The organism is Marinobacter sp. L-46 (assembly GCF_056859535.1).
The window spans coordinates 1-57,671 of the sequence record NZ_JBSXOP010000072.1 but is presented as its reverse complement, the minus strand read 5'-3'; the positions used below and the strand labels follow the sequence as shown (position 1 = coordinate 57,671).

At 60.0% G+C, this 57,671-nt stretch carries 50 protein-coding genes (1 of these 50 running past the window's edge); 40 read left to right on the top strand and 10 right to left on the bottom strand.

From position 1 onward, the window contains the following. Both AC13DJ_RS11765 and AC13DJ_RS11760 read right to left on the bottom strand, forming a co-directional pair. Window positions 1-17: the start of an HlyC/CorC family transporter gene (locus AC13DJ_RS11765; RefSeq protein WP_232900770.1), read on the bottom strand. 1,264 nt of this gene lie to the left of the window's left edge; the window shows 17 of its 1,281 coding nt (coding positions 1-17); it begins with the start codon at window positions 15-17; the stop codon falls past the left edge of the window. A 75-nt stretch (window positions 18-92) separates the two neighbouring features. Further along, window positions 93-899: a cytochrome C assembly family protein gene (locus AC13DJ_RS11760; protein WP_474540951.1), complete on the bottom strand. Its 807-nt coding sequence runs from the start codon at window positions 897-899 to the stop codon at window positions 93-95. Between the two features lie 159 nt (window positions 900-1,058). Between AC13DJ_RS11760 and ffh the strand changes: the two genes are divergently transcribed. The 13 genes from ffh to ung all read left to right on the top strand — a co-directional run bounded on the left by ffh (window position 1,059) and on the right by ung (window position 14,837). Then, the gene (gene ffh / locus AC13DJ_RS11755) at window positions 1,059-2,444 is read left to right on the top strand and encodes a signal recognition particle protein (protein ID WP_094624665.1); all 1,386 of its coding nucleotides are present in this window, start codon (window positions 1,059-1,061) and stop codon (window positions 2,442-2,444) included. Between the two features lie 164 nt (window positions 2,445-2,608). Continuing rightward, window positions 2,609-2,848, top strand: coding sequence for a 30S ribosomal protein S16 (rpsP, locus tag AC13DJ_RS11750; RefSeq protein WP_058340306.1), 240 nt, complete (start codon window positions 2,609-2,611; stop codon window positions 2,846-2,848). Between the two features lie 29 nt (window positions 2,849-2,877). Continuing rightward, on the top strand, window positions 2,878-3,405 hold the full coding sequence (gene rimM / locus AC13DJ_RS11745; protein WP_022988901.1) for a ribosome maturation factor RimM: 528 nt from the start codon (window positions 2,878-2,880) through the stop codon (window positions 3,403-3,405). A 3-nt stretch (window positions 3,406-3,408) separates the two neighbouring features. Then, window positions 3,409-4,167 carry a tRNA (guanosine(37)-N1)-methyltransferase TrmD gene (trmD, locus tag AC13DJ_RS11740; RefSeq protein ID WP_058340305.1) on the top strand — a complete coding sequence of 253 codons (759 nt, stop codon included), beginning with the start codon at window positions 3,409-3,411 and terminating at the stop codon, window positions 4,165-4,167. Window positions 4,168-4,192: 25 nt separating this feature from the next. Beyond that, entirely contained in the window at window positions 4,193-4,549 is a 357-nt protein-coding gene (gene rplS, locus AC13DJ_RS11735) for a 50S ribosomal protein L19 (RefSeq protein WP_022988899.1), read from the top strand. 99 nt (window positions 4,550-4,648) lie between these two features. After that, a complete protein-coding gene (xerD, locus tag AC13DJ_RS11730; RefSeq protein WP_022988898.1) occupies window positions 4,649-5,560 on the top strand; it encodes a site-specific tyrosine recombinase XerD in 912 nt (303 codons plus the stop codon). 127 nt (window positions 5,561-5,687) lie between these two features. Next, on the top strand, window positions 5,688-6,422 hold the full coding sequence (locus AC13DJ_RS11725) for a DsbC family protein (RefSeq protein ID WP_232900767.1): 735 nt from the start codon (window positions 5,688-5,690) through the stop codon (window positions 6,420-6,422). A 145-nt stretch (window positions 6,423-6,567) separates the two neighbouring features. Next, window positions 6,568-7,869, top strand: a complete 1,302-nt coding sequence (locus tag AC13DJ_RS11720; RefSeq protein WP_058340303.1) for a homoserine dehydrogenase — start codon at window positions 6,568-6,570, stop codon at window positions 7,867-7,869. 11 nt (window positions 7,870-7,880) lie between these two features. Beyond that, window positions 7,881-9,281, top strand: coding sequence for a threonine synthase (thrC, locus tag AC13DJ_RS11715; RefSeq protein ID WP_482933057.1), 1,401 nt, complete (start codon window positions 7,881-7,883; stop codon window positions 9,279-9,281). A 6-nt stretch (window positions 9,282-9,287) separates the two neighbouring features. Beyond that, window positions 9,288-11,018 (top strand): single-stranded-DNA-specific exonuclease RecJ, encoded by a 1,731-nt coding sequence (recJ, locus tag AC13DJ_RS11710; RefSeq protein ID WP_288373236.1) that lies wholly within the window; start codon window positions 9,288-9,290, stop codon window positions 11,016-11,018. A 397-nt stretch (window positions 11,019-11,415) separates the two neighbouring features. Continuing rightward, window positions 11,416-12,511 (top strand): peptide chain release factor 2 gene (gene prfB / locus AC13DJ_RS11705; protein WP_288373235.1). Its coding sequence is split into 2 segments (ribosomal slippage): window positions 11,416-11,487 and window positions 11,489-12,511, totalling 1,095 coding nucleotides; the frame shifts between segments, so codons are not numbered across the junction. A gap of 51 nt (window positions 12,512-12,562) precedes the next feature. Further along, a complete protein-coding gene (gene lysS / locus AC13DJ_RS11700; RefSeq protein ID WP_482933056.1) occupies window positions 12,563-14,098 on the top strand; it encodes a lysine--tRNA ligase in 1,536 nt (511 codons plus the stop codon). 4 nt (window positions 14,099-14,102) lie between these two features. Continuing rightward, the gene (gene ung, locus AC13DJ_RS11695) at window positions 14,103-14,837 is read left to right on the top strand and encodes a uracil-DNA glycosylase (protein WP_474540125.1); all 735 of its coding nucleotides are present in this window, start codon (window positions 14,103-14,105) and stop codon (window positions 14,835-14,837) included. Here ung and ygfZ read toward each other — a convergent pair whose 3' ends face one another. Genes ygfZ through nadB form a run of 4 tightly spaced genes read right to left on the bottom strand, consistent with a single transcriptional unit; the run spans window position 14,838 to window position 18,192 of the window. Further along, the gene (gene ygfZ / locus AC13DJ_RS11690; protein WP_474540124.1) at window positions 14,838-15,803 is read right to left on the bottom strand and encodes a CAF17-like 4Fe-4S cluster assembly/insertion protein YgfZ; all 966 of its coding nucleotides are present in this window, start codon (window positions 15,801-15,803) and stop codon (window positions 14,838-14,840) included. A gap of 30 nt (window positions 15,804-15,833) precedes the next feature. Then, a complete protein-coding gene (locus tag AC13DJ_RS11685) occupies window positions 15,834-16,292 on the bottom strand; it encodes a hypothetical protein (protein ID WP_474540123.1) in 459 nt (152 codons plus the stop codon). Further along, window positions 16,276-16,548 carry an FAD assembly factor SdhE gene (locus tag AC13DJ_RS11680; protein ID WP_058340296.1) on the bottom strand — a complete coding sequence of 91 codons (273 nt, stop codon included), beginning with the start codon at window positions 16,546-16,548 and terminating at the stop codon, window positions 16,276-16,278. The genes AC13DJ_RS11685 and AC13DJ_RS11680 overlap by 17 nt, the downstream gene beginning before the upstream one ends. A 36-nt stretch (window positions 16,549-16,584) precedes the next feature. Next, window positions 16,585-18,192 (bottom strand): L-aspartate oxidase, encoded by a 1,608-nt coding sequence (gene nadB, locus AC13DJ_RS11675; RefSeq protein ID WP_474540122.1) that lies wholly within the window; start codon window positions 18,190-18,192, stop codon window positions 16,585-16,587. 94 nt (window positions 18,193-18,286) lie between these two features. Here nadB and rpoE point away from each other — a divergent pair, with 94 nt between their 5' ends. The 13 genes from rpoE (at window position 18,287) to pdxJ (ending at window position 31,654) form a co-directional block, all read left to right on the top strand. Next, window positions 18,287-18,976, top strand: coding sequence for an RNA polymerase sigma factor RpoE (gene rpoE, locus AC13DJ_RS11670; protein ID WP_036219391.1), 690 nt, complete (start codon window positions 18,287-18,289; stop codon window positions 18,974-18,976). A gap of 15 nt (window positions 18,977-18,991) precedes the next feature. Beyond that, a complete protein-coding gene (locus tag AC13DJ_RS11665) occupies window positions 18,992-19,549 on the top strand; it encodes a sigma-E factor negative regulatory protein (RefSeq protein WP_058340452.1) in 558 nt (185 codons plus the stop codon). 16 nt (window positions 19,550-19,565) lie between these two features. Further along, the gene (locus tag AC13DJ_RS11660; protein WP_482933055.1) at window positions 19,566-20,597 is read left to right on the top strand and encodes a MucB/RseB C-terminal domain-containing protein; all 1,032 of its coding nucleotides are present in this window, start codon (window positions 19,566-19,568) and stop codon (window positions 20,595-20,597) included. Then, on the top strand, window positions 20,594-21,043 hold the full coding sequence (locus AC13DJ_RS11655) for a SoxR reducing system RseC family protein (RefSeq protein ID WP_058340294.1): 450 nt from the start codon (window positions 20,594-20,596) through the stop codon (window positions 21,041-21,043). The genes AC13DJ_RS11660 and AC13DJ_RS11655 overlap by 4 nt, the downstream gene beginning before the upstream one ends. A gap of 156 nt (window positions 21,044-21,199) precedes the next feature. Further along, window positions 21,200-22,603, top strand: coding sequence for a DegQ family serine endoprotease (locus AC13DJ_RS11650; protein ID WP_482933060.1), 1,404 nt, complete (start codon window positions 21,200-21,202; stop codon window positions 22,601-22,603). 119 nt (window positions 22,604-22,722) lie between these two features. After that, window positions 22,723-25,449: an EAL domain-containing protein gene (locus tag AC13DJ_RS11645; protein ID WP_476130933.1), complete on the top strand. Its 2,727-nt coding sequence runs from the start codon at window positions 22,723-22,725 to the stop codon at window positions 25,447-25,449. A 104-nt stretch (window positions 25,450-25,553) separates the two neighbouring features. Further along, window positions 25,554-27,356: a translation elongation factor 4 gene (lepA, locus tag AC13DJ_RS11640; RefSeq protein WP_289102241.1), complete on the top strand. Its 1,803-nt coding sequence runs from the start codon at window positions 25,554-25,556 to the stop codon at window positions 27,354-27,356. A 15-nt stretch (window positions 27,357-27,371) separates the two neighbouring features. Beyond that, entirely contained in the window at window positions 27,372-28,151 is a 780-nt protein-coding gene (gene lepB, locus AC13DJ_RS11635; protein ID WP_289102242.1) for a signal peptidase I, read from the top strand. A 25-nt stretch (window positions 28,152-28,176) separates the two neighbouring features. Then, window positions 28,177-28,563, top strand: a complete 387-nt coding sequence (locus tag AC13DJ_RS11630) for a DUF4845 domain-containing protein (protein WP_058340289.1) — start codon at window positions 28,177-28,179, stop codon at window positions 28,561-28,563. After that, complete coding sequence (gene rnc, locus AC13DJ_RS11625) at window positions 28,560-29,249, top strand: ribonuclease III (RefSeq protein ID WP_036219388.1); 690 nt, start codon at window positions 28,560-28,562, stop codon at window positions 29,247-29,249. Before AC13DJ_RS11630 ends, rnc begins: the two co-directional genes overlap by 4 nt. Continuing rightward, complete coding sequence (gene era / locus AC13DJ_RS11620) at window positions 29,249-30,166, top strand: GTPase Era (RefSeq protein ID WP_482933054.1); 918 nt, start codon at window positions 29,249-29,251, stop codon at window positions 30,164-30,166. The genes rnc and era overlap by 1 nt, the downstream gene beginning before the upstream one ends. Before the next feature lie 7 nt (window positions 30,167-30,173). Then, window positions 30,174-30,920 (top strand): DNA repair protein RecO, encoded by a 747-nt coding sequence (gene recO, locus AC13DJ_RS11615; RefSeq protein ID WP_058340288.1) that lies wholly within the window; start codon window positions 30,174-30,176, stop codon window positions 30,918-30,920. Further along, window positions 30,920-31,654 carry a pyridoxine 5'-phosphate synthase gene (pdxJ, locus tag AC13DJ_RS11610; RefSeq protein WP_022988874.1) on the top strand — a complete coding sequence of 245 codons (735 nt, stop codon included), beginning with the start codon at window positions 30,920-30,922 and terminating at the stop codon, window positions 31,652-31,654. Before recO ends, pdxJ begins: the two co-directional genes overlap by 1 nt. Here the strand turns inward: pdxJ and AC13DJ_RS11605 are convergent. Then, a complete protein-coding gene (locus AC13DJ_RS11605; protein WP_022988873.1) occupies window positions 31,651-34,527 on the bottom strand; it encodes an ATP-binding protein in 2,877 nt (958 codons plus the stop codon). The genes pdxJ and AC13DJ_RS11605 overlap by 4 nt on opposite strands. A 150-nt stretch (window positions 34,528-34,677) precedes the next feature. Between AC13DJ_RS11605 and cysM the strand changes: the two genes are divergently transcribed. From cysM to AC13DJ_RS11560, 9 genes are all read left to right on the top strand, one after another. Then, window positions 34,678-35,571, top strand: coding sequence for a cysteine synthase CysM (gene cysM / locus AC13DJ_RS11600; protein ID WP_022988872.1), 894 nt, complete (start codon window positions 34,678-34,680; stop codon window positions 35,569-35,571). A gap of 28 nt (window positions 35,572-35,599) precedes the next feature. After that, entirely contained in the window at window positions 35,600-36,949 is a 1,350-nt protein-coding gene (gene rlmD, locus AC13DJ_RS11595; protein WP_482933053.1) for a 23S rRNA (uracil(1939)-C(5))-methyltransferase RlmD, read from the top strand. Window positions 36,950-37,027: 78 nt separating this feature from the next. Next, on the top strand, window positions 37,028-39,265 hold the full coding sequence (gene relA, locus AC13DJ_RS11590; protein WP_482933052.1) for a GTP diphosphokinase: 2,238 nt from the start codon (window positions 37,028-37,030) through the stop codon (window positions 39,263-39,265). Continuing rightward, window positions 39,262-40,107, top strand: coding sequence for a nucleoside triphosphate pyrophosphohydrolase (mazG, locus tag AC13DJ_RS11585; protein ID WP_199456328.1), 846 nt, complete (start codon window positions 39,262-39,264; stop codon window positions 40,105-40,107). The genes relA and mazG overlap by 4 nt, the downstream gene beginning before the upstream one ends. An 81-nt stretch (window positions 40,108-40,188) precedes the next feature. Then, entirely contained in the window at window positions 40,189-42,834 is a 2,646-nt protein-coding gene (ppc, locus tag AC13DJ_RS11580) for a phosphoenolpyruvate carboxylase (RefSeq protein ID WP_482933051.1), read from the top strand. A 19-nt stretch (window positions 42,835-42,853) separates the two neighbouring features. Beyond that, window positions 42,854-44,230, top strand: a complete 1,377-nt coding sequence (locus tag AC13DJ_RS11575) for an HDOD domain-containing protein (protein WP_474540110.1) — start codon at window positions 42,854-42,856, stop codon at window positions 44,228-44,230. A 192-nt stretch (window positions 44,231-44,422) separates the two neighbouring features. Further along, complete coding sequence (gene adk, locus AC13DJ_RS11570) at window positions 44,423-45,076, top strand: adenylate kinase (protein ID WP_022988866.1); 654 nt, start codon at window positions 44,423-44,425, stop codon at window positions 45,074-45,076. A gap of 36 nt (window positions 45,077-45,112) precedes the next feature. Next, on the top strand, window positions 45,113-45,814 hold the full coding sequence (tsaB, locus tag AC13DJ_RS11565; RefSeq protein ID WP_482933050.1) for a tRNA (adenosine(37)-N6)-threonylcarbamoyltransferase complex dimerization subunit type 1 TsaB: 702 nt from the start codon (window positions 45,113-45,115) through the stop codon (window positions 45,812-45,814). Further along, window positions 45,777-46,616 carry a class I SAM-dependent methyltransferase gene (locus tag AC13DJ_RS11560; protein ID WP_482933049.1) on the top strand — a complete coding sequence of 280 codons (840 nt, stop codon included), beginning with the start codon at window positions 45,777-45,779 and terminating at the stop codon, window positions 46,614-46,616. Before tsaB ends, AC13DJ_RS11560 begins: the two co-directional genes overlap by 38 nt. Window positions 46,617-46,641: 25 nt before the next feature. Here AC13DJ_RS11560 and plsB read toward each other — a convergent pair whose 3' ends face one another. Then, window positions 46,642-49,113, bottom strand: a complete 2,472-nt coding sequence (gene plsB, locus AC13DJ_RS11555) for a glycerol-3-phosphate 1-O-acyltransferase PlsB (RefSeq protein WP_474540107.1) — start codon at window positions 49,111-49,113, stop codon at window positions 46,642-46,644. A 142-nt stretch (window positions 49,114-49,255) separates the two neighbouring features. Here plsB and nudC point away from each other — a divergent pair, with 142 nt between their 5' ends. Both nudC and murI read left to right on the top strand, forming a co-directional pair. After that, the gene (gene nudC, locus AC13DJ_RS11550; protein ID WP_482933048.1) at window positions 49,256-50,080 is read left to right on the top strand and encodes an NAD(+) diphosphatase; all 825 of its coding nucleotides are present in this window, start codon (window positions 49,256-49,258) and stop codon (window positions 50,078-50,080) included. 2 nt (window positions 50,081-50,082) lie between these two features. Continuing rightward, window positions 50,083-50,928, top strand: a complete 846-nt coding sequence (gene murI, locus AC13DJ_RS11545; protein WP_482933047.1) for a glutamate racemase — start codon at window positions 50,083-50,085, stop codon at window positions 50,926-50,928. Here murI and AC13DJ_RS11540 read toward each other — a convergent pair. Both AC13DJ_RS11540 and AC13DJ_RS11535 read right to left on the bottom strand, forming a co-directional pair. Further along, window positions 50,906-51,913, bottom strand: a complete 1,008-nt coding sequence (locus AC13DJ_RS11540; protein ID WP_094624692.1) for a DUF2156 domain-containing protein — start codon at window positions 51,911-51,913, stop codon at window positions 50,906-50,908. The two genes, murI and AC13DJ_RS11540, sit on opposite strands and share 23 nt — an antisense overlap. A 50-nt stretch (window positions 51,914-51,963) precedes the next feature. Beyond that, the gene (locus AC13DJ_RS11535; RefSeq protein WP_058340275.1) at window positions 51,964-52,617 is read right to left on the bottom strand and encodes a class I SAM-dependent methyltransferase; all 654 of its coding nucleotides are present in this window, start codon (window positions 52,615-52,617) and stop codon (window positions 51,964-51,966) included. A gap of 461 nt (window positions 52,618-53,078) precedes the next feature. Between AC13DJ_RS11535 and AC13DJ_RS11530 the strand changes: the two genes are divergently transcribed. The 3 genes from AC13DJ_RS11530 to AC13DJ_RS11520 all read left to right on the top strand — a co-directional run bounded on the left by AC13DJ_RS11530 (window position 53,079) and on the right by AC13DJ_RS11520 (window position 57,482). Beyond that, complete coding sequence (locus AC13DJ_RS11530; RefSeq protein ID WP_482933046.1) at window positions 53,079-54,617, top strand: fatty acyl-CoA reductase; 1,539 nt, start codon at window positions 53,079-53,081, stop codon at window positions 54,615-54,617. Window positions 54,618-54,824: 207 nt separating this feature from the next. Further along, window positions 54,825-56,774, top strand: a complete 1,950-nt coding sequence (acs, locus tag AC13DJ_RS11525; protein WP_482933045.1) for an acetate--CoA ligase — start codon at window positions 54,825-54,827, stop codon at window positions 56,772-56,774. Window positions 56,775-56,816: 42 nt separating this feature from the next. Next, a complete protein-coding gene (locus tag AC13DJ_RS11520) occupies window positions 56,817-57,482 on the top strand; it encodes a LuxR C-terminal-related transcriptional regulator (protein WP_022988856.1) in 666 nt (221 codons plus the stop codon). Window positions 57,483-57,671: the final 189 nt, after the last annotated feature.

Sequence of the window (57,671 nt, the reverse complement as noted above, 5' to 3'; positions counted from 1 at the left end):
AGCGATGTTTCGTTCAAAAGAGGAGCCCTTACGTTGACGACAAGTTGCGAAAATAGGGGGTGTGAAGCGCCGGTGTCAAGCGGTTTGCGGGATTACAGGCCCCGCTGAAACAGTACTTCCAGCACGAATTTGCTGCCGTAAAAGGCCATCATCAGCAGGGCGCAGCCGGCCAGGGTCCAGCGGCTTGCAGTCATGCCGCGCCAGCCCTTGGTGTAGCGGCCCACCAGCAGGCCGACAAATACGGCCAGGGAGAGCATGGAAAACAGGGTTTTGTGGGCCAGGTCCTGGGCAAACAGGTCTTCAATAAACATGGCGCCGGTAATAATGGCGAGGGTCAGCAGGACTACGCCCGCCCAGACCAGTTCGAACAATACCGATTCCATGGTTTGCAGTGGCGGCAGGTTGCGCACCAGCAGGCTGTGGTAGTTCTGCTTCAGCTGGCGGTTCTGGAAGTACAGCAGGGCGGCCTGGATGGCGGCCAGGGTAAACAGGCTGTATGCGGTGATCGAAAGGGCGATGTGGGACAGCATGCCATAGCTTTCATCCGGCACCAGTCGTGACGGCGTATGGGTGATCAGCGCCATGACTATGGTGGCTGCCGCCAGCGGGTAAGCGCCCAGGAACAGGCTGCCAACCGGCTTGGAGAGATTCAGGCCCAGGAGCAGGAAAACGATCAGCCAGGCAATCAGTACCGAGCTTTTGAAGAAGCTGAAATCGAAGCCGCCATCCAGGTGGACCGTCTGGGCAATGAGCAGGCCGTGGCCTATCAGTGCAAGTACGCCAATCAGGGTGGTCAGTGCCAGGTTGCTTTGCACCTTGCCACGAAAATGGAGGGCCTGCAGGGCAGTGCCGACGCTGTACAGGAAAAGTGCGGTAACCGCGAGGATCAGCGTTCCCATGACGTCCTTTATGTTTGCCTTTTAACGTGAAAGCGGCGTGGAGTTGTTCAGAGGCTCCGTAGTCTGGGTATAATGTCGCGATTATGCAACAGGAATCAAGCGGCCGGCGCCGGCTTCTTGATTTGTGTGAACAATTTCTCCGGGGTACGGAAGAGCAACATGTTTGAGAATCTCCAGGACCGGCTATCCGGCAGCTTGCGCAAGATCTCTGGTCAGGCGCGCCTTACCGAAGACAATATCAAGGAAACCTTGCGTGAAGTGCGCATGGCCCTGCTGGAGGCAGACGTTGCGCTGCCGGTGGTCAAGGCGTTTATCGAAGGGGTGCGCGAGCGGGCCATCGGCCAGGAAGTGCAGCGCAGCCTGACGCCGGGCCAGGTATTTGTGAAAGTCGTCCAGCAAGAGCTGGAGCGGGTGATGGGCGAGGGCAACGAGTCCCTTAACCTGTCTACCCGGCCGCCTGCCGTCATTATGATGGCGGGTCTGCAGGGTGCTGGTAAAACCACCACCGTGGCCAAGCTGTCTCGCTTCCTTAAAGAGCGGCACAAGAAATCCGTGCTGGTGGTCAGTGCCGATATCTACCGCCCGGCGGCCATTCGTCAGCTGGAAACCCTGGCGGGTGAAGTGGGTGTCGAGTTTTTCCCCAGCACCACCGACCAGGACCCGGTCGACATCGCCAACGGCGCCATCGAAGCGGCGCGCCGCAAGCACATTGATGTGGTGATTCTGGATACCGCGGGCCGCCTGCACGTTGATGAAGGCATGATGGGTGAGATTGGCCGCCTGCATAAGGCGGTGAATCCGGTGGAAACCCTGTTCGTGGTCGATTCCATGACCGGTCAGGACGCCGCCAACACTGCCAAGGCCTTTAACGATGCGTTGCCGCTCACCGGTGTGGTGCTTACCAAGACCGATGGTGATGCCCGCGGTGGTGCGGCCTTGTCTGTTCGCCACATTACCGGCAAGCCGATCAAATTCCTGGGTGTGGGCGAGAAGTCCGATGCCCTGGAGCCTTTCTATCCGGATCGGGTAGCTTCCCGCATCCTGGGTATGGGTGATGTGCTCTCCCTTATAGAGGAAGCAGAGCGCAAGCTGGACAAGAAGAAGGCCGAGAAGCTCACCAAGAAAATCAAAAAAGGTAAGGGCTTTGATCTGGAGGACTTCCGGGACCAGCTTCAGCAGATGAAGAGTATGGGTGGTATCGGCGGCCTGCTGGACAAGCTGCCGGGCATGGGCCAGATGGCCCAGATGGCGCAGCAGCAGGTCAATGACAAGTCTGTAGGCCAGATGGAGGCGATCATCTGCTCCATGACGCCGAAAGAGCGCCGTTACCCGGATGTGATCAATAATTCCCGCAAGCGGCGCATTGCAGCCGGTTCGGGTACGCAGATCCAGGATGTGAACCGTCTGCTCAAGCAGCATAAGCAGATGTCGAAGATGATGAAGAAATTTGGCAAAAAAGGCGGAATGGCCAACATGATGCGCGGTCTTGGTGGTATGATGCCGCCCGGCGGCGGTGGTGGTATGCCCCCGTTTGGCCGTATGTAAAAAGCCTTACATATAAAATGGGGAAACCACGCGTTTCCCTGTTTTCATTGGCGCGTTTTTGGCATAGAATAGCGCCCCTTTCGAGTATGGGTCTTCTCGTCAGCCGTTCTCGGCATGACGTGAATCGTACAAAGTTCGTACAACAGAACAGGATATTGGTCGAAATGGTAACAATCCGTTTGGCTCGTGGCGGCTCCAAGAAGCGCCCGTTCTACCATCTGACAGTCACTGACAGCCGTAACTCCCGTGACGGCCGTTTCATTGAGCGTGTTGGTTTCTTCAACCCGGTTGCCCGCGGTCAGGAAGAGCGTCTGCGCGTTGACCGTGATCGCGTTGAGTTCTGGCTGGGCCAGGGTGCTCAAACCAGCGATCGCGTTGCCCAGCTGCTCAAGACTGCTGAGTAATTGCAATCTGATACCGGGGTTTGACAGGCATGGCACAGCATCCACAGGAAACTGTGATCGGCCGGATCACCTCGGTGTTCGGGGTCAAGGGTTGGCTTAAGGTCTTCTCTTATACAGATCCCAAAGAAGGAATACTGAACTACCGCGACTGGACCCTGGTTCTGGACGGCAAGCGTATTCCTGCAAAGCTTGAGGAGGGTCGCCGCCAAGGGCAGGGGATCGTCGTCAGGCTTAAAGGTATTGATGATCGTGAGCTGGCCCGCAGTTATGGCGGTGCCGAGATCCGGGTTCCGACCGAGTTGCTGCCGGAGCTTCCCGAAGGGGAGTTCTACTGGCATCAGCTGGAAGGCCTGGAAGTGTTCACGGTTGACGGTGAGTGTCTGGGTAAGGTGCATCACCTGCTGGAAACAGGCTCCAACGATGTCCTGGTGGTGCACGCGACAGCGGGCTCCATTGACCAGCGCGAACGGCTCATTCCCTATCTGCCGGATCAGGTAGTTCAGGGGGTGGATCTTGAAAGCTCGCGCATGGTGGTGGACTGGGATCCGGAGTTCTGACGGGTGTGGATTGGCGCAGTCAGTCTGTTTCCCGACATGTTTTCTGCGGTGACAGATTACGGGATTACCGGCAGGGCAGTTCGTGAAGGTCTTCTGACCTTTAACAGCTGGAACCCCCGGGACTTCACGCATGATCGTCACCGTACTGTGGATGACCGGCCTTATGGCGGCGGCCCCGGGATGCTGATGAAAATCCAGCCCCTGCGGGATGCTATCCATGCGGCCCGGACATCGGCACCCGGCAAGGCCTGTGTGGTCTATCTTTCGCCCCAGGGTGAAAGGCTGGATCAGTCGGTAGTGGAGTCTCTCGCTGCCGAACAACAGCTGATTCTCGTTGCCGGTCGTTACGAGGGCGTTGATGAACGCCTGATATCGGCGGAAGTCGACCGGGAAGTGTCCCTGGGTGATTTTGTGCTCTCAGGTGGCGAACTGGCGGCGATGGCTGTGATTGATGCGGTAACACGCCTCATCCCCGGAGCGCTGGGTCATGCGCAGTCAGCAGAGCAGGACTCCTTTGCTGACGGTTTGCTGGATTGTCCGCACTACACCCGGCCCGAGGTATACGAAGGTCAGGCGGTGCCGGAAGTTCTTTTGGGCGGTCACCATGAACAGATCCGGCGTTGGCGATTGAAAGAATCGTTGAGGCGAACCCGGGAGCGACGCCCCGACCTGCTGGAACAGCGGGTGCTTACGGAAGAAGAGCGTCAGCTTCTGGATGAAATTTTGAACGAACCGGGTGCCTCTGAATCATCAGGGCATTGAAAGATTGGGTATCAGGAGCATTACGATGAGCGGCAAGAACAACATCATCAGTCAACTTGAAGCAGAACAGATGACCAAGGAAATCCCTGCGTTCGCGCCGGGTGATACCGTGGTTGTGCAGGTTCGCGTAACTGAAGGTAACCGTGAGCGTCTGCAGGCGTTCGAAGGCGTTGTTATCGGCAAGCGCAACCGTGGCATGAACTCTTCCTTCACTGTTCGTAAGATCTCTTACGGCGTGGGTGTTGAGCGTACTTTCCAGACTTTCTCCAAGCTGATCGACAGCGTAAGCGTGAAGCGTCGTGGTGACGTGCGTCAGGCCAAGCTGTACTACTTGCGCGACCTGTCTGGTAAGGCAGCTCGTATCAAGGAAAAGCTTAACTGAGTTTGGCCTTCCGGCCAGCCAGTTTGAAAAAAGCAGCCTCAAGAGGCTGCTTTTTTTATGCTTTAATGCTGCCCAGACAGACATTAATGAGGTAATACCTTGCCGCGGCCGGATGACGAGCAGCTGATCAGCCAATTCTCGGATGCCATATGGCTCGAGGATGGCCTGGGTGAGAAAACCCGCCAGGCCTATGCCAGTGACCTGGCCCGTCTTTCCGGATGGCTGGAGCAACAGCCCGGAGCGCCCAGCTTGCGGTCCGCTAAAAGGACCGATCTTCTGGCCTGGATGTCCCGTGGGCTGGCGGAGGGTCTGAAAACCAGTACGGCAGCCCGGCGGCTTTCCGGTATCCGGCGTTTTTACCGGTATTTACTGCGGGAAGGTCTCATCGCCGAAGATCCTACCTTGCGAATCGACAGCCCGAAGTTGCCCCGGCGTTTGCCGGATACCCTTACTGAAGCCGATGTCGAGGCGCTGCTGACTGAGCCGGATCCGGAAATACCGCTGGAGTTGCGGGACCGGGCCATGCTGGAAATCCTGTATGGTTGTGGGCTGCGGGTGTCGGAGCTCACCGGGCTGACCGTAGACCGGGTCAACCTGCGCCAGGGCGTAGTGCGCATCAGTGGTAAAGGCGGGAAAGACCGGTTAGTGCCGCTGGGGGAAGAGGCTATCGACTGGCTGCTGAGCTATATGAAGGAAGCCCGGCCGGAATTGCTCAAGGGTAAGAGCAGTGATGCCTTGTTCCCCGGGAACCGGGCCAGTGCCATGACCCGCCAGACCTTCTGGTACCGGATCAAGCACTACGCGGTGCGTGCCGGTATCCGCAAGCACCTGTCGCCCCACACCCTGCGCCACGCCTTTGCCACCCATTTGCTCAACCATGGTGCAGATTTACGGGTAGTGCAGATGTTGCTCGGGCATTCTGACCTTTCGACCACCCAGATCTACACCCATGTGGCCCGTCAACGGCTGCAGGATTTGCACCAGGCCCACCATCCCCGTGGTGGTGACTGATCTCGGGGTGAACTTTTGCCGGGGCGCCCTGTCGCAAGGTTCGGGAATGATGCCGGTAGTTGCGTACGAAGGCCCCGGGCAAGCAAAATGCCTGAATCTATTAACCGGAAAAGGTAGTTTCTGACCCATGAATCTTAAAATTGCGGCCGCGGTAACCGGCCTGATGATGTCCTTGGTGGCAGTGCCCGCCGTGTTGGCCGGTGAAACCGAAGACGCCATCGCCAAGCGGCTGACTGATGCGGTGCCGGGCCTGAAGATCAGTTCCGTGCAGAAGTCCGAAGCGGAAGGCCTGTACGAAGTGCTGAGCAGCAACGGCGACACCATTTATACCACGGCCGATGGCGCCTACCTGTTCACCGGCGACCTGCTCAAGATTACCGATACCGGTATTGCCAACGTAACCGAAGAGTCCCGGGCGACCAGTCGTCAGCAGCAGATGGCAGCCTTCGGTAAGGAAGGGTTGATCTCATACCCTGCCGATGGCAAAGAAAAAGCGGTTATCGACGTCTTTACCGATATCGACTGTCCGTACTGCCGCAAGCTGCATGACGAAGTTCCCCAGCTCAACAGCTATGGCATTACCGTCAACTATTACGCCTTCCCTCGATCCGGCCCCGGCACAGCGTCGTTCCGCAAATATGAGTCGGTATGGTGTTCGGACGACCAGCAGGCGGCCATGGATGCTGCCAAGGGTGGCAAAAACGTACCTCAGCAGAGCTGCGATAACCCGGTTGCAGACCAGTACCGCCTGGGTGGCCAGGTCGGTGTAACCGGTACCCCGGCAATTCTGCTGGAAGATGGCAACATGATTCGCGGCTATGTGCCGGCCAGGAACCTGGCCGAAGGTCTGGGTCTGCTCTGACCCGTTATCGGAGCCGCAGCGCGGCTCCGGACTTCCTGTGTGACTTGTGACCGATTCAGGGCTTATTCAGCGGGCCCTGAACCGGTATACTATCCGGCCTTATTGCAATCCATCAGCACCCCGCATCGGGATCAGAGGTGAGAGCTTGAAAGACGTAAATGTCGGAATCTGCGGATTGGGAACCGTTGGCGGCGGTACATTCAATGTCCTGAAACGCAATGCAGCGATTATTGCCGGCCGTGCAGGCTGCAACATCCGTGTTGTCCGGGTAGCCAGTCGCCGCAGCCGGGATGACCTGGCGCTGGGCGATGTGCCCTTCAGTACCGACATTTTTGATGTGGTGAATGATCCCGCCGTTGATATTGTGGTTGAGCTGATTGGCGGCTATGACGCCGCAAAGGAGCTGGTACTGGCCGCTATTGCCAACGGCAAGCATGTGGTAACCGCCAACAAGGCGCTGATTGCCGTTCATGGCAACGAGATTTTCGAAGCCGCCGAAAAGGCCGGTGTGGTTGTTGCCTACGAAGCTGGCGTGGCCGGCGGTATTCCTGTCATCAAGGCCGTGCGCGAAGGCCTGGCGGCCAACCGCATCGACACCATTGCCGGCATTATCAATGGCACCGGTAACTACATCCTGACCGAAATGCGCGCCGGACGGCCCTTTGAAGAGGTGCTGAAAGAAGCGCAGGCGCTGGGTTACGCGGAAGCTGATCCGACCTTTGATGTGGAAGGCATCGACGCCGCCCACAAACTGACCATCCTGGCCGCGTCCGGTTTTGGTGTGCCCCTGCAATTCGACAAGGCTTTCACCGAAGGCATTTCTGCGCTGACCCCGAACGATATTGCCCACGCTGAACTGCTGGGTTACCGGGTAAAGCACTTGGGTATTGCCCGCCGCCGTGAAGACGGCATCGAGCTGCGTGTGCATCCGACCCTTGTGCCCAAGAGCCACCTGATTGCCCAGGTAGACGGTGTTCTGAACGCTGTTCTGGTGGATGGCGATGCGGTCGGCCAGACCATGTATTACGGCCCCGGTGCCGGTGACGAAGCCACGGCCTCTGCGGTGATTGCCGATGTGGTCGACGTTGCCCGTGCGGTAGCCAGCAACAGCCAGCAGCGAGTGCCTTATCTGGGCTTCAGCCCGGATGCACTGGAAGACCTGCCGGTATTGCCGATGGAAGATGTTCAGTCTGCCTACTATCTGCGCATCCAGGCCTTTGACCACCCGGGCGTGCTGGCCAAGGTGGCGTCGATTCTGAGTGAGCATGGCATCAACATCGAATCCATCATGCAGAAAGAATCCGAATTCAAGGATGGCCGTATTCCGGTCATCATCCTGACCCACACGGTTCAGGAGCGCCAGATGAACCTGGCCATCGAGGAAATGGAAGCCCTGGCCGACGTTGACGGCAAGGTTGTCCGCATCCGCGCTGAAAACTTTAACTGACAGGTACGCACGTGAGATACATCAGTACACGGGGTGAAGCTCCCGCTCTGGGCTTTGAAGACGTTCTTCTGACCGGACTGGCCACCGATGGCGGCCTGTATGTGCCGGAATCCCTTCCGCACTTCAGCCTGGAAGAAATCCGAAGCTGGCGTGGCCTGCCGTATGCCGAACTGGCCTACAAGGTCATGTATCCGTTCGTGGAAGATGCCATTCCGGCCGATGACTTCCGCAAGATGCTGGACGAAACCTACAGCGTGTTCACGCACCAGGCCGTCGCGCCGCTGGTACAGCTGGATACCAACGAGTGGGTGATGGAACTGTTCCGTGGCCCCACGCTGGCGTTCAAGGACTTCGCCCTGCAGCTTCTGGGTCGCCTGCTGGACTATGTTCTGGAAAAGCGTAACCAGCACGTGGTGATCATGGGGGCTACCTCCGGTGATACCGGCTCGGCTGCTATTGAAGGCTGCCGTCGCTGCGAGCACGTGGATATCTTCATCCTGCATCCGCACCAGCGGGTGTCTGAAGTACAGCGCCGCCAGATGACCACGGTGCAGGGTGATAACATCCACAATATCGCAGTCAAAGGCAACTTCGACGACTGCCAGCGCATGGTGAAGGATAGCTTCGGCAACCAGTCCTTCCTGGGCGGCAAAACCCAGCTGGCGGCGGTGAACTCCATCAACTGGGCGCGGATCATGGCCCAGATCGTATACTACTTTCAGGCATCCCTGGCCCTGGGTGGCCCGGACCGCAGCATGGCGTTCTCGGTGCCCACCGGTAACTTCGGCGATATCTTTGCGGGCTACCTGGCCAAGAAAATGGGCCTGCCCATCAGCCAGCTGGTGATTGCCACCAACCGCAACGACATCCTGCATCGCTTTATGAGCGGCAACAAGTATGAGCAGCACCAGCTGGAGCATACCCTGTCGCCGAGCATGGATATCATGGTGTCCAGCAACTTCGAGCGCCTGTTGTTTGACCTGCACGGTCGTGATGGCGCTGCCGTGAAAGACCTGCTGGAGCGTGCCGCCAAGGGCCCGGTCAGCATCGAAGACTATCGCTGGAAGCACGCCCGCAAGCTGTTCGACAGCGATGCGGTGGACGACAAGACCACCTGCGATACCATCCGGGAAATTTACGAGCAGAACGAATACCTGCTGGACCCGCACACCGCCATTGGCGTGCGTGCCGCCCGCAACTGCCGTCGTGACAGTGCCGTGCCCATGATCACCCTGGGTACCGCCCACCCGGCCAAGTTCCCGGACGCCATCGCCGAATCCGGCCTGAGCGTGAAGCCCGAGCTGCCGGCCCACATGGCCGACCTGTTCGAGCGGGAAGAGCGTTATACCGTTCTGGACAACAGTGTGTCCGAGGTGCAGGGCTTTATTGCCAAGCATTGGAAGAACGCCTGATCCGGCATGACTCCTAAAAAGATCCTGCGTCGCCCCCAGCCGTCCGATGTGGCGGGCTGGGGGCAAAACCTGCCCCCCATCCTTCGCCGTCTGTACGCCGCCCGCGGTGTGCACTCCGACGACCAGCTCCAGTACACCCTGAAACACCTGGCTTCACCGATGCAGCTTCGCGGCATTGATCGCGCGGTTGAACTGCTGGCCGAGGCCATTGTGCAAAAACAGCGGGTGATGGTGCTGGGGGACTTCGATGCCGATGGCGCCACCAGTACCTCTGTAGCCATGCTCGGCCTGTCCATGCTGGGCGTGGCAGCCATCGACTTCCGGGTGCCGAGCCGCTTCTCCGATGGTTACGGCCTGACGCCGGGAATCATCCACCGGTTGCAGGAAGAAGGCGATTTGCCCGACTTGCTGGTGACCGTGGATAACGGCATCTCCGCCATCGAAGGCGTGCGTGCCGCCCGGGAGCTGGGTATCAAGGTTGTCATCACCGACCACCACCTGGCCGGTGACGAACTGCCAGACGCCGATGCCATCGTGAACCCCAATCAGCCCGGCTGCCCGTTCCTGAGCAAGAATGCCGCCGGCGTGGGTGTGATGTTCTATGTGCTGACAGCCCTGCGCAAACACCTGCGAGACAACAATCTGCTGCCGGACTCGGAGCCCAACCTGGGCAGCCTGCTGGACCTGGTGGCACTGGGAACCGTGGCCGACGTCGTGCCGCTGGACCACAACAACCGTATCTTCGTAGAGCAGGGCATCCGCCGCATCCGCAAGGGCGAGGCCAGACCGGGCATCCTGGCCCTGCTGGAAGTCGCTGGCCGCGACTACACCGAAATCAGCGCTACCGACCTCGGCTTTGTGGTGGGCCCGCGCCTGAACGCCGCCGGCCGCCTGGATGACATGAGCATCGGCATCGCCTGCCTGCTTGCCGATAGCCGCGACGAAGCCCTGCGCCTGGCCCGGGAACTGGACAACTTCAACCGCGAACGCCGCAGCATCGAAAAAGACATGAAAGCCCAGGCCCAGGACCTGCTGGCCTCCATGTCCCTCGACATCGAAGGCCTGCCCTGGGGCCTGGCCCTGTTCGACCAGGACTGGCACCAGGGCGTAATCGGCATCCTGGCCGCCCGAATCCGCGAACAAACCCATCGGCCGACCATCGCCTTCGCGCCCGACGACGACGGCGAACACCTCAAAGGCTCCGCCCGCTCCATCCCCGGCCTTCACATCCGCGACGCCCTGGCCGTGGTCGACGCGAAGAACCCGGGCCTGATGAAAAAATACGGCGGCCACGCCATGGCCGCCGGCATGACCATCGCCCGGGATGACCTGGAACGTTTCAGCAACGCCTTCGACCAGGCCGTGCGCGATACCCTGAAACCGGAAGACCTGGAAGCCGCCATCACCACCGACGGCCCCCTGGCCCCGGAAGAGCTGAACCTGGACACCGCCTACCTGCTGAAACGCGCCGGCCCCTGGGGCCAGCATTTTCCGGAGCCGGTATTTGACGGCGAATTCCGAGTGGTGAGCCAGCGGATTGTGGGCGAGAACCACCTGAAGCTGGTGCTGCAGCCGGTTGAGGGCGGGGGCATTATTGATGGCATTGCCTTCAATACCGGGCCTGAAGTGCCGGACTTTACCCGGAGTGGCGCGCGGGTGGTTTATAAGCCGGATGCTAATACGTTTCGGGGGCGGACCAATCTTCAGCTGCTGGTGGATTATCTGGAGCCTTTGTAGTGAATTTTTTGGCCACTAAATCCACGAAAGGGCACGAAAAAATAAGGGATTGAAAGATAAGAGTTTTTGCCACGGAAGACACGGAAGACACGGAAAGATATAAAGGGCAAAGAAGTAGCCGAAGACTCCCCGAACGCAGTCTGGGCGCAGGGTGGGTGGGAACCTTTCCGGGAGTATCGAAAACATGGATGTTTTCGTTAAGCGTACATGGACGTATTCACAGCGTCTCCCGGAAAGGTTCCCGCCCACCCTGTGCTTGCACCAGAGCCGAAGCCTCAGGGCCGGGCTCGGAACTCAGATACTCCGTACTTTCCGCTTGCTGATTTACCCCGCAAATTCCGGTAGAATCCGCCCTCTGTTTTTATCGCATCATTTTTCCAAAGCGAGACAAGGTTTCATGGAAATTAATCCCATAGTGACGAAGATCAAAGAGCTTCGCGAGCGCACTGAAGCGCTGAGGGGGTATCTTTGACTACGATCAGCGCAGTGAACGCCTGACCGAAGTCGAACGCGAACTCGAACAACCCACCGTCTGGGACGATCCCGAGCGGGCCCAGGCTCTGGGCAAAGAACGCTCAGACCTTGAACTGATCGTCAAAACCATCGACAACCTCACCAACGGCCTGGCGGACGCAGAAAGCCTGCTGGACATGGCCGTGGAAGAGGATGACGAAGGCACCGTTGAGGAAATCGAAGCCGATCTCGAAGGTCTCGATAAAGAACTCGAGAAGCTCGAATTCCGCCGCATGTTCTCCGGCGAAATGGACGCCAACAACGCCTACCTGGACATCCAGGCCGGCTCCGGCGGCACCGAAGCCCAGGACTGGGGCAATATGCTGCTGCGCATGTACCTCCGCTGGGCCGAGCGTCGTGGCTTTAAATCCGAGATCGTTGAACTGCAGGAAGGTGAAGTGGCGGGCATCAAGAGTGCCACCATTCACATCCAGGGCGACTACGCTTACGGCTGGTTGCGCACTGAAACCGGCGTCCACCGCCTGGTGCGTAAATCCCCGTTTGATTCCGGCAACCGTCGCCACACCTCTTTCTCTTCGGTATTTGTATCGCCGGAAGTGGACGACAGTTTCGAAATCGAGATCAACCCGGCGGATCTGCGAGTCGACGTTTACCGCGCCTCCGGTGCCGGTGGTCAGCACGTTAACCGGACCGAATCCGCGGTGCGACTGACCCACAACCCGACCGGGATTGTGGTGGCCTGCCAGGCCGGCCGAAGTCAGCACCAGAACAAAGACCAGGCCATGAAGCAGCTCAAGGCCAAGCTCTTTGAGCTGGAAATGCAGAAGCGCAACGAAGAGAAACAGAAAGCCGAAGACTCCAAGTCTGACATCGGCTGGGGTAGCCAGATCCGCTCCTACGTGCTGGATGACAGCCGTATCAAGGACCTGCGCACCAAGGTGGAAACCAGCAACACCCAGTCGGTGTTGGATGGTGACATCGACAAGTTTATTGAAGCCAGTCTGAAGATGGCGCTGTAATCAGCGCCATTCACCCACACCCGGACAATCCCGACTTCTTAGTGAGCCAAAATGACTGAACACACCCAGAACGCTGCACAGCCCGAGGACAACAAGCTGATTGCCGAGCGCCGCGCCAAACTGGCAAACATGCGTGAGCAGGGCAATCCGTTCCCGAACGACTTCCGTCGCGATGCCACCGCTGCCGAGCTGCAGGAAAAATACGGTGACAAATCCAAGGAAGAGCTGGAGTCCCTGGGCATCAAGGTGGCCATTGCCGGCCGCATGATGCTCGACCGCAAGGCGTTCAAGGTGGTTCAGGACATGACCGGCCGCATCCAGATCTATGCTTCCAAGGATGTCCAGAAGGACACCAAGCACTGGGATATGGGCGACATCGTGGGCGTGCGCGGTACCCTGTCGAAGTCTGGCAAGGGCGACCTGTACGTCACCATGGAAGACTACGTGCTGCTCACCAAGTCTCTGCGCCCGCTACCGGAGAAGCACAAGGGCCTGACCGACACCGAAGCCCGCTACCGTCACCGGTATGTGGACCTGATGGTGAACGAAGACAGCCGCCGCGTGTTCCATGCCCGGTCGAAGATCATCAACACCATGCGCCAGTACTTCACCGACCGTGACTTCATGGAGGTGGAAACCCCCATGCTGCAGGTGATCCCCGGTGGCGCTACCGCCCGTCCGTTTGTGACCCATCACAACGCCCTGGGTATCGATATGTACCTGCGGATTGCACCGGAGCTGTTCCTCAAGCGCCTGGTCGTCGGCGGCTTCGAGCGGGTGTTCGAGATCAACCGTAACTTCCGTAACGAGGGGCTGTCGACACGGCACAATCCCGAGTTCACCATGGTCGAGTTCTACCAGGCCTACGCCGATTACAACGACCTGATGGACCTGACCGAAGACATGCTGCGTACCATCGCGCAGAAAGTACTGGGCACCACCACCGTGGTGAACACCCGGGTACTGAAAGACGGCACCGAAGAAACCATCGAATACGATTTCGGCAAGCCGTTTGAGCGCCTGACGGTGGTAGACGCCATCCTGCGCTACAACCCGGACATCACCCGCGAGCAGCTGGCAGACGACGCCCAGGCCCGCGAAGTGGCGAAGAACCTGGGTATCCACGTGAAAGATATCTGGGGCCTGGGCAAGGTGCAGATCGAAATCTTCGAGGCCACCGCCGAGCATCGCCTGATGCAGCCGACGTTCATCACCGAGTACCCGAAAGAAGTGTCGCCCCTGGCCCGTTGCAAGGACAGCGACCCGTTCGTGACCGAGCGTTTCGAGTTCTTCATGGGCGGCCGCGAGATTGCCAACGGCTTCTCCGAGCTGAATGACGCCGAAGACCAGGCCGAGCGTTTCCAGGCCCAGGTGGCGGAGAAAGACGCCGGCGACGACGAAGCCATGTTCTACGATGACGACTACGTGATGGCGCTGGAATACGGCCTGCCGCCGACCGCCGGTGAAGGCATCGGTATCGACCGCCTGGCCATGCTGCTGACCGATTCGCCGTCCATCCGCGACGTTATCCTGTTCCCGGCCATGCGCCCGGAGCACAAGGCCGAGCAGAAGCCGGAAGGCGAGTAAGGCCATGCACCCCGCCGAGGCACTGGCTCAGCAACTGAAGCCCGGTCGCGGCTGGGACCAGTGGCTGGCGGACGAGTTCCGTCAGCCCTACATGCGGCAACTGGCCGAGTTCCTGGCCGCCGAGGAACAGGCCGGCAAGGTGCTGTTTCCGCCAAGACATCTGTGTTTCAACGCCCTGAACAGCACGCCGCTGGATAAAGTGAGCGTGGTGATTCTGGGGCAGGATCCCTACCACGGCCCCGGCCAGGCCCATGGCCTGTGTTTTTCGGTCCGGCCGGATGTGCCTCCGCCACCGTCCCTGGTGAATATCTTCAAGGAAATTGAAACGGATCTTGGCCACCCGCGGCCCGATCACGGCTGCCTGCAAACCTGGGCTGGGCAGGGTGTGCTTTTGCTGAATGCGGTACTGACCGTGGAGCAGGGCAATGCTGGCGCCCATCAGGGCAAAGGCTGGGAAACCTTTACCGATAAGGTGATCGAAACCATCAATCGCGAGCGCGACGATGTGGTGTTCCTGCTCTGGGGCAGCTACGCCCGCAAGAAAGGCCGGCATATCGATCGCAACCGTCACCTGGTGCTGGAAGGGCCGCATCCGTCGCCCCTGAGTGCCTACCGGGGCTTCTTCGGCTGCAGTCACTTCTCCCGGGCCAATGACTGGCTGCTCAGCCGGAACCGGCCTGCGATCGACTGGAGCCTGCCACCGAAGGCCGAATTGCTACAGCGTTACGGCAAGCAATAATCAGCTTGCCGGATCAGCTTCCCGCTCCGGTACCGGGTAGGGCAAGTCGAGCACTTCGAGTTGGCAGGAGTCGTTACCTTCCAGGCTCAGTGCCGACTTGTCCGCATCATGGCGCAGAACGGCCAGCAGCTCGCCCCCGTTGTCTGAGGTCATCACTGCATTGACCACATCCCCGGCCTTTTTGTCGCCTGCCAGCAGGTTGCTGCCAGCTTCAGGCGCCTGGGTGCAGCCGGTAAAGGCTAGCCTGTACAGGCTCTTCTTCAGCTGGCCGAGGAAATGCATGCGGGCGATCACTTCCTGCCCGGTATAGCAGCCTTTCTTGAAATGCACGCCCTGAAGATGCTGCAGGTTCAGCATTTGCGGTACGTAGGCTTCCACGGTGGTTGGTGTCAGCCAGGGCACGCCGGCGGCGATGCTGGCGGCGTTCCAGTCGTTTATGGTCAGCTCGGGAAGCGCTTCGGGTAATTCGGCAGCACCTTCCGGTAGCCACCATTCGTATCGGGGTAAAGCCCCGGCGCTGTCCTCAATGCGGATCAGGTAGCCGTTCTCTGTAGCCACTATATCGCCCGGGCTGCCCAGTGTGGCGGCGTTGTCTCCGGCAACCGCCACGGCGGCCTCCTGGCCCAGCAGGCCGATAATCCGGGCCTGCTCTACGACATCCATGCGGGTACCGCGGAACAGCATCAGGTATTTCTTCAGCTGGCCCAGGGTGGCGTCTGACAGTTCCCGGTCCAGGTCCATCAGCAGGTCCTGCTGGTCCCGCACCAGGCGGGTCAGGCAGTAGGCGCGGCCTTTTGGCGTGCTGGCTGCGGCCCGGCGTGATTGTTGGGGGGTAACGTCGTCCACGTGCTGGGAAAACTGGCCCTGAACAAACTTGTCGGTGCCCGGGCCGCTGATGCGGACCATGACCCTGTGCTCAAGCACCGCGTAACCATGTTGGTTGGCGGTGGTGGGGCGGTTGTTCATAAAGCTCTCCGCAATAGGGTGGAAAATTCGTTAAGCCGTTGTTGGCCGGCCGGCTCTCAGCCACATCCGTAACCGGCGAAAATCGGTCTCCGGGGCGTTGGCGCCAAACAGGGAGCTGGCACCGAGAACCAGTACAAACATAGTTCTGGACGTGGTGTCTGCAGGGCGAAGTTTCAAGGCCAGGAAGGAGGCGCCGAGGCTGCTCGAACCGCAGATTCTTACAGTGCGGGTTTCCCCGTTTGCCAGCTGGCAGGTGAGGGTGTCGGCGTCAGATTGCAGGGCAACAATGGCGCCAGGGCCCTGTAACAGCCCGCAACGCTGGAACTGGCGAACAGCCATGATCCCTGCAGGCGCCAGCAGCAACAGCAGCCAAAGACTGCTGGCCGGGGCAGCGACGAGGCTGAACACCATCAGTACCAGCCAGGGCAGGGCAGCCAGTATGCCGGCCGCCCGTGAAGGGGAAAGTCTCAGTTCAATCCGGCTGGACACGGTTCAGGATGATCTCCACGATCCGCTGCAGATCCGGGTCCTGCGGCTTGCTGCGCTGCATGAACCACTCGAACATGTCGGTGTCTTCGCAGCTCAGCAGCTTGCGATAGCGCTCCTGGTCTTCCGGATCGAGATCCCGGTAGGCTTCTTCCAGAAACGGCAGCAGCAGTACATCCAGCTCGAGCATGCCCCGGCGGCTGTGCCACCACAGGCGGTGAAAGTCGGTATGGTCGTTGGATGCGTTGGTGTCAGACATAGTCGATTGCCTTGAAAACAGAATGGAATCTCCCGGTCAGGGAGACAGCGTGCGATAGGTGGTGGGTACCAGGACCGTGTCTTGCGGATCGTTCAGCATGCCCGGGTAGTCCAGTGTGTAGTGCAGGCCCCGGCTTTCCTTGCGTTGCAGGGCCGAGCAGATGATCAGGTCTGCTACGGTAACCAGGTTACGCAGCTCGATCAGGTCATTGGTTACCCGGTAATTGCTGTAGAACTCGCCGATTTCCCGGGACAGCAGGTCGACCCGGTGCTTGGCCCGCTGTAATCGCTTGGTGGTGCGTACAATGCCCACGTAGTCCCACATGAAGTGGCGAAGTTCGTCCCAGTTGTGGGAGATCACAACGTCTTCATCGGAATCCCGTACCTGGCTTTCATCCCAGTCCGGTGCTGCGGGCGGTGCCGGAATATCCGATTCCCGGCGGGTGATATCGGCAGCGGCGGCGCGGCCGTACACCAGGCATTCCAGCAGGGAGTTGCTGGCCATGCGGTTGGCGCCGTGCAGGCCGGTGAAGGCTGCTTCCCCCACCACATAGAGCTGGTTGATGTCGGTGCGGGCGCGTTCGTCGCTGACAATGCCACCACAGGTGTAGTGGGCCGCAGGCACCACCGGAATAGGCTCCCTGGTGATGTCGATGCCAAAGCCCAGGCACTTCTCGTAAATGGTCGGGAAGTGGTGCTTGATGAAGTCTGCCGGTTTGTGGCTGATGTCCAGGTACAGGTGGTCTGCACCCAGGCGCTTCATTTCATGGTCGATGGCCCGGGCGACGATGTCCCGGGGCGCCAGCTCGGCGCGTTTGTCGAAACGGTCCATAAACCGGCTGCCGTCTGGCAGCTTCAGTACACCACCTTCACCGCGAACGGCTTCGGTAATCAGGAATGACTTGGCGTGCGGGTGGTACAGGCACGTAGGGTGGAACTGGTTGAATTCCATGTTGGCGACCCGGCAGCCGGCCCGCCAGGCCATGGCAATACCATCGCCGGAAGCACCGTCCGGGTTGGTGGTGTACCGGTAAGCCTTGGAGGAGCCGCCGGTGGCAATCACGGTAAACCGGGCCCGGAACAGTTCCACGTGGTTGTCTTCCAGGTTCAGGATATAGGCGCCCACGCAGCGGTTGCCCGGCAAGGCCAGTTTGCGGTTGGTGATCAGGTCTACCGCCACCCGGCCGGATTTCAGGTCGATATTCGGGCGCGCCGCAGCCTGGCTGGCCAGGGTGGTGGATACCGCATGGCCGGTGGCATCGGCGGCATGGAGGATGCGCCGGTGGCTGTGCCCGCCTTCACGGGTCAGGTGGTAGTCGGCGCCATCGTCCTGGCGGGTGAACTCGACACCGGATTCAATCAGCCACTCGATGCTTTCCTTGCTGTGCTCCACGGTAAAGCGCACGGCGTCTTCGTGGCACAGGCCACCGCCGGCGTTAAGGGTGTCCTGTATGTGGTTTTCCACCGAGTCGGTATCGTCGAGCACTGCCGCAATGCCGCCCTGGGCCCAGAGTGTGGCGCCCGAACTGATGTCGGCCTTGCTGACCACGCACACCCTGAGGTGTTCCGGCAGGTTGAGCGCTACGGTCAGGCCGGCAGCGCCGCTGCCGATAATGAGAACGTCGTATTCGTAGGACTGTGGCATTGAGTCGATGTCGCGGGCCATAATGTGGACGTGTATTGAACTAAACTTTGCGCTTGCTGTCTATTTGGCCTGAACGAACGCAGGAAAATGCCCAATGACTCAAGCAAATCTTGCCAAGGCCAGAAAGCCAGTGGCCAGCAACAGGGGACACACTGCTGTTTCGTCCATGACACCTGATAAAGACTGGAATCCCGGTGAGCAGTCCGACAGCCAGACGGACCTGCAATTGGTACGCAAGGTCCGTAACGGCGACCGTGCGGCCTTCGACCTGCTGGTGGTGAAATACCAGTCGCGCGTGGCCTCTATTATCAGCCGCTATGTCTACGACAGCCAGGAAGTCATGGATCTGGCCCAGGAAACCTTTGTCAAAGCCTACCGGGCGATTGACCGTTTCCGGGGCGACAGTGCGTTCTATACCTGGTTGTACCGGATTGCTGTTAACACCGCCAAAAACTACCTTGAAGCCCGGGGGCGCAGACCTCAGGGCTCGGCCGATGCTGCCGAAGCCGAAAACTTTGATGATGGCAGTCGCCTGCGCGACGTCGCCTCGCCAGAGCGGCTGCTGCAGCGGGAGCAATTACAGAAAGCCCTGACCGAAGCCATCGCCGGTTTGCCGGAGGAACTTCGGTCTGCGTTTCTGCTCAGAGAGTATGACGGCCTGAGCTACGAAGACATTGCCCGGATTCTGGAGTGTCCGATAGGAACCGTTCGTTCCCGGATATTCAGGGCGCGGGATGCAGTGGATCGCCAGTTGGCGCCGCTGCTGAATCATTCAGAGATATAAACGAGGTTGCACCTGATGGATGATCGTCTCAGAGAGACCCTGTCAGCGATGATGGACGACGAAGCGGATGAACTGTCGGTTCGGCGCTTGTTGTCCCATGCCAACCAGGACGAAGTCCGGGATCAATGGCAGCGCTGGCAGCAGGTCCGGGATCTGATGCACGAAAACCACGGCCCGGCGGAAGGCCTGGATATCGCCTCTGCTGTGCGTGAGCAGCTTGATGGCCGGAGCCGCCGCGAGGTAGCTGCCAGTGAGGTTGCCCGGTCGCCGCGCCGGCGCTGGCACATGCCGGTCGCTGCCATGGTAGTGATGGCGCTGGTGGTCGGCTTTGGTGCCGGTGCCGGCTGGGATTCCCGACCGGGTGACGTTCCCGCAGCCATCGCGGGGCAGGGTGCGGTTGCACCGGTTGCCTTACCATCGGCTGTGGAAGAGGTGGCCCTGCAGCGCCTGGATGAAGAACAACTGCAGCAGATGCGCCAGTATCTGCTTGAGCATGCGCAGCACAACAGCGTGGGCGCCGGGCGCGGTTCGGTAGGCTATGCACGCCTGGTCAGTGCCAGCGGCGGTTATTGAGTTTGGAGCAGTTTCAATGATGGTTCCGGTTGGCATTAATGTCAGGTTGGTGGGTACTGCGCTGGTGACAGTTCTGGTATTGCTTTTTGCCATGCAGCCGGTAAAGGCCGACGAGTCGCCCGCTGATCCGGACCCGGCCATGGCCTGGCTGGAGCGCATGGGCCCGGCCCTGAATATGACGTCTTATCGCGGTGTGTTTGTTTATGCCCGGGGCGACCGGGTTCACTCTATGCGCATCGCCCACCGCTACCGGAACGGCCGGGTGGAAGAGCGCCTGGTGATGCAGGACGGTGGCAGCGGAGAGATTGTCCGCAAAGGCATGAATGTAGTGTGCGTGTTGCCGGATCGTGGCCGGATCAGCCTGGAAGAAGTCATTCCCTCCGGCCCGTTTGCCGAGGCCTTTACCAGCCAGTTGATGCCCTTCGGGCAATGGTATCAGCCGGAACTGATCGGTGAAGACCGGGTGGCGGGATACGATGTGGTTACCGTGGCCCTGACCGCCCGAGACAGCGATCGTTACAGCCACCGGTTGTGGCTGGAGAAAGAAACGGCTCTGCTGGTGAAAAGCCATGTGCGCAACGCTGACGGTGAGGTGCTGGAGCATTTCCAGTTCACCAACCTGGACATAACCGGCGACATTCCCGATGAAGAGTTCGAAGTGCAGACCCGGGGCCGGGAAATTACCCGCACGCTCGACGACGCCGGCCAACCCCGGCAATCGATGATAGCGCGCATGAACGGCTGGACCCTGAACTGGCGCCCCGAGGGCTTTGAGCCCGCAGCAGCGCCTCGTTCCGGCAAGGGCAAGGCAGTTGCTTTCTCTGATGGCCTGGCGGCGTTTTCGGTATTTGTTGAACCCATGGGCCGGCTGAAAATGCCCACCGGGGCGTCCAGAATCGGTGCTACCACCGTATATATGCGTGAGGTGGCAGTAAATGAACGTGCGTTCCTGATCGCGGTGGTGGGAGAGATCCCGCCAGCCACGGCACGAAAGGTGGCCGATGGTGTGAAAATTGACGGCGCCCTTGGCCTGGTGTCTGAACGATGATCACTGAAACCGGCAAAGTGGTTGCCCTCAAGGGCGACCGGGCCTGGGTGCAGACTATCCGCACCAGCGCCTGCCAGAGTTGTTCGGCCCGCTCCGGTTGCGGCCAGCGGGCACTGGCGTCTGTATCCGGTGGGCGTGCAAACCAGATACTGGTGGCCAACACCGTGGATGCCCGGGTGGGCGATGAAGTGGTGATCGGAGTGGATGAGCAATCGGTGCTGACCGCTTCGCTGGCGGTATACGGGCTGCCCCTTGTGCTGATGGTGCTGGGCAGTATCGGGGCCTATCGGTGGCTGGGGGCGACGGACCTTGTCGCGATTACCGGCGCGCTGGCGGGCCTGGCTGCGGGCTTTGTCGCAGTCAGACACTGGCAGTCCGGCTCCGGTGACCGGTTTGAACCGCGCCTTGTGAGGGTCAACCGTATCGCAACGGTGAACTGTCTCTGAGTCCTACCGTTTTTTAAGTTGAAAATCAGAGGCCTGACCCCAGAATTAACGCTGTATCACAGTCATAACAGGGGGTTGTAGATGTCGAGAACAAACACAAAAGCTGCCCGGTTGTCCCCGGTCCTGAAGCCCTGGCCGGTGCTGGGCGCACTGCTGATGTTGTCAGCACTGGTGTCGGTATTCTGGAGTCAGGACCTGGCGGCCCGCGGCTTGCCGGACTTCACCGAGCTGGTGGAGGAAAATTCCAGTGCCGTGGTCAACATAAGCACCACAACGGATCCGCAAAGCAGCGGCTCCCGCTTCCAGGGTATGCCCTTCGACGAACGCCAGTTCGAGCAGCTGCCCCCGTTCCTGCAGGATTTCTTCCGTGGCCCCCAGTCGCCGTTTGGCGGGTCTCCCCATTCCCCGCAGCCCAGCCGTTCCATGGGCTCCGGTTTCATTGTTTCCAAAGACGGCTACGTGTTGACCAATAACCACGTGGTGGAGGGTGCAGACGAAGTGATCGTGCGCCTGAATGATCGCCGGGAGTTCAAGGCGGTTATCGTAGGCACAGATCCACGCTCTGACATGGCAGTGCTGAAAATCGACAACGGTGATGACCTGCCGGTGGTCAGTGTTGGTCGTTCTCAGGATCTCAAGGTCGGTGAGTGGGTGTTTGCCATCGGATCGCCGTTCGGGTTCGACTACACGGTAACTGCGGGCATTGTCAGCGCGCTTGGCCGCTCCCTGCCATCTGAAAACTATGTGCCGTTTATCCAGACCGACGTTGCCATCAACCCCGGCAACTCTGGCGGGCCGCTGTTCAACCTGGATGGTGAGGTTGTCGGCATCAACTCCCAGATTTACACCCGCTCCGGTGGCTTCATGGGGGTATCGTTTGCCATTCCCATTGACGATGCCATGAGCGTATTTCGCCAGATCCGGGACGAAGGCAGTGTGGCCCGGGGCTGGTTGGGTGTGTTGATCCAGGAAGTAAACCGAGACCTGGCCGAGAGTTTTGGCCTGAAGCGCCCCCGCGGTGCCCTGATTGCTGAAGTGATGGAAGGCTCTCCCGCTGAAAGCGGTGGCCTGCAGTCTGGCGATATTGTCCTCGAGTTCAATGGCGAAGCTGTCCAGCGTTCCTCAGACCTGCCGCCCATGGTGGGTCGCACTGCGGTGGGCGAGTCGGCCCGGTTGACCGTGTTGCGCGAAGGCCGGGAGATGGACCTGGATGTCGAAATCGGTCGCTTGCCGGAAGACGGTGAAACCGCAGCCAGCCCGGAAGTAGGCAGCAACGGGAACAGCGGCGCCAACCCCCTGGGGCTGGCGGTCGAGTCGCTGAATGATGAAATGGCCCGGGCAGCGGGCGTCGACGGTGGGGTGCTGGTGTCCGGTGTTGGCCAGGGCGCTGCCTACGAGGCCGGAATTCGCCCACGGGATATCATCACCGAAATCAACCGCAAGCAGGTGCGTTCGGTTGACGAGTTCCGCAAGGTGGTGGCGGGCCTGCCGGATAACCGGGCCGTTTCGGTACGCATCGTGCGCCAGGGCCGGGCTATCTACCTGGTGATGAAGCCCTGACCTGATCGCTGGCGTTCGACAGCTCACAAAGCCCCTGACGTGGTTCACGACACGCTCAGGGGCTTTTGCTATACTTTTTCGACCGATAATAACGATGGCTATGGCACGGATCGCCGGAAATGATGACAAAAAAGGAACTCCCCCTCCGTAAGTTGCTGAAATTCCGGAACGCCTGGGTTGCCTGGGGCGTGTTCCTGGTTTCAGTCATTGCCACCATTCTGCTCTGGCAATTATCCATCCGCCTGGTGGAAGATCGCACCGAGGCCCGCTTCCGTACCCAGTCCCTTCAGCTGAGAACTGCCATTGAAGAGCGTTTGCTCAATTACGAGCAGGTGCTGGCCGGCAGCGCCGGGCTGTTCGCTGTCAGTGGCCGCGTTACCCGAGAGCAGTGGAGCGAGTACGTCAATAAAGTGGACATCAACCGTTACTACCCGGGCATTGAGGGTATCGGTTTTGTCGAGCGCATTGGCGTGCGACAGATGGCGGATCACATCTCTTCGGTGCGGGCCCAGGGGATATACGATTACCTGGTCCGGCCGCTGGGCAAGGGGCCCTACTATTACCCCATGGTGTATATGGAGCCGGGTACCGACAGGAACCGGCGGGCACTGGGGTACGATGCGTTCAGTGACCCGGTGCACCGGAGTGCCATGGAGCGGGCGCGGGATGCCGCAGTGCCTATGGTTACCGGCAAGGTGGTGCTGGTGCAGGAATCGGTTGATGAAGACCAGGCCGGCTTTCTCATGTATTACCCGGTTTTTCAGGGCGGTGAGGTGCCGGAAATCCGGGCCGAGCGACGCATGATGCTGGCGGGCTATGTGTTCAGTGCCTTTCGTATGAACAGTCTGTTTGACGGCATTGTCGGGCTGATCTCCCCGTTCCTGGACGTTCGCATCTACGATAACGGCGTAGTGTCCCGCGACACCCTGATGTACGGCTCCAACCTCGGTTCCCTGGAAAACGATTTCAGTTTTGAAATGAGCCAGACCGTGTCGCTCGGTGGCCGGGACTGGTTGCTGCAAACCCGCTCTACCCCGGCCTTTGATTACCTGGCCTCTGACGCGCGCCCGCCGATTGTGCTGGGCTCCGGCTTGGCCATCAGCCTGTTACTCTGGCTGTTTGCCCTCGCCCTGATCCGTTCGCGGATGATTGCCCAGGCCAGCGCCGGCCGTTACCGGGCCATTACCGAGGGGGCTGCCAACGTAACGCTGGTCCTGGATGAAGAGGGCCATGCCCTGTATGCCAGCCCCTCCAGCAAGGATATTCTGGGCTTTGATCCGGACGCCGTTGATCAGCTGGAGTTTGAACAGCTGGTGCATGCTGACGACTGGTCGGCCCTGAAGCGCGGTTTCAAGGATGCCATGGCAGAGCCGGGCAAGCAGATGCCGGTGGTGCGGGCCAGGATACGGGATGCCCAAAGCCGCTGGCGCGATATGGAGGGCACCTACACCGCCATGCTGACGGTTCCCGGGGTGAATGGCGTTGTGCTCAGCCTGCGGGACCTTACCCAGCTGAAGGCGGCCCAGTCAGAATTGCATCGCCTGGCCTTCTACGATCCGCTGACCGGGCTGGCAAACCGGCAGCTGTTCCGGGATCGACTGGACCATGTGGTGCGCCGTTGCCGGCGCAGTGGTGAGCCGGCCACCCTGATGTTCCTGGACCTGGACGGGTTCAAGCGAATCAACGACACCCTGGGCCATGACGCCGGTGACGAACTGCTGTGCCAGGTGGCTCAATGGCTGCAGGGCTGTGTCCGGGAAGAAGATTCGGTGGCGCGGCTGGGTGGTGACGAATTTGTGGTACTGCTTTCGCGTATTAGCGATTCTGACGCTGCAGGGCGGGTCGCCGAGTCGATTCTGCGCCGGCTTTGCCAGCGTATCCGCCTGAACGAACACGAGGTAGGAGTAACCGTCAGTATCGGGATAACCATGATTCCCGACGACAGCGAAGATGCCGGCACCCTGATGAAATACGCAGACCTGGCCATGTACCGGGCCAAGGAAGTCGGCCGCAACACCTATCAGTTCTTTACCCCGGCGATGAATATCAAGGCGGCCAGGCGGCTGTTGCAGCAGGAAGAGCTGGCAACCGCCCTGGAAGGTGACCGGTTTGTGCTGCATTACCAGCCGAAACTGGACCTGGCCAGCCAGCGGGTAATCGGGGTAGAGGCCTTCCTGCGTTGGCATCATCCGGAAAAGGGATTGGTATCGGCGCAGCAGTTTATCAGCCTGGCCGAGGAAACCGGCCTGATCATCCGGCTCGGTGAGCTCGCCCTGCGCCAGGCCTGCATCCAGGTGCAGGCGCTGGAGCGGGCGGGCTTTGAATCCCTGAAAATGGCGGTGAACTTCTCGGTACGGCAGCTCACAGATTCCGGTTTCCCGGACCTGATGCGCCGGGTGATTACTGAAACCGGGGTATCACCGGACCGGCTGGAGCTGGAAATGCCTGCCGAGTTGCTCAATGAAGACCCGAGACTGGTGCGGGAGTTGCTGGTGTCGTTGAGTGATCTTGGTGTGTGCCTGATCCTGGACGACTTCGGCACCGGTTCCTGCTCTCTGGCTGCCCTGCAGCAGTTACCGCTGAACGTGATCAAGATTGATCACCGGTTTATCCGGGACATTCCCTACAATGTCAGCGCTACCGACGTAGCCTCGGCCGTTATCGCCCTGGCGCACCAGCTGCACCTGACCGTTGTGGCGGAAGGGGTGGAAACCATGCAGCAGCTTAACTTCCTGAAATCCGCCGGTTGTGCCCAGGGGCAGGGTAACCTGTTCAGCTATCCGCTGGACGAAGATGCCCTGATCGGGTTCCTGATTCGCCAGTACGAGAAGCCGCTGATTTCCTGATCATGGCAATGACGGCCGGTAACCGGTAAAATCACGCCGTTCCCGGATCCCGGTAGCGGCCCCTCCGGGCTCAATCCTACGTCTTATATGAGTAATCATTGTCTGTGACTGAACTGAGCCGAATCCGTAACTTTTCCATTATTGCCCACATCGACCACGGTAAATCCACGCTGGCGGACCGCTTTATCCAGATTTGCGGTGGCCTGACGGACCGTGAAATGGCCGAACAGGTCCTGGACTCCATGGACCTCGAACGGGAACGGGGCATCACCATCAAGGCCCAGAGCGTAACGCTCAACTACACCGCCAAAGATGGTGAAACCTACAAGCTGAATTTTATCGATACCCCTGGCCACGTGGATTTTTCCTACGAGGTGTCCCGCTCACTGTATGCGTGCGAAGGCGCGCTGCTGGTGGTGGATGCCGGGCAGGGTGTCGAGGCCCAGTCTGTGGCCAACTGTTACACCGCCATCGAGCAGGGGCTGGAAGTTGTCCCGGTCCTGAACAAGATGGACCTGCCGCAGGCCGAGCCCGACCGGGTAGCCGCCGAAATCGAGGACATTATCGGAATCGACGCCACTGACGCCGTGCGCTGCAGCGCCAAGAGCGGCCTGGGCGTCGAGGATGTGCTGGAAGACCTGATCAAGAAGATTCCACCCCCCAAAGGGGATCGCAGTGCACCGCTGCAGGCGCTGATCATCGACTCCTGGTTTGATAACTACCTGGGTGTTGTGTCACTGGTGAGGGTCACCGAAGGGGTGCTGCGCAAGGGCGACAAGATTGTCATCAAGTCCACCAAGAAAGCGTGGAACGCGGACAAGGTCGGTATTTTCAACCCGAAGCCTACCGATACCAATGTCCTGGAAGCCGGCGATGTGGGCTTCGTGGTGGCGGGCATCAAGGACATTCACGGGGCACCGGTGGGCGACACCATCGTGCACCAGAAGTTTGCTGAAGAAACCCCGATGCTGCCGGGCTTCAAGAAAGTGAAGCCGCAGGTGTACGCCGGTTTGTTCCCGGTCAGCGCCGATGATTACGACGATTTCCGGGATGCCCTGGAAAAGCTGACCCTGAACGATGCTTCGCTGTTTTTCGAGCCGGAAAACTCCGATGCCCTGGGCTTCGGCTTCCGCTGTGGCTTCCTGGGCATGTTGCACATGGAGATTATCCAGGAGCGACTCGAGCGGGAGTATGACATTGACCTCATTACCACCGCGCCCACGGTTATCTACGAAGTGGTCACCAAGCAGGGTGAGACCCTGTCGGTGGACAACCCGTCCCGGCTGCCGGATATTGGCTCCATCGAGGAAATGCGCGAGCCGATCGTAGAGGCCAATATCCTGGTGCCCCAGGAACACCTGGGTAACGTGATTGCCCTGTGCGAGGAAAAGCGCGGCGTTCAGAAGAACATGCACTTTATGTCCACCCAGGTGCAGGTCAGCTATGAGTTGCCCATGGCGGAAGTGGTGATGGATTTCTTCGATCGCATCAAGTCAGCGAGCCGGGGCTTTGCCTCACTGGATTACCACTTTGTGCGTTTCCAGACGGCCAACCTGGTGCGGCTGGATGTGCTGATCAACGGCGAGCGGGTAGATGCCCTGGCCCTGATCGTTCACAAAGACCTGGCCCACCGCAAGGGCCGGCAGCTTGTCGAAAAGATGAAAGAGCTGATTCCGCGGCAGATGTTCGATATCGCCATCCAGGCTGCGATCGGCACCCAGGTGGTGTCCCGGGTAACCGTTAAGGCCCTGCGCAAGAACGTAACGGCCAAGTGTTACGGTGGTGACGTCAGCCGTAAGAAGAAACTGCTTCAGAAGCAGAAGGAAGGTAAAAAACGTATGAAGCAGCTGGGCAATGTCGAGGTGCCTCAGGAAGCGTTTCTTGCCGTGTTGAAAGTCGATAACTAAAACTAAGGCGCCCGGATGGACATTGATTTTCCACTGGTACTGGTAGTTCTGACATTGGTAACCGGTGTGATCTGGCTTGCCGACAAACTGGTTTTGAAGAAGCGGCGCCTGGCCGCGGCGGGGGCAGAGGATGCCCCCGCCGAGGAAGCACCGGCCGAACCCTGGCTGGTAGATATCAGCCGGTCGTTCTTTCCGGTGCTGGCCGTGGTGCTGGTGCTACGGTCATTCCTGGTTGAGCCGTTCCAGATTCCCTCGGGTTCCATGTTGCCCACCCTGGAAGTGGGCGACTTCATCCTGGTCAACAAGTATGCCTACGGCCTGCGCCTGCCGGTTGCCGGTACCAAGGTTGTTGAAATCGGCGATCCGGAGCGGGGCGATGTGATGGTGTTTCGTTACCCTGAAGACGGTTCCACCAACTACATCAAGCGGGTGATCGGCCTTCCGGGTGACCATATCCGCTACCGTAACAAGCAGCTGTTCATCAACAACGAGCCGGTGGCCCGGGACTTTGTGGCGCGTCTGCCGCCGATGGAACGCTGGCGCGAGCAGCTGGGGCCGGTAGAGCATGATGTGTACCTGACCATGGGCCGTGTGAGCGGTACCGGTGAGGGCGAATGGGTGGTGCCGGAAGGGCATTACTTTGTTATGGGCGACAATCGCGACAACAGTAACGACAGCCGATTCTGGGGCACCGTGCCGGACGACCTGGTGGTGGGCAAGGCCTTTGCAATCTGGATGCACTGGAAATCGCTGACAAGTCTGCCATCTTTTGATCGAGTAGGCTCTATTGAGTAATCCATTGTTCCGGAGACAGAAAAGAATGAATAACAAAACTCCTGCAGGCCTGAAAAAGCAGCAAGGCGGCGCACTGGCCATGATGATCATCGCGCTGTTCTTCGGTGCGCTGCTCACCCTGGCGATCAAGATCGGGCCGGCCTACATTGATGACATTACCATCCAGGAAGCACTGGAAAGCCTGGAAGGTACCGAAGGCCTTGAGCAGATGGGGCCGGCACAGGTACGCACACTGATCAACAAACGCTTGAGCGTCAATAACGTCCGGGGCTTCGATGCCAAGAACATCACTGTGGAAAAGAACGGTGAGTTTGTGGTGATCAAGGTGGACTATGAGGTTCGCAACAATATCATCGGGAATGTGGACAGCATTGTTCATTTCCAGCACGAGTATGAGTTAGAGGGCAAGTGAGTTCACAACCAGATCTTGATCAGTTACAGCGCCGGATCGGCTACCAGTTCAGGGAGCCTGAACGGTTGCTGCTGGCGCTGACCCACCGAAGCTACGGCAACCAGAACAATGAGCGGCTGGAGTTTCTGGGCGATTCTATCGTGAATATGGTGATCGCCGAACACCTGTTCCTCCACTTCGAAAAAGCCCGGGAAGGCCAGCTGAGTCGCCTCCGGGCACGCATGGTCAAAGGCGTGACCCTGGCGGAAATCGGCCGGGAGTTCCAGCTCGGCCAGTACCTGCGCCTGGGTTCCGGTGAACTCAAAAGCGGTGGTTATCGCCGGGAGTCCATCCTGGCGGATGCCGTGGAATCCATCATCGGGGCCATTTATCTGGACAGTGATTTTCACACCTGCCGCGAGCAGGTGCTGCGCTGGTTCAAGGAGCGGCTGGCGAAACTGGATATCCAGGATACCCAGAAAGATCCGAAAACCCGGTTGCAGGAATACCTGCAGTCCCGGCAGTTCCCGTTACCCCGGTATGAAGTGATTTCCGTGGACGGCGAAGCCCACAACCAGACCTTCCATGTGTCCTGCGCCCTGCCGTCACTGGATCGGAAAACCTCCGGCACCGGCAGCAGTCGCCGTATTGCTGAACAGCAGGCCGCCCGCAGTGCCCTGAAACAACTGGGCGTGGAGAACGACTGATGAATGATATTACCCGCCCGGAGAATCCGGACAGCCGTTGTGGCTTCGTAGCCATCGTGGGGCGCCCCAACGTGGGCAAGTCCACGTTGCTGAACCATATTCTCGGCCAGAAGCTGAGTATTACCTCCCGCAAACCCCAGACCACGCGCCATCAGGTGCTGGGCATCAAGACCGTGGGTCCGGTGCAGGCCATCTATGTAGACACCCCGGGCATGCACGAAGAAGAGCCCCGGGCCCTGAACCGCTACATGAACAAGGCTGCGACATCGGCCCTGATCGATGTAGACGTTGTGGTGTTTGTGGTGGACCAGCTCGCCTGGACCAGCGCCGACGAGATGGTGCTGGAAAAGCTGAAGCGCCTGAAGTGCCCGGTCATCCTTGCGGTTAACAAGGTCGACAAGATCGAGAAGCGGGATTTGCTGCTGCCACATCTGGAAACGCTGTCGAAGAAGCGGGAATTCGCCGAGATTATTCCGCTGTCGGCCCTGAAAGAGACCAACCTGAAACCACTGGAAGAAGCGGTGGGCCGGTATCTGCCGGCGAGTGTGCATTTCTATCCGGATGACCAGATTACGGATCGCAGCGAGCGTTTCATGGCTTCGGAAATGGTGCGTGAGAAAATCACCCGGCAACTGGGTGCGGAATTGCCGTATTCCGTGGCAGTCGAAATTGAAGAGTTCAAGCATCAGGGCAAAACCTTGCATATTTCAGCCCTGATCCTGGTCGAGCGTGAAGGCCAGAGGAAAATCATCATCGGTGATAAGGGCGAGCGCCTGCGCCAGATTGGCCAGGATGCCCGTATGGATATGGAGAAGATGTTCGGCTGCAAGGTGATGTTGCGGCTGTGGGTCAAGGTCAAGCGGGGCTGGGCAGACAGCGACCGGGCCCTGAAAAGTCTGGGCATGAGCGACTTCTGAGGCCGCCATGGTGGCCTCGAAGGGAGCTGTGCAGCAGGAGCCGGCGTATGTGATCCACCGCCGGCCCTGGCGGGAAACCGCCCTGCTGGTAGACCTGTTCACCCTCAACCATGGCCGCATGAGCCTGGTTGCCCGGGGTGCCAACAGTGCAAAAAGCCCCCTCAAGGCCCAGCTGCAGCCGTTTCAGCCTTTGCTGGTCGACTGGACCGGCCGCAGTGACCTGAAAACCCTGGTGCAGCTGGAAGTGCGCTCTGCACCGTTGCTCAGGCAGACCCTGTCGCTCTACAGTGGCCTTTACATCAACGAGTTGCTGCAACGGGTCTTGCCGGTTGCCGATCCTTATCCCACCCTGTTCGCCAGCTATATCGATACTCTGCAAGCCCTGACCGGCCTGGCCGGCCGGGGTGAACTGGAGCCCTTGCTGCGTCGCTTCGAGCGGGAGTTCTGTTCCGCGCTGGGCTATGACTTTGCCTGGGACCAGGCCACCGATACCGGCTTGCCGGTCAGCGCCGGCCAGGTATACGGGTACGACCCGGCCCAGGGCATTGTGTCGGCGGCCAGCCGGGATGCCCGTCTGAACCAGTTGCCCGGGGAGGTGCTGATAGCCCTCGCTGCCGGTGACTACACCAGTGAGGCCAGCCGCAAAACCGCCAAGCGGGTGATGCGTGTACTGGTAGACTACCTTCTGCAGGGTAAGCCCCTGCACAGCCGCAATCTTTTCAGCCAGACGGTTTCGTCTTCAGGGAGAACGTAATGAACCCCAGAGTGTTGCTCGGAGTGAATATCGACCACGTGGCCACCCTTCGCCAGGCCCGGGGTACCCGTTATCCGGACCCGGTGCAGGCCGCACTGGTGGCGGAGGAAGCCGGCGCAGACGGCATCACCATTCACCCCCGGGAAGACCGCCGGCATATCCAGGACCGGGACGTATTGCTGCTCAAAGAAGTGCTGCAGACCAAGATGAATCTGGAAATGGCGGTGACCGATGCCATGCTGGCCTTTGCCGAACAGGTGCGGCCGGAGTGTGTGTGCCTGGTACCGGAAAAGCGGGAAGAGCTGACCACCGAAGGCGGGCTGGATGTGGATGGCCAGGAAGACCGGGTGGCCCGGGCCTGTGAACGGCTGGCGAAAATCGGCGCAGAAGTGTCACTGTTTATTGATCCGGACCCGGTCCAGATTGACGCTGCGGTGCGCTGTGGTGCGCCGGTGGTGGAACTGCACACCGGCGAATATGCCGAGGCAGAAACCCCGGAGCAGGCGGATGCCTCTTTCCGGATTCTGGCGGATGCCGTGGCCTATGCCCGCAAGAAGGGACTGATCGTCAACGCCGGCCATGGCCTGCATTACCATAACACCGAGCGGGTGGCGGCCATTCAGGGCATCAATGAACTGAATATCGGCCACGCCATTATTGCCCGCGCCGTGTTTACCGGCCTGAAAGAGGCCGTGCGTGATATGCGGGCGATTCTGGATAGCGTACGCCGCTAGGCTTGCGGGCTGGTGGCCGGCTGGTGCTGTTCCCGGAACAGTTGCTGCCAGTCGGTCTGCTCGCTCCAGTCCTGCAGCCGGGCCATCGCGGCCAGCAGCTGGTCTTTCTGGATTTCCAGGTCCTGGGCCTGGCACTTCAGGGCGGTTTCAAACCGGTTGGTGGCTGTGCGCAACTCCGGAACGCCACAATAGCGGGTGGCGCCGTGGAGCTTGTGTACACACTCCAGCAGAACATCCAGTTGCTGCTTTTCCCATAGCTCGGGGATGGCCTTGCTGTCGGTATGCAGCTGTTCCAGTAGCATGCTGAACAGCTCCTCCGCCAGGTCAGCCTTGCCGGCGGCCAGCTGAATACTCTCGTCAATACTTACGCAATCCTGGTGCGTCCGGCGGTTAGACGGCCGCAGACCGCGCCGGGTATCCCGCACCTCGGAAATCTTGAACCTGGGCTGGCTGCCGGAGCACTCGTAGCCCGTAAATTCCCGTACCAGTTCAATCAGCTGGGCGCTGCTGATAGGCTTGGGCATGTAGCCGTCAAAACCCTGCTTGGCCAGTTTTTCCTGTTCGTCGGCCAGGGCATGGGCGGTCAGGGCAATGATCGGCGTTTGATGGGAGCCGGAATCCAGGGCCCGGATACGGGCGGTGGTTTCCACCCCGTCCATGCCTGGCATTTGCAGGTCCATGAACACCAGGTCAAAGGGCTTCTGCCGGGCCTTGGTCAGGGCTTCGAAGCCGCTGGAGGCGCTCTCGGCATCCAGGCGGCAATCTTTCAGCAGGGTCATTACCAGCTTCAGGTTAGCCTCGTTATCATCCACCGCCAGGATGCGCGGCACCCGGCCGGCGCCGGAGGTTCTTGTGCCGGGCACGGGCTGGGGCAGGGTGCCCCTGCCGGTATGGATTCCGTGAATCAGCAGCAGTAATTCGTCATACAGGGGATCACGGCACACCGGCTTGGTCAGGTGACCGCTGGCCAGCCCGGACAGCGGCAGGTCGTGGGTCTCCAGGGTGGGTGTCAGCAGCAGGGTGCGGCAGTCCCGCTCCACCTCCAGGCTGCGCACCAGGCTGCAATACTGGCTGGAGTTTAGCAGGTGCCGGGTAATGCCGAGCAGGACAACGGCATAGCCTTCCTGGCGGCGCTGGGCTTCTTCTACCTGTTCCATCAGGGCGCCGGGCGAGGCCACCCGGTCAACCGCCACGCCCCATTCCCGCAGCAGGTGTTCCACTGCAAGTCCGGTGGTTTTCTGGTGCTCCAGATAGATAATCCGCTCGCCTTTCAGAGCCTCCCTGGAGAAAGAACCTTCGCCGGTGACGGACAGTTCCGGTGTCAGTGTGAACCAGAAAGTCGAACCCCGGCCCAGTTCGCTTTCCAGGCCGATTTCACCGCCCATTTCTTCGACCAGGCGCTTGGAAATCGCCAGCCCCAGCCCGGTACCGCCATACTGCCGGGCGGTGGAGGCATCAGCCTGGCTGAAGGCGTTGAACAGGGATTGCTGCTGGGCCCGGGACAGCCCCACCCCGGAGTCGGTTACGCTCAGGCGCAGGGTGACCCGGTTGGCTTCCTTGTCTTCGTCTTCAAGGCTGGCGCGCAGCACGACTTCGCCGGTCTGGGTGAACTTGATGGCGTTGTTGACCAGGTTGGTGATCACCTGCTTGACCCGGAGCGGGTCGCCCATGATGTTGTCCGGCACGTCGTTATAGACCAGCGGAACCAGGTCCAGGTTCTTGGCGTGGGCCGCCGGTGCCAGCATGACCATTACTTCTTCCACGATATCCCGCAGCTGGAAGGGCACGCGGTCCAGGATCAGTTTTCCAGCTTCGATTTTCGAGAAGTCCAGAATGTCGTTGATGATGGTCAGCAGGATTTCCGACGACTTGCGAATGGTGTTCAGGTGGTCCCGCTGCTGCCTTGGCAAAGGGCTTTTCAGTAGCAATTCGGTGAAGCCGATAATGCCGTTCAGCGGCGTGCGGATTTCGTGGGACATGTTGGCCAGGAATTCCGATTTGATCCGGCTGGCTTCCAGCGCCTCTTTGCGGGCAAAGTCCAGTTCGATGTTCTGGATTTCGATGGTCTCCAGGGTTTCCCGAAGGTCTCCGGTGGCCTGGTCGATGTTCTGCTGCATTTCTGCCTGGGCCTGGCTCAGCTCCGACGCCATCTCGTTCAGGCCGGATTCCAGCTGTTCAAACTCCGGCCCGGCCCGGGTGTATACCCGGGTATCCAGCTTGCCTTCCTTGAGCTTGGCCACAGCTTCATTCAGCTGGAATACAGGGTCGGTAAAGGCCCGGCTCAGGCGCAGGGAAACCAGCAGGCTCAGCAGCACGCCGCCAACCACCAGCATCAGGGAGATCAGCAGCGCCTGGTAGGTTTCTTTTTCGGTGCGGATATGGGACATCTCTACGGCCACCCAGCCCAGGGGCTCGGCCAGCCCGGTGGCGGATTCCCGGGCGTCCGGGTCGAGCATGGTTTCGATCATCAGGTCTTGCAGGTACACCGGGGTGACGAAGCGGGTGCTGCTGTCTGAACTCAGTTTGACCGGTCTTTCCGAGCCCAGGGCCGAGGCCGGGATGGTTTCGGTGCTGCCGGGGCCGCTGTGCAGCAGGCGTTGGCCGTCCCGGTCGAAGAAGGTGATGGAGCGGACATCCTGCTCTTCCAGCAGTGCCGTGGACAGGCTGCTCAGAAGGCTGCGGTTGGCCGTAAACAGGCCATACTCGGCACCGGCAGACAGCTGGCGGGACAGGGATTCGCCCCGGTCGTTCAGCAGGTTTTCGATGTTCTTCACCCAGCTGTAGGTAAAGAACAGGCCCAGCAACAGGGTGGTCAGAAGGGTGGGAACGAGGGTCACCACCAGAACTTTTTTTCGAATGCCCCAACGCCGCATACTGTGTTCCCGTCAGTCTTACGAGCCCGGTGCTGTGTTGGCAGCCAATACCGGGTACTTCCCTGTCAGCATAGATGATCCGGATCGGAATGACTGTGGCCGCCATCCCGCGTATGATTCAAAGCCGAAAGTGTATCACAGGGTTTGCGTATGATTTTCCCCACCATTGAAGATTATGTCGGCCACACGCCACTGGTTCGTTTGCAGCGGATACCGGGCAATACCTCCAATGTCATCCTGGCCAAGCTGGAGGGTAATAACCCGGCTGGTTCGGTGAAAGACCGGCCCGCCATCAGCATGATCCAGGAAGCAGAGCGCCGGGGTGAAATCCAGCCGGGTGATACCCTGATTGAAGCCACCTCCGGCAACACCGGTATCGCCCTGGCCATGGCCGCAGCCATCAAGGGCTACCGGATGGTGCTGATCATGCCCGATAACCTGAGCGAAGAACGCCGGGCCTCCATGCGTGCCTATGGTGCGGAAGTGGTGAATGTTACCCGTGACCAGGGCATGGAAGGCGCCAGGGATTTGGCAATCCGTATGGAAGCCGAAGGCAAGGGCAAGGTGCTGGACCAGTTCAGCAACCCGGATAATCCCCTGGCCCACTATCGCAGCACCGGCCCGGAAATCTGGGAACAGACTCAGGGCAAGGTGACTCACTTTGTCAGCTCCATGGGCACCACCGGCACTATCATGGGCGTGTCCCGTTACCTGAAAGAGCGCAACCCGGATGTCCGGATTATCGGGCTGCAGCCGGAAGACGGCGCCTCCATTCCCGGTATCCGGCGCTGGCCGGAAGCCTATCTGCCAAAAATCTACGATGCCGCCCGGGTAGACCAGGTGCTGGACATCGGCCAGCAGGAAGCAGAAGACACCATGCGGGCCCTGGCCCGTGAAGAAGGCATCTTCTGTGGTGTGTCTTCGGGCGGGGCCATTGCGGCTGCGCTCAAGCTGTCTGGCCAGGTTGAAAACTCGGTGATCGTGGCCATTATCTGTGACCGCGGAGACCGTTACCTGTCTACCGGTGTATTCCCGGGCGCCTGAATCGTTAATCTTCAAGAGACCAGCCAATATGAGTAAGCGCCGCCGCAAGGTTCTGCCGCAAGAACCCGTGCGTTGTGAAATTGAATCCCTCGGCCATGATGGCCGTGGCATCGCCCGAACCGACGGCAAAGTCCAGTTTGTGGACGGCGCCCTGCCCGGGGAAACGGTGATGGCAAAGATGGTCAGCACCCGCAGCAAGTTCGACGAGCTGCGCACCCTGGAAGTGCTGGAAGCTGCCCCTGACCGCCAGCAGCCCCCCTGCGAATTTGCCGACCTGTGCGGCGGCTGCAGCCTGCAGCATATGAGCGCCGATGCCCAGATCCGGTTCAAGGAAGACACCCTGCGGGAGCACTTTGCCCATTTCGGGGGCATAGAGCCGGAGCAGTGGATCGAGCCCATGCGTTCACCGGATACCCTGGGATACCGCCGCAAGGCCCGGCTCGGGGTACGTTACGTAAAGGCCCGGGAATCGGTGCTGGTGGGATTCCGGGAAAAGCGCAACAGCTTCCTGACCGACATTAGCGAATGTGCGGTGCTGGACCCGCGCATCGGCAAGCGCATCACGCCGCTGCGGGAGCTACTGCACGGCATGGCCGCGTTTGACCGCATCGCCCAGGTGGAAGTGGCCTGTGGCGACGACGTTGCCGCCATGGTGTTCCGTAACATGGACGACCTGGTGCCGGAAGACCGGGAAAAGCTGATTGCCTTTGGCCAGGCCCACGGCTTGCATATCTACCTGCAGCCGAAGGGCCCGGACACCGTGCACCGGGTCTGGCCGGAATCGGCCGGCCGGGACGACGAACGCCTGGCCTACCGCATGGATGAATTCGACCTGACCATGCAGTTCCACCCCATGGACTTCACCCAGGTGAATGCCGGTATCAACCGGGACATGGTGCACCGGGCGGTTGAGTGGCTGGATATCCAGCCTGGCGAGCGGGTGCTGGACCTGTTCTGTGGCCTGGGTAACTTTACGCTGCCACTGGCCCGCAAGGGTGGCCAGGTTGTGGGTGTGGAAGGCGACGATGCCATGGTGGTTCGTGGCCGGGAAAATGCACGGTTGAACGGCCTGGATAATGTGGAGTTTTTCGGGGCTGACCTGCACGGCGACTTCACCGGCCAGGGCTGGGCGAAGGAAGGTTTCGACAAGATCCTGATCGACCCGCCCCGCTCCGGTGCCGAGGATATCTGCAAGTACCTGACCGCCTTTGGCGCCAACCGGATTGTCTATGTGTCCTGCAACCCGGCCACCCTGGCCCGGGATGCCGGTGTCCTGGTGCGTAACGGCTACCGGCTGGTGCGCGCCGGTGTGATGGATATGTTCCCGCACACCACCCATGTTGAGTCCATCGCCCTGTTCGAGCGCGACCCGCGCTGACAGGTTCGGGGAACCGGCCTTGCCCCTGCTCCGGACGGGCCCGGGCAAGGCCGGAAATTTATCAGGTAAGTTATTGCTATGGTTAAAGTTAGGGAAGAGTACGGGGTAACCGGCGACGGTGAAGTGGATATTGACCGTTGGGTTCAGCACATTGCCGAGCTGACGCACCTGGATAAACCGGACCAGCTGCGACTGGCCTGCGAGAAAGCGGCCCTGATTGCACTGCAGGCGTTCCGCGAGGACCGCCTGTGGACGCCCGGCTCCAGCAGCTTCCGTACCGGGCTGGAAATGGCCCAGGTGCTGGCGGAACTGCACCTGGACCAGGCCAGCCTGGTGGCTGCCGTACTCTATCGGGCCGTTCGGGAAGAGCGGGTCGCCCTGGAAGAAATCCGAAAGGAATTCGGCGACGAAGTCGCCGGGCTGATCAACGGTGTCCAGCAGATGGCGGCGATCTCGTCGGTTCACCATCCGCTCAAGGGCAACGTGCTGGGCCAGAGTGAAGGCCAGCTGGACAACGTGCGCAAGATGCTGGTCACCATGATCGACGACGTGCGGGTGGCCCTGATCAAGCTGGCGGAGCGAACCTGCGCCATCCGGGCGGTGAAAGACGCCCCGGAAGAAAAACGTATGCGGGTGGCCCGGGAGGTGTTCGACATCTACGCGCCGCTGGCCCACCGGCTGGGTATCGGCCATATCAAGTGGGAACTGGAAGACCTGTCTTTCCGCTACCTGCATGCTTCCGCCTACAAGAAAATCGCCAAGCTGCTGGATGAAAAGCGGCTCGACCGTGAAGGCTATATCCGCCGGGTGATCGATACCCTGCAGACCGAGCTGAAGGCTTCCGGCATCAAGGGCGACCTCAGTGGCCGGGCCAAGCACATCTACAGCATCTGGCGCAAAATGCGCCGCAAGGGCATTGATTTCTCCCAGGTATACGATGTCCGGGCGGTGCGGATTCTGGTGCCGGAAGTGCGGGATTGCTACGCCGCACTGGGTATCGTGCATGCCCTGTGGCGGCACATCCCCAACGAGTTTGATGACTACATCGCCAACCCCAAGGAAAACGGTTACCAGTCCCTGCATACGGCGGTGATCGGCCCCGAGGGCAAGGTGATGGAAGTACAGATCCGTACCCATGCCATGCATGAAGAAGCTGAACTGGGTGTTTGTGCCCACTGGCTGTACAAGGGTACCGACAAGAACAACAAGTCCTCCGGCTACGATGCCAAGATCAACTGGCTGCGCCAGGTACTGGAGTGGCAGGAAGAGCTGGGTGACTTGTCCGGGCTGGCGGACCACCTGAAATCCGATGTCGCCTCGGACCGGGTGTATGTGTTTACCCCGGAAGGCCATGTGGTGGACCTGCCCCAGGGCGCCACGCCGGTGGACTTCGCCTATCGCGTGCATACCGAAATTGGCCATGCCTGCCGGGGCGCCCGGGTGAACAGCCGGATTGTGCCGCTGACCTACCCGCTGAAAACCGGCGACCAGGTGTTCATCCTGACCTCCAACAACCCGGCGCCAAGCCGGGACTGGCTGAACCCGAGCCTGGGCTATATCCAGACCTCCCGGGCCCGGGCCAAGGTCACCCACTGGTTCAAACAGCAGGACCGGGACCGCAACATTGCGGATGGCCGGGCAATCCTGGAAGACGAATTCAAACGGCTGTCGATCTATGACGTGGATTTGACGGACCTGGCCAGGAAGGTCAACTACCACTCCACCGAAGACATGTTTGCAGCGGTTGGCGCCGGTGATTTGCGCCCCACCCATGTAGCCAACGTGGCCCAGCAGATGCTGGAGCCGAGAACCGAGCAGCTGGATCTCAAACTCACCGGCAACCGCAAAAAAGCCTACGACACCGAATCGGATATCCAGATTCTGGGTGTGGGCAAGCTGAAAACCCAGGTGGCCAAGTGCAGCAAGCCGCTGCCGGGTGACCCGATTGGTGGCTACATTACGGTGGGCCGGGGCGTTACCGTGCACCGTCAGGACTGCATGACTTTCCTGAACCTGAAGGAATTCGAGCCCAACCGGATCATCGAAGTAAACTGGGGTGGCCAGCCGGCCGCGGTGTATCCGGTGGATATCGAGATCGAGGCCTACGACCGGTCAGGATTGCTGCGGGATATCACCCAGGTGCTGTCGGCGTCCAAGAGTGATGTCATGTCGCTGCATACCCAGACCAATAAAGACGAGAACACCGCCACCATGTTGGTGACCGTGGAAATCTCCAGCCTGGAACAGTTGGCGCGGTTGCTGGCGCAGATCCGTAACCTGCCGAACATCATCGACGTAAGGCGAAAGCGCGGATGAGCTATTCCATCGACGACCTGAAAACCCTGATGGCGCGCCTGCGGGAGCCGGACACCGGTTGCCCGTGGGATACGAAGCAGACCTTCGCCAGCATCGTGCCCCATACCATCGAGGAAGCCTACGAGGTGGCCGATGCCATCGAGCAGGGCGATTACCCCCATGTGAAAGACGAGCTGGGGGATCTGCTGTTCCAGGTGATCTTCTACGCCCGGATGGGGCAGGAGGAGGGCCACTTTGATTTCGATGGCATTGTCGACAACCTGGTGCGCAAACTGATCCGCCGGCATCCCCATGTGTTTCCGGAAGGTACCCTGGAAAGCCGGATAGACCCGGACAACCGGCCCACGGAAGCCTGGATCAAGGAAAGCTGGGAGCGCATCAAGGCGGAAGAGCGGGCGCAGAAGCCTGCGCCGGATGCCGATGCGCTGGTCAGCCGCCTTGACGGCATCGCCCGCACGCTTCCGGCCATGGCCCGGGCCGAGAAGTTGCAGCGCCGCGCTGCCCGCCACGGCTTTGACTGGCCGGATATCGGCCCTGTGTTCGACAAGCTGCACGAAGAAATCGACGAGCTGAAGGAAGCCTGGCAGGCCGCCGAAGACGGCACCGGCGAGCGCGATGCGGTGGAAGACGAGCTGGGCGACCTGCTGTTTGTGTGCGTGAACCTGGCCCGGTTCATGAAAGTGAATCCGGAGCAGGCGCTCAAGCGCACCAATCGCAAATTCGAAATGCGCTTCCGGGCCATTGAAGAGATCCTGGCCGCCGAGGGGCGTGACATGGACGAAGAAAGCCTGGAGGCGCTGGATGCCATCTGGCAGCGGGTCAAGGGCGTGGAAAAAGGGTAACCCCAAGGCCTGATAGACTTTCCCGGGCAATCCTTAGTATCGTAACTCTCTCCCGATTACGCCCTACAGAAGGAACCCGCTGTGACAGAACTGCATCCCGATCTGCGAGAGAACGTACGTTTACTGGGTGAACTGCTCGGCCAGAGCATTCTGCAGCATCCGGGGCAGGAGTGCTTCGACCTGATCGAGGAAATCCGGGCGGCGGCGAAAGCCGATCGCCGCCAGGAGAGCGGTTCCGGCCAGCGGCTTGAAACCCTGCTGCGCCAGCTCAGCGATAACGAATTGCTGCCGGTTACCCGGGCTTTCAACCAGTTTCTCAACCTGGCCAACCTGGCCGAACAGTATCACGGTATTCGGCGCAAGCAGGGGCACCCGTCTGACCTGATGGTGGAATCCCTGAGCGAAGTTTTCGACCGGCTGAAATCCGGCGGCGTTGACCCGGAAGAACTGCATCGCCGTGTGGCCGACCTGCGTATTGAATTTGTGCTTACCGCACACCCCACCGAAGTGGCCCGCCGTACCCTGATCCTGAAATACGATGAAATGTCGGACTGCCTGGCCCGCCTGGACCACGACGACCTGATGCCGGCGGAGCGGGGTGAAGTCACCGACCGCCTGTCGCAGCTGATCGCCGAAGCCTGGCATACCGACGAAATCCGCCACGAGCGGCCCACCGCGGTAGACGAGGCCAAGTGGGGGTTTGCGGTGATCGAAAACAGCCTGTGGCAGGCGCTGCCGAAGTTTCTGCGTAGCCTGGATACTTCCCTGGAAGATGCCACCGGCAAGGGGCTGCCGTTGCAGGCGACACCGGTACAGATTGCCTCCTGGATGGGCGGCGACCGGGATGGCAACCCCAACGTCACCCACGATGTGACCCGGCAGGTATTTCTGCTTGGCCGCTGGATGGCGGCCGACCTGTACCTGCGTGATATCCAGGCCCTGCGGGCGGAACTTTCGATGTGGCAGGCCAGTGATGAATTGCAGGCAGTCACCGGTGACTCCCGAGAGCCGTACCGCCAGGTGCTGGCACAGTTACGGGACCGGCTGATCCGCACCCGGGACTGGGCCGAGGCCAGCGTCAAAGGCGAACCGGCCGACAGCACCGATATCCTGTTTGAAAACGAAGACCTGACCGCACCGCTGGAGCTGTGTTACCGCTCGCTGGTGCAATGCGGCCTTGAGCACATCGCCAACGGGCCGCTACTGGACACCATTCGCAGGGCCCACACCTTCGGGCTGCCGCTGATCCGGCTGGATATCCGCCAGGAAGCCACCCGCCATGCCGAAGCCGTCGCGGAAATGGTGGAGTATCTGGGGCTGGGTGATTACTCGTCCTGGCCGGAGCAGCAGCGCCAGGAGTTCCTGTTGCGTGAACTGCAGGGCCGCCGGCCGCTGGTGCCCAGAAACTGGGAACCCTCCGAGCCCGTCAGGGAAGTGCTTGCAACCTGTGAAGTCGTGGCACAACAAACCCCGGAAGCGCTGGGCTCTTATGTGATTTCCATGGCCAGCACGCCGTCGGATGTGCTGAGTGTGATCCTGCTGCTGCGGGAAGCCGGCATGAAGTTCCCGATGCGGGTCGTGCCACTGTTCGAAACCCTGAGCGATCTGCAGGGCGCGCCGGACAGCATGGCCGCCCTGTACGAGGTGGACTGGTATCGCGAATACTGTCAGGGCCGTCAGGAAGTGATGATCGGCTACTCGGATTCGTCCAAGGACGCAGGCCAGCTGATGGCCGCCTGGGCCCAGTACCAGGCCCAGGAGAAGCTGACCCGGGTGGCTGGCCAGTATGGCGTGCACCTGACCCTGTTCCATGGCCGCGGCGGTACGGTAGGCCGGGGTGGTGGTCCTGCCAACCGGGCGATCCTGTCCCAGCCCCCGGGGTCAGTAAATGGCAGTTTCCGGATTACCGAGCAGGGCGAGATGATCCGCTTCAAGTTCGGCCTGCCTCGGCTGGCGGTGCAGAGCCTGACCCTGTACACCACGGCGGTTATCGAGGCCACCCTGGCGCCGCCACCGGAGCCGGAAGACAGCTGGCGCGAAACCATGGACTGGCTGACTGAAAGGTCCCTGAAGGCCTATCGGGATGTGGTTCGGGAGAATCCGGATTTTGTGCCTTATTTCCGCCAGGTTACGCCGGAAACGGCCCTGGGCAAACTGGCCCTGGGCAGCCGTCCGGCGCGGCGCAAGCCCACGGGGGGTGTGGAAAGCCTGCGGGCGATCCCCTGGATCTTCGCCTGGACCCAGATGCGCCTGATGCTGCCAAGCTGGCTGGGCAGCGATGTAGCCCTGGAGGAAGCAGCAAAGGCGGATCGCCTGCCGGAGCTTCGGGAAATGATGCGTGGCTGGCCGTTCTTCCGCACCTACGTGGATATGCTCGAGATGGTACTGGCCAAGGCCGACCTGCGCATAGCCAGCTATTACGAACAGACCCTGGTGGAAGACGACAAGCTAAAGGCATTGGGCGCCAGCCTTCGGGAACGGCTGACCGGATGCATTGCGCGCTTGCTGGAGCTCAAGGAGCAGCAGGATCTGCTGGAAGGCGAACCGGTGTTCGCCCACTCCATGAAAGTGCGCAACCCCTACACAGATCCGCTGCACTACCTGCAGGCGGAACTGCTGCGCCGTGACCGGGAAAGCGAAGACAAAGGCGAGGTGCCGGAGATGGTAGAGCGGGCCCTGAAAGTCACCATGGCCGGCATTGCTGCCGGCATGCGTAACACGGGCTGAGGCCCGGGAGACAAGGCGTTTGAACGTATCCGAGCGACTGGAACAATACCTCGCCCACCGTGGGCTGGCCTGGACACCGGTGGATATCGCGCCGGTTACCAACCTGGATGAGGCGATCAGGGCGTCCGGGCAGGCGGCTGACTTTGCCGTGGCCACGGTACTGATCGATGTAAGCGGCCTGTTGATGGTGGTGCACCGTGCCGGAAATCCGCCATCGCTTGCGCAGCTGCGCAAGTTCACGGGCCGGCCCTTGCAGAAGCTGGAGCCTTTGCAGGCCGCCAGCTTCTTTGACGATTGCCATCCCGGCTTTATTCCGCCGGTGGGCGCGGCCTGGGACCTGGACGTGCTGGTGGATGAAGACATCTACGGTGCCCGGCAAGTGTGTTTTACCTCGGGCAGTGAGCAGGTTCTGATACAAATGGCTGGCGAGGAATTCAAGCGTGCCCTGGGCAACGCCCGGAGAATGGATTTCACCGGTAATGAAGCGGGTAACGGCGGCGATGATGAAGCCGATGCCACCCCGACCCTGAACAAGGTGGCAGACCGCCTGAAAGGCCTTACCCGGTTGCCGCCCATGCCGGCACTGGCCGGCCGGATGGCGGAACTGGCACAAGACCCGGAGCAACACGGTGATGAACTGGCGAACCTGGTCGGTATCGACCCGGGCCTGGCGGCCCAGGTACTGAGGTACGCCCGTTCCGGATTGTTCGGGCAGACCCGCCAGAACGGATCCCTGGCGGAGGCGATAGAATTGCTGGGGGCGGACCGTCTGGCCCATGTGGCCCGCGGTGCAGCCGGTGTGCGTTCGTTCAGGGTTGCCCGGGACGGCGCGCTGGGCATCAACAGCCTGTGGCACCACTCCCTGTACTGCGCGTTTATGTGCCGTGCACTGGCGGAGCGGCTGGAGCTTGACCAGGATATGGCCTACCTGTGCGGCCTGCTCCACAACTTCGGTTTGCTGCTGATTGCCTGGCTGTATCCGTCCGAATTCCGTGAATTGCAGGCGCTGCGGGAAATCAATCCGGAAAGCGACATGCGTTCGCTGGAGCGTGAAGTGTTTGGCTCCGGCGAGGGTGGCGACACCGTACCCATGGGGCATGCGACCCTGGGCGGATTGCTGTACCGCTTATGGCAGTTGCCGGAGCCGGTCATCAAGGCCGCAGGCCTGCACCAGAGCCCGGACTATCAGGGCGCTGATGAAGACTACGTGCGGATGGTTTTGCTGGCCAACGGCCTGCTGAAAAAGCGCGGGATCGGCGACGAGCTCAGCCCGGATGATATACCGGCACTGACCGATGCCCTTGGCCTGGGGTCGGTGGCACTGGAAGAAGTGCAGCAGGAAATCAGCAGTTTGTCGGCGGATCTGGACGCCCTGATAACCCCCCTCGAACCTTGAGTTCAGTCAGTTACTCATCCAATGATACGGAGGTCGACTTTCTATGCGGGGTCTGACTTCGTATAATGCGGCCTCGATTCTGGGCAGGTGTGCCGTTAACCCACTGGAATCCTGTTGAGAGGTTGCCGCAAAGGCAGGGGTCTTTGCCGCAGTTTTTCAAACGATAATATAAGACAACGGGAGCACAACGTTATGCGAATCATTATGTTAGGCGCGCCAGGCGCGGGTAAGGGCACCCAGGCCCAGTTTATTACCGAGCGTTTCGAGATCCCCCAGATCTCCACCGGTGACATGCTGCGGGCCGCGGTCAAAGCCGAGTCCGAGCTGGGCAAGCAGGTAAAGGAAGTCATGGCTTCCGGCGGCCTGGTGTCTGATGACATCATCATCGCGCTGATCGAAGAGCGCATCCAGCAGCCGGACTGCAAGAACGGCTTCCTGCTGGACGGTTTCCCGCGCACTATTCCCCAGGCCGAAGCGCTCAAGGAACAGGGCATTGCCATTGATTACGTGGTCGAGATTGCCGTAGCGGACGAAGAAATTGTCAGCCGCCTGTCTGGCCGTCGTGTGCACGAAGGCAGTGGTCGCATCTATCACGTGAAATACGATCCGCCCAAGGTAGAAGGCAAAGACGACGAAACCGGCGAGCCGCTGGTTCAGCGTGAAGACGACAAGGAAGAAACTGTACGCAAGCGCCTGGGTATCTACCACGACCAGACCGCTCCGCTGATCGGTTTCTATCAGGACTGGGCCGGTAAGGCGCCGTCTGAAGCACCCAAGTACGTGCGCGTAGAAGGTGTTGGCAGCCTGGACAGCATCCGCGACCAGATCCTGTCTCAACTCAAGTAATATCAAGGCCGGAGCGGCCCCGGAGGCACTGATTCTGTGAAGTTACTGGCACTGGATACGTCTTCCGAAGGCTGCTCCGCCGCGCTCTGGCTGGATGGCCATATTACCGGGCGCTTTGAAGTGGCCCCCCGGGGCCACACCCGTCTTCTGATGCCCATGGTGCGTGAGTTACTCGCGGAGCAGGGGCTCACTCCTTCTGGCCTGGATGCCCTGGCGTTTGCCCGGGGGCCGGGCTCTTTCACCGGCTTACGCATTGCCACCGGCGTGGTTCAGGGCCTGGCCTGGGGGCTGGATATCCCTGTGGTGCCGGTATCTTCCCTGGCTGCTGTTGCGCTGCAAGCCATCGACAAGCATCAATTGCCCGAAGGGGCCTGCGTAGCCGTAGCTTTCGACGCCCGCATGGGTGAAGTCTACTGGGGCACTTTCCAGTGCTGTGACGGCCTGCCGGTGTTGCTGGCAGACGAGCGGGTATGCCCGCCATCGGCAGTCAGCCTGCCGGATGTCAGTGCAGATCGCTGGATCGGTGTTGGTTCCGGCTGGGCCTTCGCCGGTGACATGCCTGCGGATGTAGCGGAAACCGTCGCTGTGGTTGATGACACCTTGGTACCCCGGGCCTGTGAAGTTGTCCGGTTGGCGGAACAGGGCTACCGCCAGGGTGAGGCGGTGCCGGCGGAGCAGGCCCAGCCGGTTTATATCCGCGATGAAGTCGCCTGGAAAAAGCTGCCAGGCCGTGACTGAGCCTTCCTCCGTGCCAGGCACCCTTGCGGTGGCCTGCAGCCCGCTGGGCGACCAGCACCAGGCCCGAGCGCTGGCCGAGGAACTGGTATTGCCCTGGTTGGGTGTCGTCAAGCCGCAACAGGTTCGTGATTACTCCATTCTGCTGTATTCCGACGACCAGGGTCTGGCCCTTCAGATTACCGGTAAAGGTGCGCCTGGCCCGGTACGGGCCGAGTTTGTTACCGGTAAGATGGGTTATCGCCGGGAACACGGTGGCGGTACGGGCCAGCTGGTCGCCAGGGCCGTGGGCTTGCAGAAGACCCGCGCAGGTTTACACGTTCTGGATGCCACGGCCGGGTTGGGGCAGGACGCCTTTGTACTGGCAGGCCTCGGCTGCCGCGTCACCTTGCTGGAGCGAAACCCGGTGATCCACGCCTTGCTGGCCGATGGTCTGGCCCGGGCTGCGTTGAATCCGGACTGTTCGCCAATTGTGGCCAGGATGACCCTGGAAGCCGGCAGCTCCATTGACTGGCTGGTGAAGGCTGACCCGGAATCGGTGGATGTGGTGTACCTGGACCCGATGTTCCCGCATCGGGACAAGTCGGCCCTGGTGAAAAAAGAAATGCAGGTGTTCCGGCAGGTGGTGGGCGACGACGATGATTCAGCTCAATTACTGCAAGCGGCACTGAAGGCTGCCCGTTACCGGGTGGTGGTCAAACGCCCCCGCAAGGCCCCGGCCGTAGAAGGTCTGGAACCGGCTACCCGCATCGAAGGCAAGAGCAGCCGCTACGATATCTATTCCCTGAAAGCCCTGCCGGCCTGAGGCTGACCCAAACCGGCAACCGGCTTCAGGCGTCCAGCATGGTGACCTGCTGGATGGCCTGGCGTTTCTCTACACTCAACACCAGACGAGCATCCTCGGCCACCTCATCCAGGCCTTCGCCATAACACAGCAGGCCGTTGTCGTCGGTGGTCAGAACTCCTTCCTTCTGCATGTTGGCAATGAAGTTCCGGAACAGGGTCTTGTCGAAGAATTCCGGGGCATTCAGCCCGAACAGGATAGACATCCGCTCGGCCAGCAGGGTGCTCTGTTCCTCCAGCTCGGCGGCGGTCAGCTTGCCGGAACCGTATTTGCGCAGAATGCCCAGGGCAATGTGGTAACGCTCCAGGGTCTGGATAATAAACCGGGACAAAATACGCGCCCGCAGCATGGCTTCTGTGCCTTCCTCCGGCCGGCTCAGGCGTTCGTCGTCCAGGGTCACCAGCAGGCCCTGGTCAACCAGCACATCAATCCAGTCGTTAATGACGGATTCGATCTCGTCCTGCGAGTATTTCAGGAACAGTTCTGATTGCAGGTAGGGGTAGGCCACGCTGGCCAGGAAGACGATTTTGTCACGGCGCAGGCTGGACTTGTTTTCGAACAGGCTGACAACCAGGGCTGGCAGGGCAAACAGGTGCTGGATGTTATTGCGGTAGTAGGTCATCAGGGTGGCGTTGGTGCCTTCCAGGCCGATGATGTCTCCCAGCTTCTGTGGCTGGCGGGACACCAGCCCCATGCCTTCACAGTAGGCCACCCAGTCCTTGCCACTGCCCTCGGGCAGGGTAACGGTGCCGGCGTAGGGCCGGGCTTTCAGCAGGCTCGCGTACTGGTCCAGCAGCCGGATCAGCTGGCCTTCGTCCATGGCCAGGCGCTCGGTGCCCAGCAGCACGGTGGCGGTCATGCCAATGGGGTTCACCGCAACCGAGGCGTTGATGTTGCTGGCAACCCGCTGGGCCAGGGCGTCAACGGCATCCGGCAGCCAGGATGGCCTGAACTCCGCATCGTAGGCCTCTTCGCGCCAGCTGTCGTGTACGTTGTCCAGAACCTCGGCTAACGGAATCGGGTCGCCGAAGTTGACCGCTACCCGGCCAAAGGAGTTGGTGAGCTTGCGGGCGGTCTTGGCGAGCCCGAATACGCTTTCCTTCTGCTTTTTCTTGCCCCGGAGTTCGCCCAGGTAAGACCGGCCTTCCATCACTTTCTCGTAACCGATATACACCGGTACAAAGACAATCGGTTTGCGGTGATCCCGCAGGAAGCTGCGCACCGTCATCGACAGCATGCCGGGCCGGGGGGCCAGCATGCGGCCGGTGCGGGAGCGGCCGCCCTCCACGAAGTATTCCACCGAGTAACCCCGGGTGAACATCACGTGCATGTATTCGTTGAACACGGTGGCGTACAGGGGGTTGTCACGGAAACTGCGGCGCATGAAGAAGGCACCGCCACGGCGCAGGATCGGCCCGACAACGGGCATGTTCAGGTTGATGCCGGCAGCAATGTGCGGCGGCATCAGGCCGTTCTTGTACAGCACGTAGGACAGCAGCAGGTAGTCGATGTGGGAGCGGTGGCAGGGCACATAGACCACGGCATTGTCCTGTGCCGTTTCCTTGGCCACCTTGATGTTGTTGATGGCAATACCGTTGTAGATCCGGTTCCACAACCAGGCCAGCACCAGTTCCAGGAAGCGTATGGTGACAATGGACATGCTGGCGGCGATTTCATCGGCGTACTTGTAGGCCTTGGCCCGGACTTTCTCCGGGGGAATATCGTCCTTGGCGGCGGTTTCGCGAATGGCTTCTTTTACCGCCTGGGTGCGTACCAGGCCTTCCACCAATGTGCGGCGGTGGGACAGGTCTGGCCCCAGTACCGCCTGGCGTACCCGACGGAAATGGGTGCGCAGCAGGCGCGCCAGTTTGCGGTTGGCTTTCTGCTCGTTATCCCGGTATTCCTCAACCACCTGGTTGAGTGACAGCGGCTGGTTGAACTGCACGTAGGTGTTGCGCCCGTGGACCAGGATAATCAGGAACTTCTGTAAACGGCCGGCGACAGACCAGGTGTCAGACAGCAGCAACTTCACCAGGGATTTTTCCTTGTCCGGAGAGCGACCCCAGAACAGGGAAACCGGAACAATCTGTACGTCCTGCTCGGGGTGTTCCAGCCCGAATCGGACCAGGTCACCGAATTCCCTGGTGGGAACGGGCTTGTGCCGGCCGCCGCGGAACAGGCCGCCAATCCGCTTGTACAGAAAGAAAAACGAATGGGATGTCCCGTTCTTGACGGGCAGGACCGGCGTGGCACCGGGCAGCCGGGCCTGGATGACTTCCTGCTCCAGCACCAGTCGGCTGGAAAGCGAGCTGTATTGCAGCACATAGCACACCGGCTTCTGCGGATCGAGGCCGAGGGCTTCAAGGGTGTTGCCGCTGACATCCGTCCTGACCCAAAGGAACAGGATCTTGCGGAAAAGAGACAGGATCAGGCTGCGAATACCCTGATAAAGTCGCATAAGGTGCTACTCCGGTGCTGGAAACAGGCGCCAAGTTTAACGGGTTGGAGCGGGGCCGGAAAGCGCTATGCCGATTCTGGCCGGTGAATGTGATGTGGTACATTGCCACGGAACGTAATCGCTGCAGGTACAAGGCAAGGGTATGGTCGATCAAAACATGCAATGGGTACCGGGTTGGTCTGAACAGGGGCCGGAGCCGGGTGACCTGTTACTGGCGTTTGCCGGTAACAGCATTCTCAAACCCGGTGACGGCTGGTTTCTGACCTGGGGCGGCCCCGAAATGGGTGACAGCCGGCCGGAAGCCCTGATGCTTGGCACCGTCGGCGGCCGAAGGCTATATGTGACGGCATTGCCCGACACCGGCCTGCCCGGGCTGGAAACCCTGAGCCTGCGCGAGGCCATGTTGCATACGCCTGATGCCCCCTCCGAACTGCTCAGTACCGGTTTCCAGGTGTGGCAGTGGTGGCAGGACCATCGCTATTGCGGACGCTGTGGCGAGCGCACGGGGCCGCATCCCCGGGAGCGCGCCCGTTGGTGTGGCCGGTGTAACATTCCCTGGTACCCCAGGATTGCCCCTTGCATCATTACTGTGATTCGCCGGAATGATCGTTTTCTGCTGGCCCGGTCGGCCCGGGTAACCCGAAATTTCTTCAGCCTGATTGCCGGTTTTGTGGAGCCGGGCGAGAGCCTGGAGCAGGCCGTGGCCCGGGAAGTGATGGAAGAAACCGGCCTGGAAGTGACCAATGTCCGCTACCAGGCTTCCCAGCACTGGCCGTTTCCCCATCAGCTGATGGTGGGCTTCCTGGCAGACTATAAAAGTGGCGAGCTGAAGCTGCAGGAAGACGAGTTGGCCGAAGCCGGCTGGTTCACGCCGGAGGAGCATCCGCCGATCCCGCCGGAAACCACCATTGCCGGCCGCCTGATCAGTGCCATGAAAAAGGAAATCGCTGGTGGGTCGGGTAACTGACCATGGCTGATGCACGTCCCAGGGTACTGGTGTTCGATTCCGGCGTGGGTGGCCTGAGTGTGGCGTCCTGCATTCGCCAGGCCTTGCCGGGGGCCGAGCTTGTTTACCTGGCTGACAACGCCGGTTTTCCTTATGGCGATAAACCGGAGCAGGTAGTGATCGAGCGCAGCTGTGGCCTGATCATGGAGTGCCTGGCCCGGTGGCGCTGCGATGTCATTGTGATTGCCTGTAACACAGCCAGTACCGTGGCCTTACCCAGCCTGCGGTCCAGAACGGACATTCCGGTGGTGGGAGTGGTGCCGGCGGTGAAGCCCGCCGCCGCCTGCAGTGAAAACCGGCGCATCGGCTTGCTGGCTACCCCGGCTACGGTGCGGCGACCTTACCTGGACGACCTGGTGCGCGAGTTTGCGGTGGATTGCCAGGTGGTTCGGTTGGGGCGTCCGGGCCTGGTGCTCTGGGCCGAAGCCCTGGTGTCTGGTGCCGAGCCGCCTCAACAGGATCTGGACCAGGCCATGCAACCGCTGCGGGAAGCGGGGGTTGATACCGTGGTGCTGGGCTGTACCCATTACCCGCTGTTGCTGCCCTGGTTACGCAAAAGCCTGCCGGACGTACGCTATTGGGTAGAGTCTGGTGAAGCGATTGCCCGACGGGTGGCCTACTGGCTAGAGGAAGCCGGGCGCTTGCCTGAGGCGGAAACACCCAGGGAAGCCGGGCTGCCGGTTGTCCGGGAAGCCTGCTTTACCGGCGAGGTAGCGCCACAGATGGACCTGTTCCTGGCTGAGATGGGAATTCCGGTGGGGCAGGTGACTGGCCACTGGCCCGGCGTTACAGCAGCCGGGTCAGTTTGAACATGGCCAGGAATTCCAGTGCCGGAATTGCTCGTTTGTGGCAGCAGTAGGTTTTGAAGTCATCACCGCGGAAGCGTGACTTGGTGAACTCCAGCCCCTTGAAGTTATAAAGGAAGTTTCCTTTCTCGTAGACGCCGTGCAGCAGCGATTTCAGCAGCCGGCTTTCCTGGTGCTCGGTGGTTTTATCCAGCGATAGCGGAATCAGGCCCAGATCCAGGTAAGGCACGCCTTCTTCTTTGAACACGTCCATGGCATGTGCCATCAGGGTGTAAAAAATACCCTGGCGGAAATCGGCGTTGGCCCGGGAAATATTGGGCACGTAGCTGATGATTTCGTTGTTGCGATACACCGGGTCAAAGTAGATAAAGCCCACCGCCTTGTCGTCCTGGTAGGCGTAGAAGTGGCGCTCGTTCTCCCGGTACTCCATTTCCATCGGCCGGATCAGGAAACGGATTTCATTACTTTTGCACTTGCGGGTACGAATCCAGGCCTCGGAAATTTCCCGGGTGTGGTCGTCACTGAACCGTTCTTTAACGGTAATGCCGCTCTTTTCAGCCTGGTTGAGGGCAGTACGCAGAATCTGCTTCTTCTTACCGCTCAGGCTCCATTTACGGAGGTCGATCCGGGATTCGCTGCCAAACTGGGTGCCGTAGAGGCCAAAGCGCAGGTGCAGGAAATCCACCACCGGCTTGGATACCTGGATGTAGCAGGCATTTGGGAATTTCTGGTGAAAGCGTTCCAGGATGGCAGGGAAGTGTTCGGGCGCGCTGACCGGGTCAGACAAAACAAAGGTGCCGCCCCATTTGCGCATGTAGGCAATGTAGCCCATGCCGGGCACGTCAAAGTATTGCATGCCCGGTTGCAGGGTAGAGAACGACTGGGTGTGGGCTCCGTACCTTTTCAGGTAGTTAACCCGCTCGGAGAAGGAGAACTGGCCATCGGCCAGGTCCCTGACGCTGTCGAGTGCGAGAATCTGATCGGTCATGGTGAAGCTCCCGTTATCCGGTTGTTATTGTTTTGGTCGGCGGGCAGGGGTCAGGCCTGCTTTTGCCCGAGAATCGACCAGTAACAGTCCATGTTCAGAAGCTTGAACTTTTTCTTTTCCGTTACCTGCAGGCCAAGGCGCTGCATGTGTTCGGGATAGTTGTAGATTTTGTGGAAAGCGTTGTTGGCAAACAGCCAGAAGGTAAACACCGCCATATACCAGTACATCTTCTTGAACAGGCGGGACAGCAGGTTCCCGGTGGGGTAGCAGAAGTCACCGACAACCACTTTGGCATCGGCCTTGCCCAGCCGGATCAGGTGTTCCAGCACTTTTACCATCATGTCTTCGTCGAAAACATTCAGGAAAAAGTTGGCCACCACCATGTCGTATTGCTCGAATTCATCCACCTTCATGATGTCACTGTGAATCCGGCGAATGGTCAGGTTTGGTGCCTCGCTGTGCTGGGCTTCGGCAAACTTGCGCAGCATGGTTTCGGACAGGTCGACCACGGTCACGTCGGCGCCCAGCTCGGCGGCGCGAATGGCATCGCGGCCATGGCCAACGCCGGCAAACAGGATGCGGTCGCCGGGTTTCACGGTTTCCACGTCCAGCATGGCGGTTTTGCAGCGGTGGATGTTCTTGCCGCTGTAGAGGTTGCTCAGAAAGTCGTAAACAGGGCCGATGTATTTATATTTGTCGCGCATATCACTGCAGCCTTCGTTCTTGTTCCCTGGGGCCGTCACCGTTTTTATGGTTTTTGATCCGGCGTAAGCCGGTGCGGTGATCGGTTGTGATGGATCGAGCTTAGAGAAGGCTGTGGTCGAAATATGTGCAGTAGGCCGCATTTCCGGATACACAAAGTAACGCTCTGCAACGCTTTGCAAACTGCGTCAATATTTATAATAAGAGTGTCAGACAATAAATAATTGAAGTGTGAATTCGGGAATAGAGCCGTGTGCCGGCAGCGTGCAGCTGCCCTGATGATGTGCAGTTTGGTTCGTCATTTTATTGTCGGTCCGGGTTGTGTAAGTTTGCAGTCTGTCACCACCCTGTCACCTGTGGTGTGCAAGAATTGAGCGATATCGTTTTCGTGGCCCGCATTATGCAGGTACCGGTTTGCTGGCATCGTTGCCGGCTACGTGAAGATCAGAGAAGGAGTTCTACCATGACAAAACGGCAGGTCAGCGGCGGTGAAGCATCGTCAAGGGTGCTGGAGCAGTTACGCGGCAAAAAAGTGCTGATTACCGGAACAACCGGTTTTCTCGGCAAGGTGGTACTGGAAAAGCTGATCCGGGCGGTTCCGGATATCGGTGGTATCTATCTGCTTATCCGCGGCAACAAGCGCCATCCGGATGCCCGCAGCCGCTTTCTGAACGAAATCGCCACATCCTCGGTGTTCGACCGCCTCCGCGAGGCAGATACCGAAGCATTCGATGCTTTCCTTGAAGATCGAATTCACTGTGTAACCGGTGAGGTCACCGAGCCCGGCTTTGGTCTGGGAGAGCCGGCCTGCCGCAAACTGGCCATGGAGCTGGATGCGGTCATCAACTCCGCAGCCAGTGTGAATTTCCGGGAAGAACTCGACAAGGCGCTGACCATCAACACCCTGTGCCTGGAAAACATCGCACAGCTGGCCCGCATGAATCCTGCCCTGGCGGTGTTGCAGGTATCCACCTGCTATGTGAATGGCATGAACTCCGGGCAGGTGGCCGAGGCGGTGATCAAGCCGGCAGGCGAGGCTATCCCGCAATCGCCCGAAGGTTATTACGAGATTGAAGACCTGGTGCGACTGCTGCACGACAAGATCGAGGATGTCCGCTCCCGTTACACCGGCAAAGCGCTGGAAAAAAAACTGGTGGAGCTGGGCATTCGCGAGGCCAACCGCTATGGCTGGAGCGACACCTACACCTTCACCAAGTGGCTGGGCGAGCAGCTGTTGATGAAAGCACTGCAGGGGCGGAGCCTGACCATCGTGCGGCCTTCGATTATCGAAAGTGCGCTGGAGGAACCGGTGCCCGGCTGGATTGAAGGGGTCAAGGTGGCTGATGCCATCATCCTGGCCTACGCCCGCGAAAAGGTCACCCTGTTCCCCGGCAAGCGCTCCGGCATTATTGATGTTATACCGGTCGACCTGGTGGCCAACGCCATCATTATGGGGCTGGCAGAAGCCCTGGCCGAGCCGGGTGAACAGCACATCTACCAGTGCTGCAGTGGCGGTTCCAACCCGGTTACCCTGGGCCAGTTTATCGATCACCTGATGGAAGAATCGAAAACCAACTATGCCGCCTATGACCACCTGTTCTACCGCCAGCCGAGCAAGCCCTTTGTCGCCGTAAACCGGGGCCTGTTTGACCTGGTGGTGAGCGGCGTTCGCCTGCCTCTGAGCATCACAGACCGGGTGCTGAAACTGCTGGGCAACTCCCGGGACCTGAAATGGCTGCGCAACCTGGATACCACCCAGTCCCTGGCGACCATCTTCGGTTTCTATACCGCCCCGGATTATGTGTTCCGCAACGACCGTCTGCAGGACCTTGCCGAGCGGATGGGGCAGACCGACAAAGCCCTGTTTCCGGTTGATCCCAAGGCGATTGACTGGCAGCACTACCTGCGCAAAATCCACCTTGCCGGCCTGAACCGCTATGCGCTGAAAGAGCGCAAGGTCTACAGCCTGAAATCTTCCCGCCAGCGTAAAAAAGCGGCCTGAGCCGCTACCTCACCGGGCCCGGCCAGGCACCTGTCCTGGCCCGGATTACTGCCTTATGAGAATGCCATTTGGACGTTAGTCTAATTCATTGTGTAGTGGCACACATGTTGAACTACGGGTATCTGTCTTAAGAAGGACTGATAAAGTCCCACCACCCTGAATTTTGAAAACCCATAATGACAACAGACTCTTAATAGGGGGAGCACAATGACTGATAAACAGGTATATCCGGTGAGTCCGGAAGTGGCCGATCGCGCACTGGTTACCCGCGAACAGTACGAAGCCATGTATCGCCAGTCGGTAGAAGACCCGAACACCTTCTGGGGCGAGCACGGCAAGCGCCTGGACTGGATCAAGCCCTACAGCAAGGTCAAGAACAGCACCTACGACTACAACAACCTGTCCATCAAGTGGTTTGAAGACGGCGTGCTGAACGCCTCTGCCAACTGCCTGGACCGTCACCTGAAAGACCGTGCAGACCAGACCGCCATTATTTTCGAAGGCGATGATCCCTCGGTTTCCCGCAACGTCACCTACCGCGAACTGCACGAAGAAACCTGTAAGTTTGCCAACGTACTGAAAGATCAGGGCGTCAAGAAGGGTGATGTCGTCACCATCTACATGCCGATGATTGTTGAAACTGCCGTTGCCATGCTGGCCTGTGCCCGTATCGGTGCCATCCACTCGGTGGTGTTTGGTGGTTTCTCTCCGGAAGCACTGGGAGCCCGCGTTGTTAACGGCAAATCCCGCTTGGTGATCACTGCCGACGAAGGCCTGCGTGGCGGCCGTGCCATACCGCTGAAGAAAAACGTGGATGCCGCCCTCAAGCATGAGGAAGACGCCAAGGTTGAACGCGTGATTGTGGTCACCCGCACCGGCAACGACCAGGTGCCCTGGACCGAAGGCCGCGATGCCCGCTACGAAGACCTGATGAAAAACGCCTCGGCCGAGTGCGAGCCGGAGCCGATGAACGCGGAAGACCCGCTGTTCATGCTGTACACCTCCGGTTCTACCGGCGCCCCGAAAGGCGTTCTGCACACTACCGGTGGTTACATGGTGTATGCCTCCATGACCCACCAGTACGTGTTCGATTATCACGATGGTGACGTGTACTGGTGTACCGCTGACTTCGGTTGGGTAACCGGCCACAGCTACATCCTGTACGGCCCGCTGGCCAATGGCGCCATCACCCTGCTGTTTGAAGGTGTGCCCAACTACCCGGACAGCTCCCGCATGGGGCAGGTGGTGGACAAGCACCAAGTTAATATCCTGTATACCGCACCGACCGCTATCCGTGCCCTGATGGCTGAAGGTGAGTCCTGCATGAGCGGCACCAAGCGTGACAGTCTGAAGCTGCTGGGTTCTGTGGGTGAGCCCATCAACCCGGAAGCCTGGGAGTGGTATCACCGGGTGATCGGTAACAGCAAGTGCCCGATTGTGGACACCTGGTGGCAGACCGAGACCGGCGGCATCCTGATTTCCCCGCTGCCGGGCGCAGTAGACCTGAAGCCGGGCTCCGCTACCCTGCCGTTCTTTGGCGTACAGCCGGCGCTGGTGGATAACGAAGGTAACATCCTGGAAGGCAAGACCGAGGGCAACCTGGTCATCATGGACAGCTGGCCGGGCCAGATGCGCACCATCTACGGTGACCATGAGCGCTTCATCCAGACTTACTTCAGCACCTACAAAGGCATGTACTTCACCGGTGACGGTGCCCGTCGCGACGAAGACGGTTACTACTGGATTACCGGCCGTGTGGACGACGTACTGAACGTATCCGGCCACCGCCTGGGTACTGCCGAAGTTGAAAGCGCGCTGGTTGCCCACGAAAAAGTGGCCGAAGCCGCTGTTGTAGGCTATCCGCACGAGATCAAGGGGCAGGGCATCTACGTTTACGTAACCCTGGTTCAGGGCGAAGAGCCGTCTGACGAACTGAAGAAAGAACTGGTGCAGTGGGTGCGCAAGGAAATCGGCCCGATTGCCTCTCCGGACGTGATCCAGTGGGCGCCTGGACTGCCCAAGACAAGATCGGGCAAGATTATGCGCCGGATTTTGCGTAAGATTGCCGCTAACGAGCACGATCAGTTGGGTGATACTTCTACCCTGGCTGATCCGGGCGTAGTGGATGAGCTGATCGACAGCCGGGCGTTCAGGTAACGCCGGCCCTCGACAGCCCTTAACCTGAGAGGAATCTTTTGAATGACACAAACAATTATCGTCGCTGATGATCACCCGTTGTTTCGGGCAGCATTGAAACAGGCGGTCAATCAGGCGGTGCCGGATGCCGAGACCGTAGAGGTCGACAGCATCAAGGCCCTGCAGGCGGCGGTAGAGTCGCACCCGGATGCCGATCTGATCCTGCTGGATCTGAATATGCCGGGTGCCCACGGCTTCTCGGGTCTGGTGTTCATGCGTGGCCAGTACCCGGGCTTGCCGGTGGTGGTTGTGTCAGGATCGGAAGACTTGCAGGTTATGCGCCGTTCGGTGGACTACGGTGCCTCCGGGTTCATTCCCAAGAGTGCACCGCTGCCAACCATTACCGAGGCCATTCAGGCAGTTCTGGAAGGTGATGTCTGGCTGCCGGAAGGCGTAGCGGACAAGATCGAACGCATGCAGGCTGAGACCACGGACTTCTCGGAGCGCCTGGCGTCACTGACGCCGCAGCAGTTCCGGGTGCTGGGTATGCTGGCCGAGGGGCTTTTGAACAAGCAGATCGCTTATGATCTGGATGTTTCAGAGGCGACCATCAAGGCGCATATTACAGCGGTGTTCCGCAAGCTTGGGGTTCGTAACCGGACCCAGGCGGTGATTGCCATTCAGCAGATGGAGCTGGATCCTTCGGAGCAGTCGCTTTCGGGGGGCTGAGGTTTTAGCTTTTAAGTTTGTTTCAGAACGGGAGCCTTTGGGCTCCCGTTTTTTTTGTTTGCCCGGCGAAGCCGGCAAACCCGGCCATCTGAAAGAAGATGGCGTCACCCCGACTGAGGGGAAGACAATCCGACTGGCAAGGGCGTCACTGGCCAACGGTGGGGTCTGAAGGAAGCCATAGGAAGTTAA

Coding starts and splice junctions, on each gene's coding strand:
- AC13DJ_RS11760 (WP_474540951.1), bottom strand. CDS start 899: ATGGGAACGCTGATCCTCGCGGTTACCGCACTTTTCCTGTACAGCGTC.
- ffh (WP_094624665.1), top strand. CDS start 1,059: ATGTTTGAGAATCTCCAGGACCGGCTATCCGGCAGCTTGCGCAAGATC.
- rpsP (WP_058340306.1), top strand. CDS start 2,609: ATGGTAACAATCCGTTTGGCTCGTGGCGGCTCCAAGAAGCGCCCGTTC.
- rimM (WP_022988901.1), top strand. CDS start 2,878: ATGGCACAGCATCCACAGGAAACTGTGATCGGCCGGATCACCTCGGTG.
- rplS (WP_022988899.1), top strand. CDS start 4,193: ATGAGCGGCAAGAACAACATCATCAGTCAACTTGAAGCAGAACAGATG.
- AC13DJ_RS11725 (WP_232900767.1), top strand. CDS start 5,688: ATGAATCTTAAAATTGCGGCCGCGGTAACCGGCCTGATGATGTCCTTG.
- recJ (WP_288373236.1), top strand. CDS start 9,288: ATGACTCCTAAAAAGATCCTGCGTCGCCCCCAGCCGTCCGATGTGGCG.
- lysS (WP_482933056.1), top strand. CDS start 12,563: ATGACTGAACACACCCAGAACGCTGCACAGCCCGAGGACAACAAGCTG.
- ung (WP_474540125.1), top strand. CDS start 14,103: ATGCACCCCGCCGAGGCACTGGCTCAGCAACTGAAGCCCGGTCGCGGC.
- ygfZ (WP_474540124.1), bottom strand. CDS start 15,803: ATGAACAACCGCCCCACCACCGCCAACCAACATGGTTACGCGGTGCTT.
- AC13DJ_RS11680 (WP_058340296.1), bottom strand. CDS start 16,548: ATGTCTGACACCAACGCATCCAACGACCATACCGACTTTCACCGCCTG.
- nadB (WP_474540122.1), bottom strand. CDS start 18,192: ATGCCACAGTCCTACGAATACGACGTTCTCATTATCGGCAGCGGCGCT.
- rpoE (WP_036219391.1), top strand. CDS start 18,287: ATGACTCAAGCAAATCTTGCCAAGGCCAGAAAGCCAGTGGCCAGCAAC.
- AC13DJ_RS11665 (WP_058340452.1), top strand. CDS start 18,992: ATGGATGATCGTCTCAGAGAGACCCTGTCAGCGATGATGGACGACGAA.
- AC13DJ_RS11660 (WP_482933055.1), top strand. CDS start 19,566: ATGATGGTTCCGGTTGGCATTAATGTCAGGTTGGTGGGTACTGCGCTG.
- AC13DJ_RS11655 (WP_058340294.1), top strand. CDS start 20,594: ATGATCACTGAAACCGGCAAAGTGGTTGCCCTCAAGGGCGACCGGGCC.
- AC13DJ_RS11650 (WP_482933060.1), top strand. CDS start 21,200: ATGTTGTCAGCACTGGTGTCGGTATTCTGGAGTCAGGACCTGGCGGCC.
- AC13DJ_RS11645 (WP_476130933.1), top strand. CDS start 22,723: ATGATGACAAAAAAGGAACTCCCCCTCCGTAAGTTGCTGAAATTCCGG.
- lepB (WP_289102242.1), top strand. CDS start 27,372: ATGGACATTGATTTTCCACTGGTACTGGTAGTTCTGACATTGGTAACC.
- AC13DJ_RS11630 (WP_058340289.1), top strand. CDS start 28,177: ATGAATAACAAAACTCCTGCAGGCCTGAAAAAGCAGCAAGGCGGCGCA.
- era (WP_482933054.1), top strand. CDS start 29,249: ATGAATGATATTACCCGCCCGGAGAATCCGGACAGCCGTTGTGGCTTC.
- recO (WP_058340288.1), top strand. CDS start 30,174: ATGGTGGCCTCGAAGGGAGCTGTGCAGCAGGAGCCGGCGTATGTGATC.
- pdxJ (WP_022988874.1), top strand. CDS start 30,920: ATGAACCCCAGAGTGTTGCTCGGAGTGAATATCGACCACGTGGCCACC.
- AC13DJ_RS11605 (WP_022988873.1), bottom strand. CDS start 34,527: ATGCGGCGTTGGGGCATTCGAAAAAAAGTTCTGGTGGTGACCCTCGTT.
- cysM (WP_022988872.1), top strand. CDS start 34,678: ATGATTTTCCCCACCATTGAAGATTATGTCGGCCACACGCCACTGGTT.
- rlmD (WP_482933053.1), top strand. CDS start 35,600: ATGAGTAAGCGCCGCCGCAAGGTTCTGCCGCAAGAACCCGTGCGTTGT.
- relA (WP_482933052.1), top strand. CDS start 37,028: ATGGTTAAAGTTAGGGAAGAGTACGGGGTAACCGGCGACGGTGAAGTG.
- mazG (WP_199456328.1), top strand. CDS start 39,262: ATGAGCTATTCCATCGACGACCTGAAAACCCTGATGGCGCGCCTGCGG.
- adk (WP_022988866.1), top strand. CDS start 44,423: ATGCGAATCATTATGTTAGGCGCGCCAGGCGCGGGTAAGGGCACCCAG.
- AC13DJ_RS11560 (WP_482933049.1), top strand. CDS start 45,777: ATGAAGTCGCCTGGAAAAAGCTGCCAGGCCGTGACTGAGCCTTCCTCC.
- plsB (WP_474540107.1), bottom strand. CDS start 49,113: ATGCGACTTTATCAGGGTATTCGCAGCCTGATCCTGTCTCTTTTCCGC.
- nudC (WP_482933048.1), top strand. CDS start 49,256: ATGGTCGATCAAAACATGCAATGGGTACCGGGTTGGTCTGAACAGGGG.
- murI (WP_482933047.1), top strand. CDS start 50,083: ATGGCTGATGCACGTCCCAGGGTACTGGTGTTCGATTCCGGCGTGGGT.
- AC13DJ_RS11540 (WP_094624692.1), bottom strand. CDS start 51,913: ATGACCGATCAGATTCTCGCACTCGACAGCGTCAGGGACCTGGCCGAT.
- AC13DJ_RS11535 (WP_058340275.1), bottom strand. CDS start 52,617: ATGCGCGACAAATATAAATACATCGGCCCTGTTTACGACTTTCTGAGC.
- AC13DJ_RS11530 (WP_482933046.1), top strand. CDS start 53,079: ATGACAAAACGGCAGGTCAGCGGCGGTGAAGCATCGTCAAGGGTGCTG.
- acs (WP_482933045.1), top strand. CDS start 54,825: ATGACTGATAAACAGGTATATCCGGTGAGTCCGGAAGTGGCCGATCGC.
- AC13DJ_RS11520 (WP_022988856.1), top strand. CDS start 56,817: ATGACACAAACAATTATCGTCGCTGATGATCACCCGTTGTTTCGGGCA.